Below are 56231 nucleotides of genomic sequence, written 5' to 3'. Positions count from 1 at the left end.
TCGCACGGGTAGTACTCGGCCACCCACCGCCCGGCGGCGCTGACCTCCAGCTCCACCAGCTCGTCGGTCGGCGAGGGACGGAAGACGCCCCGGGTGACGTCGATGGGCTCGGCCTCGGCCGGCGGGTCGGCCGGCACGTCGAGCACGTCGACGCCGAGCACCCGGTCGAGCCGGAACAGCCGCATCGCCTCGGCCCGGTAGCACCAGCCCTCCAGGTAGGTGCGGCCGTCGGCGACCACGACCCGGGTCGGGTCGACCTCGCGCGGGGTGACCTCGTCGCGCCCCGGCACGTAGTAGCGCAGCGACAGCCGGCGCCGGGCGGTGAGCCCCTCGCGCACCCGCCCGAGCGCGTCGGGGGCGGCCTCGACGTCGAAGGCGACCTGGCTGCTGACGGTGGCCGCGCCCTCGCCCGCGGCGCGCTCCAGCTTGGCCACCACGCGCGGCAGCGCGTCGCCGGCGGCCACGTCGGCCAGCTCGGGCGTGGCGGCCAGCATGCGCAGCGCGACCAGCAGCGCGCTGGCCTCGTCGATGCCGAGCCGCAGCGGCCGGGCGATGGTGTCGGCGTTGTCGATGATGATCTCGCCGCCGTCCCAGGAGACGTCGATGAGGTCGCCGGGGGTGTGGCCGGGCAGGCCGCACATCCACACCAGCTGCAGGTCGTCGATGAGCTGCTTCTCGCTCAGCCCGAACACCTCGGCGACCTCGCCGACCTGGGCCCCCGGGTGGGACATCAGGTACGGCACCAGCGCCAGCAGCCTGGGCAGCCGGTCAGCCGAACCGCTCATGCCAGGGCTCCCTTCAGACGGCGGATGACGGCCTCGCGGGCGTCGGGCGGCCCGACCACCTCGACGTCGGCGCCGAGGCTGGCCATCCAGCCCGCGAGGCGTTCGGGGTCGGCGAAGGCCAGCTCGGCCTCGTCCCAGCCGTCGGCGCGCGGGTGCACGGCCCTGGCGAGCTGGCGCAGGCCCTCGCAGGTGCCCCGGCGCACCCGGATGACGGCGACGCGCTCGTCCACGGGCTCCTCGGGGAAGCCGACCATGGCCCGCAGGTCGACCCCGTGGGGCACCTCGACGGCGCCGGGACGGCCGAGGGCGGTGACCGGCCCGGCGATGCGGCTGAGGCGGAAGGCGCGCGGCGCGGCGCGGTCGCGGTCGAACCCGGCCAGGTACCAGCGCCCGCGCCGGCTGACCACGCCCCACGGCTCGACGGTGCGGGCGCGCACGGTCTCGCTGCCGGAGGCGCGGTAGTCGAAGCGCACCACGCGGCGGTCGCGCACGGCGTCCCACAGGGCGGGGAAGGCCGGGTCACGGGTGTCGACGCGCAGCTCCAGGGCGCCGCCGCCGATCGGGCCGCCGACCGGCTCGTCGGTGGCCACGCCGGCGGCGCGCAGCTTCAGCAGCGCCCCCGAGGCGGCCTCGGCCAGGCTGGCCCGCTGCCACACCTGCGCCGCCAGGCCCAGCACGGCGGCCTCGTCGGGCTCCAGGGTGATCTCCGGCAGCTCGTAGGACTGCGGGTCGATGCGGTAGCCCGGCTCGTCCTCCCACGGGTCGCGTACGACGTCGATGGGGATGCCGATCTCGCGCAGCTCGTTCTTGTCGCGTTCGAACATGCGCTGGAACGCCTCGTCGCCGTCGCGGTCGTAGCCGGGAACCGCCTGGCGGATCTGCTCGGCCGACAGCGGGCGACGGGTGGCGAGCAGGCAGATCACCAGATTCAGCAACCGCTCGGTCTTACGGCGCGACATCTGCCTCACTCCTCCTTCATCGACGCTACCCTGCCCCCGTGATCAGATGGCGCAAGGGCGAGGTTGTCCGGATCCGACGCGAGTGGCCGGGAGCGGTGGAGCTGGATGTCGCCGTCCCCGAAGGTGAGTGCCGGGCACTGGCCTACCCCCCGTTGGTGGGCCGCCCGGAACCCGGTGACGAGGTGCTGCTCAACACGACCGCACTCGCGATGGGTCTCGGTACGGGAGGTTACGCCATGGTGGTGGCCGTCCCGAACCGTTTGCCGCAAGATCCGGTGGGTCCCGGGCATCTGGTGAAGGCGCGCTACACGCCGCTGCAGGCCACGGTGCTGGGCGCCGACGAGCAGGATTCGCCGTTCCACGACGTCCTGAGCGAGGCCGACGACCTGGCCGGGATGCCGGTGATCGTGGCCGATCTGCACTCCGCGCTGGCCCCGATCCTGTCCGGCCTGTACGACGGCGCCCCCGGCCTGCGGGTGGCGTACGTGATGCAGGACGGCGGCGCGCTGCCCGCCTGGTTCTCGATGTCGGCGGCCCGGCTGCGCGAGACCGGCTGGCTGGCCGGCGTGGTGACGACGGGTCAGGCATTCGGCGGCGACGTCGAGACGGTCACCGTCCACACCGGGCTGCTGGCGGCCAGGCACGTGCTGCGGGCCGACGTGGCGATCGTCACGCAGGGCCCCGGCAACCTGGGCACGGGCACCCGCTGGGGCTTCTCGGGCGTGGCGGCGGGCGAGGCGGTCAACGCCGCCGGGGCGCTGGGCGGCCGTCCGGTGGCGGCGCTGCGGGTCAGCGAGGGCGACGCGCGCGAGCGGCACGTCGGCGTCTCCCACCACTCGCTGACCGCCTACGGCCGGGTCGCGCTGTCGCCGGCCGACGTGGCGGTGCCGCGGCTGCCCGGCGCGTTCGGCGAGCGGGTGCGCGAGCAGGCCGGGCCGCTGGCGGCCCGGCACCGGCTGGTGCCGGTGCCGGTGGACGGCCTGCACGAGGCGCTGCGCGCCGCGCCCGTGAAGTTGTCCACCATGGGCAGGGGCCTGGAGGAGGACCTGCCCTACTTCCTGACCTCGGCGGCGGCGGGCAGGCTGGCGGCCTCGCTGCTGTCGTAGGAGTCCTTGTAGGTGAACGCCTCGGGGCTCGGCCCCTCGGTCCTGAGGCGTTCCAGCCGCCGCATGCCCTCGGCCAGCGAGGGGATGTGCCCCTCGGGCACCCACCACATCACCATGTAGGGCTCGGCCACGCGGAGGAACCACTCCCTGCGCCGGCGCAGCACGCCCAGGTGCACGCTGCGGTAGGTGAAGTCCCACAGGGTCTGCAGCGACTCCCACACCGAGAAGTTGATCAGCAGGTGGTCGCCGTAGTCGTGCGTGACGGTGGCGGTGGGGTCGCTCTCGCTCTCCTTCATCCGCCACACGAAGCCGGGGGCCTCGTCGGCGACGGCGTTGACGGGTTCGAGCAGGGCGACGAACTCGGCGAGTTCGGGGGCGTCGATGGGCGCGCGCAGGTGCGCGACGTTGAGCTGGGCCAGATGCATGGGGCTCAGCACATCACTCTCGCGGCTTCTATGTCAATCTTCATTTGTTTTAGAAAGCGAGACGCAGCACTCCCCCGGCCGCGGATCCAGCCGCGCCCTGCCCGGGTCCTCCCCCATGCCCTCCAGCAGCCCCTGGCACAGCGCCAGGTTCATCGAGCACACCAGCAGCGGCTGCTCCTGGGACAGCAGGTGGAAGGGGCAGTTGCGCAGCCGCAGCGCGCCGCCCTCGTCGTAGGGCTCGTAGCCGCGCTCGCGCAGCACCCGGTCGACGGGCTCGCCGCCGCGTCCCCTGCCGATGCGCGCGCCCGCCCGGCGGGCCGCCTGCTCGGCCTGCTCCTCGGCGCCGAGCAGCTCCACCACGTCGGCCAGCACCGAGGCGGGCGTCGCGTAGTCGCGCGGGGGCAGGCTGACCGTGCGCTCGCCCTTGGCCCTGCGGTAGACCTTGGCCGGGCGGCCGCTGCCGGGGCCCTTCCTGTCCTGGGGGCGAAAGCCGCTCTCCAGCAGCCCGGCCTCGACGAGCTTGTCGAGGTGGTGGCCGGCCAGCGTCCTGGACACGCCGGCCGCCTCGGCCGCCTCGCCCCTGCCGACGTCGCCGCCGCCGGCCGTCACGGCCTCGTACAGGCTGCGGCGCACGGGGTCGTGCAGCAGGCCGAGCGCCTGCAGGTCGTCGTCACTGCTCACAGCCGGAGTCTACGGAGCCTCAGTAGGCGGCCAGGACGTCCACGACGAACACGAGGGTGTCGGAGCCCTTGATCCCGTACGCGGGATGGCCCGGCGCGCCGTAGCCGTAGGCGGGCGGGACGATCATCAGCACCCGGCTGCCGACCGGCACCCCGTCCAGCGCCTTGTCCCACGCCTTGATCACGGTGCCGTCGCCGATCCGGAACGCCTTCGGCAGGCCGGTCGACCAGGTGGCGTCGAAGACCTCGCGCCGGGCCCAGATCGCGCCCTCGTACTGGGTGACCAGGAGCCGGCCGGCCCGCACCGGGCTGCCGCTCCCCCGCCGCAGGACCTTGGCCGTGAAGGCGCGCGGCGGCGCGGCGTCCGGGATCGACACCTTCGGCCGCTCGCCGCCGGTCACGCGGACGCCGGCCAGCGACCCGCCGGCCGCCTCGACCGAGGCGCCCTTGCGGTGGGCGCCCAGGATGTCCACGACGTAGACCAGGTCGTCGGCCGGGCCGAGGCCACGCGGCGGGGCGCCGCCGAAGCCCTGGTCGGGCGGGACGGCCGCGAGCACCCTGCTGCCCACCGTACGGCCGCGCAGCGCCCTGCCGAGCCCCGGCAGCAGCGAGCCCACCGGGAAGGCCGCCGGGGCGCCCCTGTTGAAGCTGGAGTCGACCAGGCGGTTGTCACGGCCGTCCCAGACGTGCGCGGTGTACTGGACGACCGCGACGTCGTCGTCGCTCAGCCGGTCGCCGCCGCCCGTGGTCAGCTCGGCGACCTGGAGATCGGCGGCGGGCCGGCCGGCGGGGAAGACGATCGTGGGCCGGGCGCCGAACGCGCCGCCCACCTTCAGGTCGAGTTTCCGCTCCGCCTCGGGTGCGGGGCCGCCGGCCGTCGGGCCCGTGCAGGCGGCGGCCAGCAGAAGCAGCAGCGCCAGCGACGGCACGATCGTACGGCGGCGCATCTGCCCTCCCACGACGAAGTGGCCCGGCGGCGAGAGGCCACCGGGCCACGAGATGCTACCGCCTCGTCGGACGGCCCGTCAGGAGATCACCCGGTCAGGAGGCCGCCAGCACGTCGACCACGAACACCAGCGTGCTCTTGGCGGGGATCTTGTCCTGGGCCTGGTCGCCGTAGCCGAGGTCGGGCGGGATGCTCATCACGACCCGGCTGCCGACCGGCACCCCGGCCAGGCCCTTCTGCCAGCCCTGGATCACGTTCGCAAGCGGGAACTCGGCCGGCTCGCCGCGCTCCCAGCTGGAGTCGAACTGGCTGTCGGTGCCCCAGACCTTGCCCGTGTAGTGGACCGTCAGCGTCTGGGTGGGCTGCACCTTGGCGCCGGTGCCCTCGATGAGGGTCTTGACCACCAGCTCCTTGGACGGCTTCTCGTCGGTCTTGGTGGTCAGCGTCGGGGCCTTCTCGCCACCCGGGTTGTCCACCTTGACGCCCTTGAGGGTCTGGCCGGTCTCCTTGCCCGTGGCCGCCTTCAGCGCGGGCGGCCGGGCGCCGACCACGTCGAGCACGAACACCTTCGTCGGCTCGGCGCCGGCCGTGGCCTGGCCCGCCGGAGCCGAGTCGTTGGCCAGCACGGCCAGCAGCCGGCCGCCGTGCTTGACCTTCGTGAAGCCGTCGCGCAACACCTGCGGCAGCTGCTCGTTGACGGGGACCGTCTCGGGCTGCTTGGTGTCGTAGGAGGAGCCCTGGATCGCGTTGCCCTTGCCGTCCCAGTTGTAGACGGTCAGGTTGACGATCAGCTTGTCGCCGGTCTTGACCTCGGGGCCGGTGCCCGGCTGGATCACCTGGTAGGAGGACTTCGTCGCCGGCGAGCCGGCGGGGAAGGTCACCGTGGGCTTGACGCCCACGTTCCCGGTGACGGTGAGCCCGGCCGAGCCGGTGCTGGTGGCGGCGCCTCCGTTCGCCCCGGCGTCGGTGTCGCCGCACGCTGCGGCGAAGAAGATCAAAGGCACGGCTGCCAGTACGGCCAGAGCGCGGCGCATGGATTTCCCTCGGAAAAGACGTCAGATTCGCGTCACCCTACCCGACATCGAGGTAGGGCCGAGGTAAACACCACGCCCCGGCCGTTGCCTCACATGCCGGCGATGAGCTTGTCGACGCGCTCGTCCACGCTGCGGAAGGGGTCCTTGCACAGCACCGTGCGCTGGGCCTGGTCGTTCAGCTTCAGGTGAACCCAGTCGACGGTGAAGTCGCGCCGCTTCTCCTGCGCCTTGCGGATGAACTCGCCGCGCAGGCGCGCCCTGGTGGTCTGCGGCGGCACCGACTTGGCCTCGAAGATCTTCAGGTCGGAGGCCACCCGCTCGACCGAGCCGCGCTTCTGCAGCAGGTAGAACAGGCCGCGCTTGCGGTGGACGTCGTGGTAGGCCAGGTCGAGCTGGGCCACCCTGGGCGAGGACAGCGGCAGGTCGTACTTCTTGCGGTAGCGCTCGATCAGCTGGTATTTGGTCACCCAGTCGATCTCGCGCGAGACCAGGTCGAGGTCGCCGGTCTCGACCGCGCGCAGCGTGCGCTCCCACAGCTCCAGCACCCGGCGGGTGATGGCGTCGCCGCCGCGCCGGTCGACGAAGTCCTGGGCCTTGGTCAGGTACTCCTGCTGGATCTCCAGGCTGGAGGCCTCCCGGCCGTTGGCCAGGCGCACCCGGCGGCGGCCGGTCATGTCGTGGGAGACCTCGCGGATGGCCCTGATCGGGTTCTCCAGGGACAGGTCGCGCATCACCGTGCCGGCCTCGATCATGCGCAGCACCAGGTCGGTCGCGCCGACCTTGAGCAGCATCGTGGTCTCGCTCATGTTCGAGTCGCCGACGATCACGTGCAGGCGGCGGAAGCGCTCGGCGTCGGCGTGCGGCTCGTCGCGGGTGTTGATGATCGGCCGGGACCGGGTGGTGGCGCTGGAGACGCCCTCCCAGATGTGCTCGGCCCGCTGCGAGACGCAGTAGACGGCGCCGCGCGGCGTCTGGAGCACCTTGCCCGCCCCGCACACGATCTGCCGGGTCACCAGGAACGGGATCAGCACGTCGGCCAGGCGGCCGAACTCGCCGTGCCGGCCCACCAGGTAGTTCTCGTGGCAGCCGTAGGAGTTGCCGGCCGAGTCGGTGTTGTTCTTGAACAGGTAGATGTCACCCGCGATGCCCTCTTCGCGCAGGCGTTTCTCGGCGTCGACGAGAAGGCCCTCAAGGATGCGCTCGCCCGCCTTGTCGTGGGTGACGAGTTCGATGACGTTGTCACACTCGGGTGTTGCGTACTCAGGATGGCTGCCCACGTCGAGGTAGAGACGTGCGCCGTTGCGGAGGAAGACGTTGCTCGATCGGCCCCAGGACACGACCCGCCGGAACAGGTAGCGCGCGACCTCGTCGGGGGACAGCCTGCGCTGTCCCCTGAACGTGCAGGTCACGCCGTACTCGTTCTCCAGCCCGAAGATGCGACGATCCATCACCTCACACTATGCCCACGGATCGGCGATCGGGAGAGATCTTCACAGGTGTTTTCCGGCGGACGTCCCATTTGCCAGATTTGCTGGGTGGGTTTTACCAGGTCCGCGCCCGCCCCCGCGAAGCGCGGAGCCGGGATCACGGGGTGTAGATCTCCTGCACCTTGACGATCTTGCCCTTGTGCACCGTGATGAGCGACGGCTGCCGCTGCTTGTCGTGCCGCTTGACCAGGACCGACGTGGGGCAGCGCTTGGCGCCCAGGCCGGTGTTGCGGTCGACGGTCATGGCCGCCATCGTCGGCTTGCAGCCGTAGGCCGACAGGAAGACGACGTCCTTGGCGATCGGGGAGGCGTAGGCCGTCACGTCGCCCTCGGGCGGGCCGACGAAGTAGCCCTCGGTGGTCTTGGACCGCTTCCACTTGATGGGCTCGTACTCGGCGACGCCGTCGCGCACGTCGGTGATCCAGCCGCGCAGGATGCCGCTGTGGCGGGAGGAGATGCCCTTGGTGAAGTCGTGGCCGGGGTCGGCCTGGAAGCTCGTGCCGAAGATCGCGGGCTTCTTGTACGCCGGGTAGGCCGTGGCCGTCTTACCGGCCGTGGTGGCGCCCGCGGTGGCCGCGGTGGCCGCGTGGGCGGCGACGCCGGAGGCCAGCAGCGCGGCGGCGGCGGTGCCGCCGGCGAGGAGGGTGCGCATCGTTGTGTTCACGCTTGCTGAGATCCCACCTCGCGCCCCGCGGTTCACCGCCGCGCCAGTGATACAGGTCACACAGCACGGGCCCCTGTGGCGCGCGGTGAGCTCATGCGACAGGGCGGGGGCCGCCATGGCGGCCCCCGCCCTGTCCCGGCGGTCTCGGAAGGCTCAGAGCGGCCCGGAGCCGTCGTCGACGTCGCCCTCGGGGCCCGTGGGCGGACCGGTCGGCGGCGCGGTGGGCGGGGTCTCCGGCGTCTCGGACGACTCCGCCGCGGGCCCGGTCGCCGGGGCCTCGGGCGGCGTGGCGGATGTGGCGGACGGCGTGCTGGACGGCGTGGCGGACGTCGTCGTCTGGGCGAGCAGGCGCTCCAGACGTGCGCCCGTCAGCCGCAGGAACTTGCGGTGCTCGCGGTTGCGGTCGAGCACCGCGACCTCCAGCTGGGCGACCGGCGGCCGCTCGCCGCCCGGCTCGGTGAGCGCCGTCAGCGCCACCCCGAGGGCGTCGGCCAGCGACATCGACTCGCGGTAGCGCTCCTTGAGCCGCCCGGCCACGGCGTCGGCCTGGCCGCCCATGGCCGCGAAGCCGTGCTCGTCGAACACCGAGCCGTCGAAGGTCAGCCGGTAGATGGCGTCGCCGTCGGGGTTGTCGCCGACCTCGGCGACGACGACCTCCACCTCCAGCGACTTGATCGACTCGGTGAAGATGCGGCCCAGGTTGGAGGCGTAGAGGTTGGCCAGCCCGCGGCCGGTCACGTCGGAGCGGTCGTAGGTGTAGCCGTTGATGTCGGCGTAGCGGATGCCGCCGAGGCGCAGCTCCTCGAACTCGTTGTAGCGGCCGACGGCGGCGAACCCGATGCGGTCGTAGATCTCGCTGATCTTGTGCAGCGCCCGCGACGGGTTGGGCGCCACGAACAGGATGCCGTCGACGTACTGCAACACGACGACCGACCGGCCCCGCGCGATGCCCTTGCGCGCGTAGTCGGCCTTGTCCCGCATGATCTGCTCAGGGGACGCATATCCAAAAGGCATGGACACGGGCAGTGGTCCTTTCTAGCGCAGCGGGGCGATGGGGCCGTCGGGCGAGATCATCCGGGCCTCCAGCATCTGTTCGACCTTGGCGGCCACCTGCTGGTCGGTCAGCCTGCGGAAGCCGTCGGCGTCGATCACCGACACGATCGGCCAGATCTTCCTGGACACGTCGGGCCCGCCGGTCGCCGAGTCGTCGTCGGCCGCGTCGTAGAGGGCCTGGATCACCGTCATCACCATGTCGTCGGCCGAGGCGCCGTCGCGGTAGAGCTTCTTCAGCGAGCCGCGGGCGAAGATCGAGCCGGAGCCGATGGCGTCGAACCGGTCGCGCTCGTAGGGGCCGCCCGCCACGTCGTAGCTGAAGATGCGGCCCTCGTCGCGGTCGGGGTCGTAGGCCGCGAACAGCGGCACCACCACCAGGCCCTGCATCGCCATGCCGAGGTTGCCGCGGATCATGGTGGCCAGGCGGTTGGCCTTGCCCGCCACCGACAGCGTGCGGCCCTCCATCTTCTCGTAGTGCTCCAGCTCCACGCGGTAGAGGCGGGCCATCTCGATGCCGGTGCTGGCCGTGCCCGCGATGCCCATGCACGAGTAGTCGTCGGCGCGGAACACCTTCTCGATGTCACGCTGCGAGATGATGTTCCCCGACGTGGCCCGCCGGTCGCCCGCCATCACCACGCCGCCGGCGAAGGTGGCGGCCACGATCGTGGTCGCGTGCGGGACCTGGTCGCCGATCGGAGTGGCCAGCGCCTGGTGACGCTGCGGCAGCAACTCGGGCGCGTACGAGCCGACGAACTCGGTGAACGAGGAGTTCCCTGAGTTTCGGAAAAGCTGGTCCACCAGGCCGACGGGCAGATCCCTGTTCGGTGCCACGCGACTCCCTCCCAACATCAGTGTCTCTAGGCCGACCCTACTCATGTTGCGCTGCTGTCTGCACTTCCCACGATCAGCTCACGGCGAACCGTTCATCAGATCGTTTCTTTACGCCCGCCACACCCCGTGCGATTGTCGGTATGTCTGCACGTCCTGAACAGGAGGCCGACTTGCGACTCCCCAGCCGGCCCGCGCTCGTCGCGGCAGCAGCCGTCCTGGCCCTCACCTCCTGCGGCTCCGGCGACCAGTCCGGGGGCAGCATCACCCTCACCATCACCGCCAACTCCATCGAGGGCGGCAAGAACTCCGAGTCCGCCACCTGGATCAAGAAGTGGGTCATCCCCGAGTTCGAGAAGACCCACCAGAACGTCAAGGTGCTCTTCCAGGGCAACGGCGTGGACGACGAGCAGTACAAGACCAAGATCGCTCTGGACCTCAAGTCCAGGACCGGGGCCGACGTCATCGACCTCGACGGCATCTGGGTCGGCGAGTTCGCCCAGGCCGGATACATCAAGCCGCTCACCGAGGTCGGCGGCGCCGGCGTCGAGCAGTGGGAGGGCTGGTCGCAGATCCCGCAGGCCGTCCAGGGCCTGGGCATCTTCGACGGCAAGAAGTACGGCCTGCCCCAGGGCACCGACGGCCGCGTGCTGTTCTACAACAAGGCGCTGTTCAGGAAGGCCGGGCTGCCCGAGACCTGGCAGCCGACCAGCTGGCAGCAGATCATCGACGCCGGCGTCAAGCTCAAGACGGCCGGGGTGCCGACGCCCGTCCAGATCGACGCCGGCACCGCCATGGGCGAGGCCACCACCATGCAGGGCGTGCTGCCCCTGCTGGCCGGCGCCGGGGCGGAGATCTACACCTCCGGCAAGTGGACCGGCGCCTCCCAGGCCGTCAAGGACGTCCTCGGCTTCTACCAGCAGATCTACGGCGGCAGCGGGCTCGGCGACCCCAAGCTCCAGCAGGAGGCCAAGGGCCGCGACAAGTCCTTCGCGCAGTTCGCCGCCGGCAAGATCGCCATCCTGGCCGAGAGCGACTACTTCTGGCGCTCGGTCATCGAGCCCAAGGCCGGGGTCGCCCCCATGCCCGACCGCGACCAGGTCGTGGGCTACGCCAAGATCCCGGCCAGGCAGCCCGGCGGCGGCATCCGCGGCCAGGACTTCGTCAGCATGTCCGGCGGGGCCGTCCGCGTGCTCAACCCCTTCTCCAAGAACCCCAAGGCGGCCTGGGAGCTGCTGGCCTTCATGCACTCGGCCGCCGCGACCAAGTCGCAGCTGGCCGGGCAGGCCCGTGTCAGCGCCCGCACCGACGTCAACGAAGAGGTGCTGAGCGCCGACCCCATGCTCAAGTTCGTCGCCGACGAGGTGCTGCCCATCACCGCCTACCGGCCGGGCCTGGCCGTCTACCCGCAGGTCTCCACCGCCCTGCAGGAGGCCACCGCGGCCGTCGTGGCCGGGAAGAGCGCCGACGAGGCGGCCGCGGCGTACCGGAGCAAGCTGGAGGGACTGGTCGGTGGCGCGGCCAACGTCGGCGGCTGACGCCGCGGGGCTGGGCCGGGGCAGGGCGGTCGCGTTCGTCCTGCCCGCCCTGGTCCTGATCGGCGTCTTCCTGCTCTTCCCGGCCCTGTGGACCATCTACCTCGGCCTGACCGACTACCGGCTGACCGGCCTGGCCGCCGCCGACCCCCGGGTCGTCGGCCTGGACAACTACACCGCCGCGCTCGCCGACCCGCGTTTCCTGTCCTCGTTGTGGCTCACCCTGCTGTACGTCGGCGGCTCGGCCGTCGTCGGGCAGGCCGGGCTGGGCTTCGCCCTGGCCTGGATCCTGCGCTCGCGCACCGGCCCGCTGCGCCGGGTCGTCGAGGGCGCGGTGCTGCTGTCGTGGATCCTGCCCAGCACCGTGGTCGGCATGTTGTGGTTCGCGCTGCTCGACCGCGACGACGGCACGCTCAACGCCCTGCTGCACACGCCCGGGTTCGCCTGGCTGCTGGACTACCCGCTGCTGTCGATCATCGTCTTCAACGTGTGGCGCGGCACCGCGTTCTCGATGATGCTCTACTCGGCAGCCCTGGAGAACGTGCCGCCCTCGCACCTGGAGACCGCCAGGCTGGCCGGCGCGAGCGTGCCGCAGCAGCTGCGCGACGTGGTGCTGCCGGCCATCAGACGGCACGTCCTGACGAACCTGCTGCTGATCAGCCTGTGGACGTTCAACGACTTCACGCCGTTCGTGCTGACCGGCGGCGGGCCCGAGGGCCGTTCGGAGATCCTGCCCGTGTACGTCTACCGCGTCGCGCTCCAGGACGGCCGGCTCGGCGTCGGCGCCGCCATCTCCTTCCTCATCCTGCTGATCAACCTCGTCTTCGCCCTGGCCTACCTGCGGTTGCTGCGCGGACGCCGCCGCACCCGGGAGGTCGCCGCCGCCGGAGGACCGCCCGCATGATCCGCCACACGCTCGGACGGCTGGCCGCCACCGTGTTCGTCGCCGTCGTCCTGGCCTTCTTCGCGCTGCCCATGCTCTGGCTGGCCAGCGCGCCCTTCGACGCCACGCCGACGATCACCACGTCGATCCCCGAGTTCACGTTGCGCAACTTCGCCGCCGTCCTGGACAACCCGTACGCGCTGGGCTCGATCCGCAACTCGCTGATCCAGGGGGGCGGGGCGGCGGTGCTGGTCGTCGTCCTGTCGGCGCTGGCCGCCTACGCCCTGTCGCGGGTCCGGCTGCCCGGCCGCGACGTGCTGCTCTACCTGCTCCTGCTGCTGTCGTCCGTGGTCACCGGCACCGCGGCGATGGTGCCGATCTTCGAGCTGGCCACCCGGCTCGGTCTCATCGACACCCATCTCGGCGTCGTCCTCGTGGTCTCGGCCGGTCTGCTGCCGGCCGCCATCTTCATCCTCAAGGACTTCATGGACGAGACGCCCACCTCCTACGAGGAGTCGGCCCGGGTCTTCGGCGCCTCGTCGCTGCAGATCCTGCGGCACATCGTGGTTCCGCTGGTCCGGCCGGGGCTGGCCACCATCGCCGTGTGGGCGCTGGCCAGCGTGTGGGGCGGGTTCCTGTTCCAGTTCATCCTGCTGCGCGACCCCGAGAAGGCGCCCGGCTCGATCATCCTCTACACGCTCTACACCGAGGGCGGCGCGCCCCGGCTCGACCTCATCTCCGCCTTCTCGCTGCTGTACTCCCTGCCGGTGGTGCTGATGTACCTGTTCGTCTCCCAGCGGTACGGTTTCCGCTTCCACGGAGGAATCAAGCGTTGATCTCCCTGCACGGCCTGACCAAGGTGTTCCCCGGGGGCGTACGCGCGCTCGACGGCCTCGCGCTCACCATCGAGGACGGCGAATTCTTCGCCCTGCTCGGCCCCTCCGGCTGCGGCAAGACCACCCTCCTGCGCAGCATCGCCGGCCTGGAGACCCCCACCTCCGGGACCGTCGCCATCAACGGCAAGGACGTGACCGCGCTGCCGCCGGGCGAGCGCGACGTCGCCATGGTCTTCCAGGACTACGCGATCTTCCCCCACATGGACGTCACCGCCAACATCGCCTACCCGCTGCGCATCAGGAAGGTGCCCCGCGCCCGGCGGGCGGAGAAGGCAGCCGAGGTCGCGGCCCGGCTCAGCCTCACCGAGCTGCTGCTGCGGCGTCCGTCCGAGCTGTCCGGCGGCCAGCAGCAGCGGGTGGCGCTGGCCCGCGCGATCGCCTGCCACCCGGCCGCGTTCCTGTTCGACGAGCCGCTGTCCAACCTCGACGCCCGCCTGCGCCTGGAGGCGCGCACCTTCCTCAAGCGGCTGCAGCGGGAGCTGGCCGTCACCACCGTGTTCGTCACGCACGACCAGGCCGAGGCGCTCGCGCTGGCCGACCGCATCGCCGTCATGTCCAGGGGCTCGATGATCCAGGTGGGCACGCCGGCGGAGATCTTCCACCGGCCGGCCACCACGTTCGTGGCCTCCTTCATCGGCTCCACCCCGATGAACCTGCTGCCCGCCGAGGTCACCGGCTCCGGGCTCAAGGTGGCCGGCGCCCTGCTCCCGCTGCCCGAGGGCCTGACGCCGGACGACGACGTCCCCGTGACGTACGGCGTACGCCCGGAGTACATGGACCTGTCCCCCGCCGAGCGCCCGGACGCCTTCCCCGGCGTCGTCTCCGTCCTGGAGAACATGGGCACCCACACCCTCATCACCCTGGAGTCCCCGGACGCGCTCATCCAGGCCGTCGTGCCGGAGGGCGAGGAGCCGCCGCTCGGCGCCGCCCGCTGGGCCGTGCCGCGCCGCGCCCTGGTCTACCGCGACGACCGGCTGCTGTGACCCCGGGGCGGCCCGCCTCGCATACTGGACCCATGGCCAGGGCCTGGATCCTGCACGTCGACCTCGACCAGTTCATCGCCGCCGTCGAGCTGCTGCGCCATCCCGAGCTGCGCGGCAGGCCCGTCGTCGTGGGCGGCTCCGGCGACCCCGCCCAGCCGCGCACGGTCGCCGCGACCGCCACCTACGAGGCCCGCGCGCACGGCGTGCGCTCCGGCATGCCGCTGCGCACGGCGCTGCGGCGCTGCCCGGACGCCGTCTTCCTGCCCAGCGACCCGCCCGCCTACGAGGCCGCCTCCGAGCGCGTCATGGCCGCCCTGCGCGAGCTGCCGGTGCTGGTGGAGGTCTGGGGCTGGGACGAGGCGTTCGTCGGCGCCACGACCGACGACCCCGAGGCGCTGGCGGCCGACCTGCGGCGGGTCGTGCTCGACCGCACCACGCTGAGCTGCTCGGTCGGCATCGGCGACAACAAGCACCAGGCCAAGCTGGCCTCGGCCTTCGCCAAACCGGCCGGCGTCTACCGCCTGACCGGCGAGAACTGGGCGGAGGTGATGAACGACCGGCCGACCGACGCGCTGTGGGGCATCGGCGCCCGGACGGCGAAGAAGCTCGCCGGGCTCGGCCTGCGCACGGTCGCCGACCTGGCCGCCGCCGACCCCGCCGAGCTGGCCCGCGCCTTCGGTCCGGTGAACGGCCCCTGGTACCGCTATCTGGCCCTCGGCAAGGGCGAGGCCGAGGTGGACACCGCTCCCTGGGTGGCCCGCGGTCACAGCCGCGAGATCACCTTCCCCCGCGACCTCACCGATCGTGAGGCCGTCGCCGGGCAGGTGGCCGATCTGGCCGGGCAGGTCGCCCGCGACGCCGTGGCGGCGGGGCGTCTCTGCGCGCGGGTGACGGTCAAGGTGCGTTTCACCCCGTTCCTGACCCGTACCCGGCAGTGCACGCTCCCGGAGCCCACGGCCGACGCCGGCGTGCTGACCGAGGCGGCGCTCGCCGCGCTGGGCCGCTTCGACCTGGACCGCCCGGTCCGGCTGCTCGGCGTGGCGGTCGACTACACGGCGCCCGACTGAACAGCACTGGGCTGGTCCGAGGAGTGAGCCCCGGCCGCATCGGCCGGGGCTCATCCTTCCCCATGGTCAGAGCGGTGAGGACAAGGCCCTACTGGCCCTACTCGCCACCCTTTTGCACATAGGAACGCACGAATTCCTCTGCGTTCTCTTCGAGCACTTCGTCGATTTCGTCCAGGATCGCATCCACATCGTCAGTGAGCTTCTCCTGTCGCTCCTGCACGTCCGGCGCCGCCGAGGCCTCGGTCTCCTCAACTTCGGCCTCACGCCGGCCGGTCTGCTTCTGCCCGCCGGTGTCCTTGGTTGCCATGTCCTACCTCCGCTTGGGGGACTGCCTCCAAGGCATATCTTCCCCGAACCGGACGACATTTCGCGTCGAACACCCTGCGATCTTGGCGGCTTGACTGGATAGCACTCCTATCCAATAATGGATCCACCTATACACAAGGAGATCCCGACATGTCACCTTCGTCGCTGCACACGGCAGGTGTGCTCCTCATCACAGTCCCCGGCGTCGCGTTCGGCGGCGTGACCCTGCTGCGGTTCCTCATGCGCAACGAGCCGGGCTATCTGGACAACCCCGTCCGCAGGGGCCTGTGGCGGGCCGGGCACGCGCACGCGGGCGTCCTGGTGCTGTTCAGCCTGGTCGCGATGGTGTACGTGGACCAGGCGAGCCTGTCCGAAGGCGTGAAGGCGCTGACGCGCACGCTCATCGTGGCCGCGCCCATCCTGATGCCGCTGGGCTTCTTCCTGTCGGTGCTGCGTCCGCGCGACACCAAGCCGAACCGGCTGATCTGGCTGACCGCCGTGGGCGGCGCGTCACTGGCCGCGGGCACGCTGACGCTCGGCATCGGCCTGCTGTGAGCCCCGGGACGGCCCGGGGCTCCGGCTACTCCCCGTTGCCGGTCAGCGCCGCGACCAGCTCGGCCGCGGTGCGGCAGCGGTCGAAGAGCTCGCCGACGTGCGCCTTGGTGCCGCGCAGCGGTTCCAGCGTGGGCACGCGCTGCAGGGACTCCCGGCCGGGGATGTCGAAGATCACCGAGTCCCAGGAGGCGGCGGCCACCGACTCGCTGTACTGGCTCAGGCAGCGCCCGCGGAAGTAGGCGCGGGTGTCGGTCGGCGGCAGCTCGATCGCGCGCTCGACCTCCTCCTCGCTGATCAGGCGCTGCATGCGCCCGCGCGCCACGAGCCGGTTGTACAGGCCGCGGTCGGGGCGGATGTCGGAGTACTGGAGGTCGACGAGCTGCAGCCGCGGGTGGGACCAGGGCAGGCTGTCGCGGGTGCGGTAGCCCTCCAGCAGCTCCAGCTTGGCGACCCAGTCGAGCTCGCGCGAGAGCTGCATCGGGTCCTCGGCCAGGCGCGTGAGCACGGACTCCCAGCGGTCGAGGACGTCCTTGTTCATCTCGTCCTGGGCGGTGCCGCGTTCCTCGACGTACTTGCGGGCCTGCTCCAGGTACTCCATCTGGAGCTGCACGGCGGTGAGCTTGCGGCCGTCGCGCATCGGGATCTCGTAGCGGCAGGTCGGGTCGTGACTGACCGCCCGCAACGACTGGACGGGGTTCTCCACGGCCAGGTCGCGGGTCAGGAAGCCCTCCTCGATCATGGCCAGGACGAGCGCGGTGGAGCCGAGCTTGAGATAGGTGGAGATCTCCGACATGTTGGCGTCGCCGATGATCACGTGCAGCCGGCGGTACTTCTCCGGGTCGGCGTGCGGCTCGTCGCGGGTGTTGATGATGGGCCGCTTGAGCGTGGTCTCCAGGCCGACCTCGACCTCGAAGAAGTCGGCGCGCTGGCTGATCTGGAAGCCCTCGCCGCGGGAGTCCTGGCCGATGCCGACCTTGCCCGCGCCGGTGACGACCTGCCGCGAGACGAAGAACGGCGTCAGGTGCCGGACGATGTCGGCGAACGGCGTGGCGCGCCGCATCAGGTAGTTCTCGTGGCAGCCGTAGGAGGCGCCCTTGGCGTCGGTGTTGTTCTTGTAGAGCTGGATCGGCGCGTTGGACGGGATCGCCGAGGCGCGGGTGGCCGCGTCGTACATCACGCGCTCGCCGGCCTTGTCCCAGATGACCGCGGCCCGCGGGTTGGTGCACTCCGGCGAGGAGTACTCCGGGTGGGCGTGGTCGACGTAGAGCCTGGCCCCGTTGGTGAGGATGACGTTGGCCAGCCCGAGGTCCTCGTCGGTGAGCTGGCTGGGGTCGGCGACCTCGCGGGCCAGGTCGAAGCCGCGCGCGTCGCGCAGCGGGTTCTCCTCCTCGAAGTCCCAGCGCGCTCTGCGCGCGCGGGCCGCCGAGGCGGCCAGGTAGGCGTTCACGACCTGGGAGGAGGTCACCATCGCGTTGGCGCCTGGCTGACCTGGTACGGAGATGCCGTATTCGGTCTCGATGCCCATCACCCGACGCACCGTCATGCAACACCCTCTGTTCGTCCGGATCTGCCTATCCGCCGTTTATATGCCCGAGCCTATGCCCTTCACAGTGCCCCGAGGCCACAGAGTTATGGCACCGACGCCTTCTGAATCTGTACGGCGGAGCTTGTTGTGGTTTGCGGTGATCTGCGGGGCTTGAGGAGTCGTTGGATCGGCCGTTCGGCAAAGGAGTAGATCAGATACGACAGCACGACGGCGGCCAGAGTCGTGACCAGGGCCACCGCCCAGGGGGGCAGGTCGCCGGTGAGCAGCGGGATGAGCGCCGCCGCGGCGACCCCATGGAAGAGGTAAAGCGGGTAAGTGGTGGCGCCCAGCGCGGTGAGCGTCCTGGAGGGTTTGAGGCGGATCAGGCCGAGGGCGACCAGGGCCATGGCGGCGAAGATCAGGGTGAGGGTGACGATCACGCTGGTGTCGGTGACGGGCATGTTCTTGAACCCGGCGGCGTCGATCCGGCGGTGCACGCGGCCCAGCGCGGCGGGGACCGCCATGGCGTATCCGGCGGCCACGTACAGCCACGGGAGCAGGGCCTTGCGGTTCTGGTGGATGAGATACAGGGCCATGCCGGCGACGAAGTAGGGGGCGTAGTCGGGCATGACGATCTCCTTGAGCAGATCGTTCTCCACGAACCTGGCGGCCAGCGCGGCGGCCAGCCAGACGCCCGAGAAGACCAGCACGCGCCCGTACGTGACGCCGACGATCGCCAGGATCGCGATCAGCAGGTAGAACCGCAGCTCGGCCCAGAGCGACCAGTAGACGCCGCTGGCGTCGGCCACCTTGAACAGCCGCTGGAACATGGTGGCGTTCACCAGGTACTGGCCTGGTGAAAGTTTTGGGTCCAGCGCGGTCGCGCCGGTCAGCCCGTACAGGGCCGCCACCGCGCCGAGGCTCAGCCAGTACGCCGGGTAGAGCCGCACCAGCCGCGACCGGGCGAACGCCCCCAGCCCCCGCCCCCACACGGTCATGAGGATGACGAACCCGCTGATGACGAAGAACAGCTCCACGCCGAGGATGCCCAGCCCGGCGAAGGGCGCCAGCGCGGGGAACAGCGCGGCGGGCCTGGCCCCCCAGACCGAGGCGAAGGCCACCAGGTAGTGGAAGGCGACGACCGCCAGGGCGGCGAGGAAGCGCAGCAGGTCGAGCTCGGCCAACCGGCCGTCTCCCCGAGCATGCTTTGGCCGGTTAGCTTGATGCACGCCCCTTTGACGACCCGCTGATCACTTTGGTTCCACCGGTCCCTCCGTTCCCACCAGCAACACGCGCGCGGCCGGGCCGAGGGCGATCGCCTCGCGGGTGCCCGGGTCGAGGGCGAGCAGCCCGGCGGCCCCCGCCGCGCCGCACTCCGACAGCGGCACCCCGCGTTCGGCCAGCAGCGCGGCGGCCTGCGCGGCCTGCTCGTCGGCCACGGTGACGAACAGGTCGGCCTGGCGGCTCAGCAGGTCGAAGGCGATCAGGGACGGTTCCAGGCAGTCGAGCCGGCCCAGGCGCGTGGGCGAGCCGGTCGCGTGCACCGGCCGTCCCGCGCGGGCGCTCTCCAGCAGGCAGGGCGCGCCGTCGGGCTCGACGACGACGATCGTCGGCTGCTCGCCCCAGCGGTCGCGCGTGTACCCGGCCGCGGCGGCGGCCAGCCCGCCCACCCCGGCCTGCACGAACACGTGGGTGGGCGGGATCTCGATCTCGTCGAACAGGACGGTGTAGCCGCGCATCACGTCCAGGGGGATGTCGTCGTAGCCCTCCCAGGAGGTGTCGGCGACCAGGCGCCAGCCGTGCTCCTGGGAGGCGTGCAGGGCGGCGGCCAGGCTGGCGTCGTAGTCGCCGCCCTCGCGGCGGACCTCGGCGTCCAGGGCGCGCAGCCGGTGCGCGAACGGCTCGGGCACCTGCTCGCTGAGGTAGACGACGCAGTGCGCGCCGAGCTCCCTGGCCCCGGCCGCGACCGAGATGCCGTGGTTGCCGGCGCTGGCGCAGACGTACGTCGTGCCGCCGCCGTCGCGTTCGGACAGCCGGTGCACGGCGTAGGCCCCGCCGAGCGCCTTGAAGCTGCCCAGGCCCATGCGTCCGCTCTCGTCCTTGACGTGCACGGTGCCCGCCCCGGCCAGATCGGTCAGGGTGTGCACGGGCGTGGGCCGGTAGGCGGGGTGCCGGGCGAAGTGGGCGCGGGCGAGCCGGGCGTGCTCCACGCCGATCAGCTCACGGTCGCGTTCGGCGTAGGGCGTGCGGCCGGGGTTGAAGAAGTGCATGATCGCCATGCTAGGACGGGCCGGGCGGCGTTCCCCGGCACCCGGCGGGCGCGCCCGGCCGCATGTCACGAGGAGCGGTCCCGGGCGGCGGCCACGGCGGCCTGGCCGAGGCTGAGACCGCCGTCGCCGGGCGGCACCCGGGTGTGGGTGAGCACCCGGAACCCGGCCCCGCGCAGGCGCTCGACGGCCCGTTCGAGCAGCAGCGCGTTCTGCAGCACCGAGCCCGACAGCGCCACGGTGTTCAGGCCGGCGCCGTCCCTGATCATGACGCAGCAGCGCACGACGGCGTCGGCCACGCCGTTGTGGAAGCGGCCCGCGATCGAGCCGGTGGCGATCCCGGCCGCGACGTCGGCGGCGGCGGCCCGGACGAGGTCGGCGGCGTGCACGACGAGCAGGTCGCCCTCGGTGATGGTCGCCGGGTACGAGCCGCTCTCGGCCGGGTCGGCGCGCTGTTCGAGCTCGGCGGCCGCCTGCCCCTCGTATGTGACGGCGTCCCGGATGCCGAGCAGCGCCGAGACGGCGTCGAACAGCGGCCCGGCGCTGGAGGTCATGGGCGCGCCCAGCCCGGTGCGGGTCCGGGCGAGCACGTCCGGCCAGTGGGCGGCGTTGCGGCGCACGACGTCCAGGCCGGGGTGCTCGTCGCGCAGGTAGGCGGCGGCCATGCGCCACGGCTGGCGGAGCGCGGCGGCGCCGCCGGGCATCGGGACCAGGGCCAGGTGGCCGAGCCGGTGGAAGGAGGTCAGGTCGGCGCGCAGGAACTCGCCGCCCCACAGCGTGCCGTCCAGGCCGTGGCCGGGGCCGTCGAGGGCCACGCCGATCACCGGGCCCGTCTCGCCGTTGTCGGCCAGGCAGGAGGCGATGTGGGCGTGGTGGTGCTGGACGCCGACCAGCTCGACGCCGGTCAGCTCCAGGGCGTGCCTGGTGGACAGGTAGCCGGGGTCGAGGTCGTGGGCGACGACCTCGGGACGGATGTCGAACAGGCCGCAGAAGTGGTCGATGCCCTCGACGAAGGAGCGCAGGGTCTCCTGGTCGTCCAGGTCGCCGATGTGCTGGGACAGGAACGCGCGCCGGCCGCGTACCAGGCAGAAGGTGCTGCGCAGCTCGGCGCCGCAGGCCAGCACCGGGCGGGGCGCGGGACGGCGCAGCGTGAGCGGCTCGGGCGCGTGGCCACGGGCGCGGCGCAGCACGGTGTGCCCCCCGGACCAGGGGCGCAGCACCGAGTCGTCGGCGGGGACGTGGATGGCCCGGTCGTGGACGAGGAAGGCGTCGGCGATGCCGCCGAGCCGGGTGATCGCGTCGGCGTCCTCGTAGGCGATGGGCTCGTCGCCGACGCTGCCGCTGGTCAGCACCATCGGCTCGGCCAGCTCCGCGAGCAGCAGGTGGTGCAGCGGCGTGCAGGTCAGCATCAGGCCGAGGTCGCGGCTGCCGGGCGCGACGGCGTCGGCGACGGCCGCGCCGGGCAGCCGGGGCAGCAGCACGATCGGGCGCGCGCGGCCGGTGAGCAGCGCGGCGCCCTGCCCGTCGACCGCGCACAGCCGGCCGGCCTGGTCGAGGTCGGCGACCATGACGGCGAACGGCTTCTCCGCGCGGTGCTTGCGGGCCCGCAGCGCCGCGGCGGCCTCCTGGTGGGCGGCGGCCACGGCCAGGTGGAACCCGCCCAGCCCCTTGACGGCGACGACGCGGCCGGCCCGCAGCAGGGTCGCGCAGGCGCTGACCGGGTCGCCGCACAGCTCGGCGCCGCGGGCGTCCAGCAGGCGCAGGGCCGGGCCGCAGGCCGGGCAGCAGGTGGACTCCGCGCGGAAGTGGCGGTCGCCGGGGTCGTGGTACTCGGCCGAGCAGTCGGCGCACATCGCGAACCCGGCCATGGTGGTCAGCAGCCGGTCGTAGGGCACGCCGCGCACGACGGTGAAGCGCGGCCCGCAGTTGGCGCAGGCGATGAACGGGTAGCGATGGCGGCGTCCGGCCGGGTCGGCCAGCTCGCGCAGGCAGTCGTCGCAGGTGGCCAGGTCGGCCGGGACGAGGGCGCGGCGCGGGCCGGCCGGGTCGCCGGCGGCGATGCTGAAGCCCCGGTGGCCCGCAGGCGGGCCGCTGACGACGGTGACGCTCTCGATCTCCGACAGGGCGGGCGCGTCGCGCTCCAGCGCGGTCAGGAACTCCTCGACCCCGGCCAGAGCGCCCTCGACCTCGATGAACACCCCCTCGACGTCGTTGCGCACGCGGCCGGCCAGGCCGAGCCTGCTGGCCAGCGAATACACGAAGGGACGGAACCCCACGCCCTGCACGACGCCTTCGACGCGGACGTCCACCCGTTTACGGACGGTCACAGGCCCCAGTGTGCGCCTCGCCGGGCCGGCTTGTACGCCGGATGACGCGTGTCGCGGCCTTCCTCTCAGGAAGTCACGTGCCCAGCTCCGCCGGCGGGCATGGAAAGGGCCGCGCGGACGGCCGCGCGGCCCTTTCCAGACGTTCCCTACAGGTACTGGCCGGTGTTGGCGACCGTGTCGATCGAACGGCCGGCCTCGGTGCCCTGCTTGCCGGAGACCAGCGTGCGGATGTAGACGATCCGCTCGCCCTTCTTGCCGGAGATGCGGGCCCAGTCGTCGGGGTTGGTGGTGTTGGGCAGGTCTTCGTTCTCGGAGAACTCGTCGACGCAGGCGGTGAGCAGGTGCTGCACCCGCAGGCCCTTCTGGCCGCTCTCCAGGAACTGCTTGATGGCCATCTTCTTGCCCCGGTCGACGATGTTCTGGATCATCGCGCCGGAGTTGAAGTCCTTGAAGTAGAGGACTTCCTTGTCACCGTTGGCGTAGGTCACCTCGAGGAAGCGGTTCTCCTCGCTCTCGGTGTACATGCGCTCCACCACACTCTGGATCATGCCGTGGATCGTCGCCTCGCGAGAGTCGCCGTGCTCGGACAGATCGTCGGGGTGCAGGGGAAGGTCGGCCAGCAGGTACTTGGAGAAGATGTCCTTGGCCGCCTCGGCGTCGGGCCGCTCGATCTTGATCTTCACGTCCAGGCGGCCCGGCCGCAGGATCGCGGGGTCGATCATGTCCTCGCGGTTGGAGGCGCCGATCACGATGACGTTCTCCAGGCCCTCGACGCCGTCGATCTCCGACAGCAGCTGAGGGACGATGGTGTTCTCCACGTCGGACGAGACGCCGGAGCCTCGGGTGCGGAAGATCGAGTCCATCTCGTCGAAGAACACGATCACCGGGGTGCCCTCGGAGGCCTTCTCACGGGCCCGCTGGAAGACCAGGCGGATGTGCCGCTCGGTCTCGCCGACGTACTTGTTGAGCAGCTCCGGGCCCTTGATGTTGAGGAAGAAGCTCTTGCCGGACTGGCCGGTCTTCTCCGCGACCTGCTTGGCCAGGGAGTTGGCGACCGCCTTGGCGATGAGCGTCTTGCCGCAGCCGGGCGGGCCGTAGAGCAGCACGCCCTTCGGGGGACGGAGTTTGTGCTCGCGGAACAGGTCGGCGTGCAGGTAGGGCAGCTCGATGGCGTCCCTGATCTGCTCGATCTGCCGCATGAGCCCGCCGATCTCCTCGTAGGAGATGTCGGGGACCTCCTCGAGCACGAGCTCTTCGACTTCGGACTTGGGTATGCGCTCGTAGACGTAGCCGGAGCGGGGTTCGAGCAGGAGCGAGTCACCGGCCCTGATGGGCTGGCCGACCAGCGAGTCGGCCAGTCGCACGACGCGCTCCTCGTCGGCGTGCGAGATGACCAGGGCACGCCTGCCCTCGTCCAGCAGTTCCTTGAGCATGACGATCTCGCCGACCTCTTCGTAGCCGAGTGCCTCGACCACGTTGAGTGCTTCGTTGAGCATGACCTCCTGGCCACGCCTCAGCGAGTCGACGTCGACGGCGGGGCTGACGTTCACCCGGAGCTTGCGCCCTCCGGTGAACACCTCGATCGTGCCGTCTTCTCGGGCTTCAAGGAAGGTGCCGAAGCCGGACGGCGGCTGCGCCAGCCGGTCGACCTCCTCCTTGAGAGCGACGATCTGGTCCCGGGCCTCCTTGAGTGTGGCCACCAGGCGCTCGTTCTGGCCTGTCACGGCCGCGAGATTCGCCTGTGCCTCATGGAGACGCTCTTCGAGGACTCTGGCCTGACGGGGTGACTCGGCCAGCTTCCGCCTCAGCGCGGTGATCTCCTCCTGCAGGAAGGAGACCTGTGTTGAAAGATCAGCGACCTCCCGTTCGCGCTGCGCGGCTCGAGCCTCAGCATCATCGCGAGCTGCCACGCCCCGTCACCTCCTTCCCAGTCGAGGGCGACTACTAAGGACCTTACCTATCTCGGGCCCCTCCGTAACCTGGCCGGGCAGTGTTCGTCGAGTGACATGCAGTATTCGGTGAATAATCCCCAATGGTGCGTTTAATACTCCCAGCATATGAACACGGCGATCTGTTCCCGTGTCACGCACCAACGCACCCTCGTGGCCAAATTGTCATAGTTCCTCGGTGGTTCCCTTCGGTCGGCGGCGTCGCGGTGGCGGCGTCACTCCGTCTGCCATGCGGCGGGCGCTGACGAGGAAGCCGGTGTGGCCGATCATCCGATGATCGGGACGTACCGCGAGCCCTTCGACATGCCAGTCGCGAACCAGGGTCTCCCACGCATGAGGCTCGGTGAAACACCCGTGATCGCGAATGGCCTCCACGGTCTTGGACATCTGGGTGGTGGTGGCGACATAGCAGCAGATGACGCCGCCGGGCGTGAGGGCCTTGGCGGCGGCGTCGACGCACTCCCAGGGGGCGAGCATGTCGAGGATGACGCGGTCGACGTCGGCCTCGTCGATCGAGGAGACCAGGTCGCCGACGACCAGGCGCCAGTTGTCCTCCATCGGGTCGCCGAAGAACTTCTCCACGTTCTTGCGGGCCACCTCGGAGAACTCCTCGCGGCGCTCGTAGGAGGTGACGTGGCCCTCGGGGCCGACGGCGCGCAGCAGGAAGCAGGTCAGGGCGCCGGAGCCGACGCCGGCCTCGATCACCCGGGCGCCGGGGAAGACGTCGGCCATGCCGACGATCATCGAGGCGTCCTTGGGGTAGATGACGGCCGCGCCGCGCGGCATCGCCAGCGTGTAGTCCTGGAGCAGGTGGCGGAAGGCGAGGTAGGCGGTGCCGCCGGAGGACCGCACGACGGAGCCTTCAGGCTGCCCGATCAGCTCGCTGTGCGGGATGGCGCCCTTGTGCGTGTGGAAGACGCCGTCCTGCTTGAGCGTGATCGTGTGGCGCTTGTTCTTGGGGTCGGTGAGCTGCACCTGATCCCCTGCCTGGAACGGCCCATGCCTGCGGAAACCCATGTCGGCAAGGTTATATGGGTTTCTCACGCCTCCGGACGCACGGTATCTATGGGGGATGCTCCCGCGCGACGTGATCTCCACCGGCCCCCTGATCCTGCGAATGCCCGCCGACCCCGACGCCGAGGCGATCGCGCGCATGATGGACGATCCCGTCACCGCCCGGCATCTGCCGCTGGTGCCGTCGCCGTACCGGGTCGAGGACGCCCGCGCCTACCTGAAGTTCGCCGAGGACAAGTGGGCCTCGGGCGGCGCGGAGTGGGCCGTCACCGAGGACGGCCGCTACTGCGGCGCGATCGGGGTGCAGCCGCCCGACCGCTGGGGCACGGTCGAGATCGGCTACGTGGTGGCGCCGTGGGCGCGCGGCAGGGGCGTGGCCGCCCGGGCCGCCAGGGCGGTGTCCGACTGGCTGGCCGACCAGGGCGTGCACCGGGTGGAGCTGCAGGCCGAGGTGGAGAACGTGGCCAGCCTCAGGGTCGCGCTCAGGGCCGGGTTCCGCGAGGAGGGCCGGCGGCGCAGGGCCAAGCGGCTGCGCGACGGGCGGTGGGTCGACCTGGTGTCCTTCGCCCGGATCGCCGGGGAGCCGGCGGTGGCCGAGGAGCCGTACCTGCCCTTCTTCGACGGCGGCGAGCTGACCGACGGCGTGGTGCGGCTCGTGCCGCTCGCGGTGGAGGACGCACCCGAGTACCACCGGATGATGTGCGACCCGAGCGTGACCGCCTACTCCCTGACCCCGCCCGGCTCCCTGGAGGAGGACGAGCAGCGCTGCCGCTGCACCGGCTACTGGTGGGTCACCGGGCAGCGGATCGAGCTGGCGGTCAGGGACGCCGCCACCGGCGCGTTCGCCGGGCACCTCCAGCTCATGCAGGTCGTCCCCGTGCTCGGGCAGGCCATGATCGGCTACTCGCTGGTGCCGGATTTCCGCGGCAGGGGGTTCATGACCCGCGCGGTGCGGCTGCTGGTCGACTGGGCGTTCGCGCGCACGGCCCTGCATCGGGTGGTGGCGGGCACCGACGTGGAGAACACGGCCTCGCACGCGGTGCTGGAACGTGCCGGTTTCAGCAGGGAGAGCCTGCACCGGGAGCTGTTCCCGAAGCCGGACGGCACTCGGGCGGACGACGTGGAGTGGGTGCGGCTGCGCCCGTCGTGAACCGCTCCACCGGCTCTGCCTGCGAAATGCGGAAAAATCGCAATTTCCTGTTGAGGGCTAGTCAGGAGCCGCGTCGAGGGTGATACTCCGGGGCACCGTTCGGAGTTTCGCGTGATCGGGCCGCGCGATCTCTTCCCCCTCCAACCGAGGGAATCACCGCGATGCCAAACAACCGTGTCGATATCGCCATGCGTGAACTCATCACCGCGTTCTCCTGCCTGGAGGTCGCCGACGTGATCGAACGGCTCGCGCGCGGCGCGGCGGCCGTGGCGGGCACCGCGTACGCCGGGTTCGTCCACGTGGACGTGCTGCGGCGGGACGCCCGTCCGTTGCACGTCCACGCGCCGCCGGGAGACCCGCTGCGGGTGCGGCGGTGGTTGTCGGGGTCGGGGGTGCTGAAGGAGCTGGCCGTCGCGGAGGGGGCGCTACGGCTGGCGCGGGACGAGACGATGGGCGAGCCGGGCTTCCTGGCCGTGCCGGTGCCGGCGCAGGTCCGCGACCACGCGTTCGTGTGGGTGGCGGGACGCGGCTTCCAGGAGCGGGACGAACACCTGTTGAGCCGGTACGCGACGGCGGCGGGACGGGCGGTGGAGGGGGTCCGCGGACTGGAGGCCGCCGTGCGACTGCTTCGCGGCGTCCGCCCCCTCCGCCCCATCTGACCCTCCGCCCCAACAGCCCACTCGGGACGCCCGGCCGCCTCGGGACACACCGCCGCCTCGGGACGGCCGGCCCGTTCGCACGGCCGGCCCCTTTGGGGCGGCCTGGATCTCTCTTTCCGAGAGGGCCGCAGACAGGGTCCTGACTTTTCCCGAAATATCGCCCAGCACCCGCGAAATACCCTTACTTGCCCACTCCCCCGACCCCGGCAATTCCCATTCAGCTATTCGACAGCAGACCTTCCCGACGCATTTCCGTAAGGCGTTTTCCGGAAACACGAACGCCCGCACCCCGGGAAAGAGGTGCGGGCGGACGGATGCCGGGATCAGCCCCGGTGGGCCTCGAAACGGAGGGTGCGGGAGACGCCCACCCGGACCGTCGTGCCGGGGGCGATGGTGACCGGCTCGTTCGGCGGGATGTCATAGAAGTTGGGGTCGCCGGGCGGCTGGATCTGGGTGCCGTTGACCGAGCCGAGGTCGACCAGGTTGACGTCCCAGCCGTCGAGGGCCACCCGCAGGTGGCGGCGCGAGACCGAGCCGTCGGGGCTGGTGACCTTGGCGGGCCTGGCCGAGCCGCCCGCCACCTCGGGCGCGCGCTCGGGGTCACGGCCCAGCAGGTAGTCGCTCTCCAGCGGCAGCGCCGTGCCGTCGTCGAGGATGAGCACCCCGAGCGAGGGCCGCGGCCCCTTGTACGGCACCAGCGTCCGCTGCACCAGGGCGATGCCGCAGACGGCGCAGTAGGGCACCCTGGGGTCGTTGAAGTGGTCGTTCTTGCAGTCGACCCCGTAGACCAGCGGGCGGTCGCCGTGGTCGCCCTGCTGCTCCTGCGGCGGCGGCCCCGGGTGGTCGAAGTGCTCCGGCGGGCCGAGCACGGGCGGTGCCGGCTGGTCGAAGTGATCGGGCGGGCCCATGTGCTGCTGCGGCTGGTCGGCCATGCCGTTGCCGGACGGCGGCAGCTCGTCGTAGGACGGGAACTGCTGCTGGGGCTCGGGGTGGGGCTGCTCCTGCGCGGGCAGGAAGGGCGGCTGGTCATGGGGCGGGAGGTAGGGCGGCTGCTCGTGGCCGAACGGGGCCTGCTCCTGGCCGAAGGGCGGCTGGTCCAGCGACGGCGGGCCGGAGTGGGGACCGGGCTGGGGGCCGGGGTGCGGGACGCCGGCCTGCGCGCCCGAGGGCGGACCCTGGACGATCGGCGGCTGGTCGGCCAGCGGGTAGGGAGGCCGTTCGACGGGCCGTTCCACCGGCCGCTCGACCGGCCGCTCGGGAGGCGGGGCCAGGTCGGGCTCCATGTGCAGGGCCGTGTTGGGCATCTCGCTGGTGAGCGGCCTGGACCGGTCCGCCACCTGCCCCTGGGGACGGACATGCGACGGCTGGTCGGTGAGGTCGCCGATCAGGCCGCCGCCGTGGACGACGCCCCCCTCGAAGCCGACCGCGGGATGCGCACTGCCGGCGCCGGGCAAGGTGAGCTCGACGCGCTCGACCGGGCCGCTGATCAGCCGGTCGGCCCAGGTGAGGGAGTCGCTGCCGGCCAGGCGCGTCTCGCCGCCGGAGGTGCTGACCGAGGCCGAGGCCGAACCGCTGACCAGCACGGCCACGCCACCGCCCACGGGACCGGCGACCGCGCACGTGGCCGGGTCGCCCGCCATGTTGGCGGCCAGCACCTGCGCCGCGCGGCGGGCCAGCGCCCGGCCGTCGCCGCCGGAGGCCGCCGTCTCGCGCAGCGCCTCGATCAGGCCGTCGGCGGCCGCCTCGCCCGCGTCGCACACCAGCAGCAGGCCGCCGATGTAGGCGACCAGCCCGTCGCCGGGAAGGGGACGCACCACTCCGAAGCCCTGGCCGCTCATGCGCCCTCCCTCATGACGACCGTGCTGCGCTCATCGGTGCCCTCGCTGCGCTCGGTCACTCAACTCTCCTCCCCGGAAGCCGGCGATATTACGGCACCCGCACTGCCGTGCCGGCCACCAGCCATACGCATACCCAGACGACGACGCCGGGTCGCGGCCCAGGCGTCTCGATTCGATGAACCGGTGGACCACGACCAACCCGTCAACTGTGCAAGCTCGGCCAAACAGAAGACTATCGGCCTGCCGTCCTGGCATCGAAATCGCCGGGCTACGGGAAGTGGCCGGACAAGACCTTAGCCGCAAACGCGCCGGGCATGTCAGACCCCGGTGAAGACGCGGTTGACGTCGGCGGTGGCGAGCACGCCGTAGATGTCGCCGCCGTGCTCCACCAGCAGGTACTCCCCCGCGGGAGCCGAGCGCATGGCGTCGATGAGCGGCTCGCCGGTCAGGTCGGCGGCCAGCACCATGGTCGGTTCGAGCGCCTTGGCCAGCGAGCCCACGTCGACCCACGGGCGCCGGTGCTCGGGGGTGGCCTGGACGGCGGCCTCGTTGACGATGGCGACCGGCCGTCCGTCGTGGTCGACCACCACCATGGCGCCGGCCCGCTGCTCGGCGGCCTGCCGCAGCGCCTCGGCCAGCGGCGTCTCGGCCGCCACCGGGATCGCCCTGCGGGCCAGCGCGCGCGCGTTGACCTGCGGGATGCGGGCGCGGATGCGGGCCACGCGCAGCGACTGGGTGGCGCCCATCCAGATGAAGGAGGCCAGCACCACCGGCCACAGCAGTTCGACGGGGTCGAACTCCTGCCCGCTCGTCATCGACGTCGCGAACGGCAGGACGACCAGCAGCACGGCCAGCACGCGCCCGCCCCAGGCGGCCACGACCGTGCCGGAGCCGGGGTTCCTGGTCAGCTTCCACACGCCCGCGCGCAGCATCCGGCCGCCGTCGAGCGGCAGGCCGGGCAGCAGGTTGAACACGCCGACGATGAGGTTGGCCACCCACAGCTGCCAGATGAGCACCTCGGCGATGCCGCCGTCGTTGATCACGTACGTGTCGGCGAGCAGGCCGAGCCCGGCCAGGCCCAGCGACAGGGCCGGCCCGGCGGCGGCGACCAGGAACTCCTTGCCCGGCGTGGGCGGCTCCTTCTCGATCTCCGACACGCCGCCGAGGAAGTAGAGGGTGATCCGGCGCACCGGCAGGCCGAACGCCTTGGCCAGCACGCTGTGGGCCAGCTCGTGCAGCAGCACCGAGACGTAGAGCAGCACGGCGAAGACGAAGGCCACCGCGTAGGCGACGGTGTTGTCCAGCTCGGGCAGCATGTCGCGCATGCGGGGGCCGAACATGACGGTGATGAAGGCAGCGACGATGAACCACGTCCAGGAGACGTACACCGGGATGCCGAAGGGCCGCCCCATCCGAAGGCCGGGGAACTCCTGACGCGGGCTCTGCTCGCTCACCGCACTCCTCGTACGTCCATTACGTGCTGTTGCTGCCTCGATGCTACGCGCCGGATCACGTGATCCTCGTCCCGGCGAGGGTTATTCTGTCGGGCTCTTGACCTAGAGTGCGGTGCATGACGTTGACCGAACCGGTGATCATCGGAGCTCTCTCCCCGTCCCGGGCAGGCGATTTCATGACCTGTCCCCTGCTCTACCGGTTCCGGGTCATCGACCAGCTGCCCGAGAAACCCTCCCCCGCGGCCGTGCGCGGCACCGTGGTGCACGCCGTGCTGGAGCGGCTCTACGACCTGCCGGCGCCGCGCCGGTCGGTGCAGGCGGCGCTGGAGCTGCTGGAGCCCCAGTGGCAGCGGCTGCTGCAGGAGGACGAGCAGTACGCGCGGATGTTCGCCGACGACGCCGAGCAGGCCGAGTGGCTGGCGCAGGCGCGGGCGATGCTGGAGCGCTACTTCACGCTGGAGGACCCGACCCGGCTGGAGCCGGCCGAGCGCGAGCTCTACGTGCAGGCGGTGCTGGAGGGCGGCCTGATGCTGCGGGGCTACGTCGACCGGCTCGACGTGGCGCCCACCGGCGAGGTCCGGGTGGTCGACTACAAGACGGGCAGCGCGCCTGGCCCCGACTTCGAGGCCAAGGCGCTGTTCCAGATGAAGTTCTACGCGCTGGTGCTGTGGCGGCTGCGCGGGCAGGTGCCCCGGCTGCTGCAGCTGGTCTACCTGGGCGGGCGCGGCGAGGTGCTGCGTTACGCCCCCGACGAGGCCGACCTGCTGGCCACCGAGCGCAAGGTGATGGCGCTGTGGACGGCGATCGAGCGGGCGCTGGAGACCGGCGAGTGGCGGGCGCGCCGCAGCAAGCTGTGCGACTGGTGCGACCACCAGGCGTTGTGCCCGGAGTTCGGCGGCACCCCGCCGCCGGTGCCCGACCGCCAGCCGGGCGACACGGTGCGCAGCAACCGGCGCGCGGCCACCGACGAGCTGTAGCCCTCCGACAGGCCGCCCCTTATCCTCCGGAGGGAGGAGTTCAAGGCTCTCACCTGGGCCTACAGTGAAGCGGTGCGGATCGACCGACCCCTGTTCCACGACACGGTCCTGGCCGTGGTGGTGGCCGCGGCCTCGGTGACGCTCTTCCTTCTCTACGGGCCCGAGCGCCTGGAGCCGGCGGAGCTGACGACGGTGAGCATGCGCGCGCCCGACGGGCTCGGGGCGTCGCTGCTGGTGCTGGCCGCCGCGCCCATCGCGGTGCGCAGGCGCTGGCCGCTGGCGGCGCTGTGCGCGGGCCTGATCCCCGAGACGGCGCTGACCGCGCTGGGTTACGGCACCGGCGCGTCGGGGGTGTCCAGCCTGGTGCTGGTGTACTCGGTGGCCTCCAACCGGGGGCTGGCGGTGGCGCTGGGCGGGCTGCTGGTCTCGCTGCTGACGTACGCGGTGGGGGCGCTGGCGGGCCCGGTCACGCCGCCGGGCGTGAGCGGGCACGTGGTGGCGGTCCTGGTGTTGCTGGCGGTCTGGGGGGCGGGCAGGAGCCTGCGGCTGCGGCGGGCGTACCTGGAGGAGTTGCGCGACCGGGCGGCCAGGCTGGAGCGGGCCCACGCGGCCGACACGCGGGCCGCGCGGGCCGAGGAGCGCTCGCGCATCGCCCGTGAGCTGCACGACGTGGTGGCCCACCACGTGAGCGTGATGACGGTGCAGGCGGCCGCGGCGCGGCGGGTGCTGGCCGCCGATCCCGACTTGGCGCGGGAGGCGCTGTCGGCGATCGAGAACACCGGGCGGCTGGCCATGTCCGAGATGCGCAACATCGTGGGCGTGCTGCGTACCGACGCGCGGGCCGAGCTGGGGCCGCAGCCGGGCGTGGGCGACCTGCCGGGGCTGGTGGAGCAGATGCGCGAGGCGGGGCTGCCCACGCGGCTGCAGGTGGAGGGCGAGCCGCGGCCGCTGCCCGCCGGGGTCGACCTGGCCGCCTACCGGCTGGTCCAGGAGGGGCTGACGAACAGCCTGCGGCACGCGGGGGCCGGGGCCGAGGCGGTGGTCACCGTCTCCCACGACCCCTCGGGCCTTGACGTACGCGTCGAGGACGACGGCCGGGGCACGGCGCCGGCGGCCGACCGGCCGGGCCACGGCCTGGTCGGCATTCGCGAGCGGGTCGCACTCTATGGTGGAATTCTGAACATCGGTCCGCGACCGGGGGGCGGTTTCGAGGTGCGGGCGAGGTTCCCGTTGAAGGACGGCCAATGACGATCAGAGTGCTGCTGGTGGACGACCAGCCGCTGCTGCGCACGGGATTCCGCCTGATCTTGGAGGCCGAGTCCGACATCACGGTGGTCGGCCAGGCCGGCGACGGCAACGGCGCGATGGAGCAGACCAGGGCGCTGCTGCCCGACGTGGTGCTCATGGACATCCGCATGCCGGGCGTCGACGGCATCGAGGCGACCCGCCGGATCGTGCGGGAGGCCGCGCCCACCGCGCACGTGCCGAAGGTGCTGGTGCTGACCACGTTCGACCTCGACGAGTACATCGTGGAGGCGCTGCGGTCGGGGGCGTCGGGCTTCCTGCTGAAGGACGTGCCGCCCGACGAGCTGGTGCAGGCGATCCGGGTGGTGGCGGCGGGCGACGCGATCGTGGCGCCGAGCGTGACCAGGCGGCTGCTCGACCGGTTCTCCAAGCGGCTGCCCTCGGCCTACGAGCAGGCCACGCCGGCCCGTCTCGACCGGCTGACCGAGCGGGAGCTGGAGGTGCTGCGGCTGATCGCCAAGGGCATGTCCAACGCGGAGATCGCGGCCAAGCTCGTGGTGAGCGAGACGACGGTCAAGACGCACGTGGGCAACGTGCTGACCAAGCTGGGGCTGCGCGACCGGGTGCAGGCCGTGGTGCTGGCGTACGAGACCGGGCTGATCACGCCCGGCGCGATGTCCTGAGGCCGCCGCCCCGGCAGGAGGGCGGCGGCCGCAAGGTCAGGCCCGCGTTCAGGCCCGATCAGGCTCGGTTCAGGCCTGGGTCGCCGCGGCGGTCGCGGCGGCGGGCGCGTTCTCCGGGAAGTGGCAGGCCACGCGGTGGCCGCCGGCCAGCTCCTCCAGCGGAGGCTCGACCGTCTTGCAGATCTCCTGCGCCTTCCAGCAGCGGGTGTGGAAGCGGCAGGCCGGCGGCGGGTTGAGCGGGCTCGGCACGTCGCCGGTGAGCCGGATGCGCTCGCGTTCCTTGCGCGCCTTGGGGTCGGGCACGGGCACGGCCGACAGCAGGGCGTTGGTGTAGGGGTGCATCGGCGAGCTGTAGAGGCTCTTGCGGTCGGCGATCTCGACGATCTTGCCCAGGTACATGACCGCGACCCGGTCGCTGATGTGGCGCACCACCGACAGGTCGTGGGCGATCACGACGTAGGTCAGGTCGAGCTCGTTCTGCAGGTCCTCCAGCAGGTTGACGACCTGGGCCTGGATGGACACGTCGAGCGCCGAGACCGGCTCGTCGGCGATGATGAGCTTGGGCTTGAGCGCGAGCGTGCGGGCGATGCCGATGCGCTGCCGCTGACCGCCGGAGAACTCGTGCGGGTAGCGGTTGTAGTGCTCGGGGTTGAGCCCGACCAGGGCGAGGATGTCCTGGACCGCCTTCTTGACGCCGTTCTCGGTCTGCACGCCCTGGATGCGGAAGGGCGCGCCGACGATGGTGCCGACGGTGTGGCGGGGGTTCAGCGACGAGAACGGGTCCTGGAAGATCATCTGCATGTCGCGGCGGAGCGGCCTGAGCCTGCCCTGCCCCATGTGCGTGATGTCCTGGCCCTCGAAGACGACCTTGCCGCCGGTCGGCTCAAGGAGCCTGGTGACCAGGCGGCCGGTGGTGGACTTGCCGCAGCCGGACTCCCCCACCAGGCCGAGCGTCTCGCCCTTGTAGACGTCGAAGCTGACCCCGTCGACCGCCTTGACGGCGCCGACCTGCCGCTTGAGCAGGCCCTTCGTCACCGGGAAGTGCTTCTCCAGCCCCTGGACGGAAAGAAGCGGCTCGTTCGCGGTCACCGTCTCGCTCACTGGCTCTCCAGCACTGGCTTGATCTCGTTCTCCCACAGCTCCCGCCGCTCCGTCCTGCTCATGTGGCAGCGCACCAGGTGGCCGCCCTCGGTCTCGATCAGGCCGGGCACCTCACCGCTGGACTTGCCCCCGGTGCGCTCGGCGTAGGGACAGCGGGGGTGGAAGGCGCAGCCCGGAGGCACGTTGATCAGGGACGGCGGCGAGCCCTTGATCGGCAGCAGCCGTTCGGTGGGCTCCCGGTCGAGGCGGGGCATCGATCCCAGTAGACCCCATGTGTAGGGGTGCTCGGGACGGTAGAAGATGTCGTCGGCGGTGCCGTACTCGATGCACTTGCCGCCGTACATGACCAGGATGTCGTCGGACAGCTCGGCCACCACGCCCAGGTCGTGGGTGATGATGATCAGCGCGGAGTTGAACTCGCGCTGCAGGTCGACCATGAGGTCGAGGATCTGGGCCTGCACGGTCACGTCGAGCGCGGTGGTCGGCTCGTCGGCGATGAGCAGTTCGGGGTCGCACGACAGCGCCATGGCGATCATCGCGCGCTGGCGCATGCCGCCGGAGAACTCGTGCGGGTAGGAGTCGACGCGGCGCTGCGGCTCGGGGATGCCCACGCGGCCCAGCATGTCCACGGCGTGCTTCTTGGCGACGGCCTTGGTGACCTTGTGGTGGATCCGGTACGCCTCGACGATCTGGTCGCCGACCGTGTAGAAGGGGTGCATGGCCGACAGCGGATCCTGGAAGATCATCGCCATCTTCTTGCCGCGCAGCCCGCGCACGTGCTCCTGCGAGGCGCCCACGAGCTCCTCGCCGTCGAGCCAGATCTCGCCCGAGACGTTGGCGCCCTTGCCCTTGTGCAGGCCGAGGATGCCGAGGCTGGTCACCGACTTGCCCGAGCCGGACTCGCCGACGATGCCGAGGGTCTTGCCGCGTTCGAGGCTGAAGGTCAGCCCGTCGACGGACCTGACCAGGCCGTCGTCGGTCGGGAAGTGGATCTTCAGGTCCTTGACGTCGAGAAAGGGACTCACGCCAGCCTCACTCTCGGGTCAACGACCGCGTAGAGCAGGTCGACGATCAGGTTGGCCAGGATGATGAAGGCCGCCGCGACGATCGTGACGCCCATCACCTGGGGAAGGTCGTTGTTGCTGATGGCGTCGACGGCGTACTTGCCGATGCCGGGCAGCGAGAAGGTGCTCTCGGTCAGGACGGCGCCGCCGAGCAGCAGCCCCAGGTCGAGACCGAACATGGTGACCACGGGGGTGAGCGTGGCCCGCAACCCGTGTTTGACCACCACCTTCCGCTCGGGCACGCCCTTGGCCCTGGCCGTGCGGATGTAGTCCTCCGACATGGTCTCCAGCATGCCCGCGCGGGTGAGGCGGGCGTAGCCGGCGGCGTACAGGAAGGCGAGCGTCACCCAGGGCAGCATGAGGTTGTTGGCCCAGGTGAGCGGGTCTTCGCTGATCGGCACCCAGTCGGCCACGTCGCCGACCAGGCCGAGCTGGTCGCGGAAGATGGCCAGGGAGACGATGCCGGTGAAGAAGATCGGCAGCGAGACGCCGGCCAGGGCGATGCCCATGGACAGGCGGTCGAAGAAGCTGCCGCGGCGCAGCGCCGACAACACGCCGGTGGCCACGCCGAAGATGACCCACACCACGGCCGCGCCCAGCGCCAGCGACAAGGTGATCGGCAGGCGGTTGAGCAGGTCGGGCAGGACCGGGTTCTGGCTGACGTAGCTGTAGCCGAAGCAGGGCGCCGGGCAGTGCTCGATGCCGGGGCCGTAGTTGCGGTCGACGCCGACGAAGATGCCCTGCACGAAACGTCCGTACTGGACCAGGATCGGGTCGTAGAAGCCGAGGCGCACAGCCGTGTCGTGGATCACCTCGGCGTTGGCCGCCTTGCCCACGTACCGGGAGGCCAGGTCGTCAGCGGACATCCCAGCGAGCCGAGGCACGAGGAAGAAGATGGCGAACGTCGCGATGCTCACCACGAAGAGCAGCATGACGGCCGCTATCAACCGTCTGAGAATGTATGTGAACACTGATCTCGGCCATGGCGGCCGGGCCTTGTGAGCCCGGCCGCCGAAGCCTTCACCTGCTTTCGGTACGTGACGTTCCGGCAGTTAGCGCCGTTGCTACTGGGTGCTCAGCGTGAGGAACTCGTACATGCCCCAGTTCTGGGAGACGAAGACGTTCTTCAGCTGCGGCGGACGGTAGAACAGGCCGTGCGCCCAGACGTAGGGAAGGATGTAGGCCGACTCCATGACCTGCTTGTCGACGGCGGCCCAGATGCTGTTGCGCTTGGTCGCGTCGGTCTCGCCCGCGGCCTGGTCGATCAGCTCGTCGATCTTGGGGTCCTTCACGCCGAGGTTGGTGTTACCGGCGGGACGGATGACCCGGCTGTCGACGATCTGCTGGAAGAAGCCGAAGCCCTCGGGGTAGTCGGCGCCCCAGCCGTAGACCATGAGGCCCAGGTTGTTCTTCTTGGCGAAGTCGGGCTTGCCGGCGTACAGCTTGAAGTAGTCACCCTGCGGGAAGCCCTTGAGCTCCAGCTTGATGCCCACGCGGCCGAGCGACTGCTGCAGCGACTCGGCGGTCTGCTTCTCGGCCGAGCGCTCGTTGCGGAAGGAGATGGTGGTGCTGAAGCCGTTGGGCTGGCCGCAGGCCGCCAGTTCTTCCTTGGCCTTGGCGATGTCACCGGTCGGGTTGGCCTCGACGCCGTAGGGGTCGATCTTCTCGTAGCCGGTCATCTTGGCCGGCATGAGGCTGAGGGCCACGTCGCCACCGGCGTCCGGGCCGCCGTAGGCGCCCTGGATGGCCGAGCGGTCCGTCGCATACAGCACGGCCTTGCGGCAGTGGATGTTGTCGAACGGCGGCACGTCACCGTTGATGTTGGTGAACCAGGTGCGGTCGATCGGGGCCGAGTCGGCGTACTGCTTGACCTTGTCGTCGGTCAGCACGGTCTTGCGGGCGTTGGCCGCGACACCGGTGCTGTTGACCTTGACGTCGATCTTGCCGGAGAGCAGACGCTGGTCGAGGTCGTCCTCGTTCTGGCCGAGCAGCACCTCGATCGAGTCGTTGAGCTGCTTGCGGTTGGGGTCGGTCGCCGCGTCCCAGTTCGGGTTCTTGACGAGCTCGATGCGCTTGGTGAGCTCGTGCGACTTGAACATGTACGGGCCGGTCGCGACCGGGTGCTCCTTGTACTTCGAGCCGGTGTCCTTGGCCTCGGGCACGGGGGCCGTCTGCGGGAGCATGGCGAAGTAGTCGAAACCGCCGTACGCCTTCTTCAGGTGGAAGACGATCGTCTGGTCGTCGGGGGTCTCGATCGCCTTGAAGTCGTCGAGCTTGCCCTTCATCTTGTACGGGCCGGTGTAGCTGCCGACGTCGAGCCAGTCGTTGAAGTACGTCGGGCCGCTGGGCAGGATGTCCTTGTCCAGCGAGCGCGCCACGCCGTACTTGACGTCCTTCGAGGTCACGGGGGTGCCGTCCTCGAACTTGACGCCCTTGCGCAGCTTGTACGTCCACGTCTTGCCGCCGTCGCTCGGCGTGCCCAGGCCCTCGGCGAGGTCGCCGACGAGCTGCAGGCCCTCCTCGCCGGGGACCGGCTTGAACATGGTGAGCGCGCGCGTGTAGAGGCGGGCGAAGTTCCAGGCGTAGCCGTAGTACATGTCGCCCGGGTCCACCGAGTCGAAGTCGCCGGGCATGCCCATGTGGAGGGTGCCGCCGACCTTGTCCGACGGGTTGATGACCGCCGTCACACCCGCGTTGTACTTGCTGGACGGCTTGTCGTCGCTGCCCGAGCCGCTGGTGTTCTTGCTGCCACCGCCGCCGCCGCACGCGGAGACGACCACGGCGAGAGCGGCGGTCACCGCGATCGCCGACGCCTTAGATCTCATCTTCATCGACCTGACACACCCCTTGAATCTAGGAGTTGAGAGAACTTGCGGATAACTACTCACGAGGCCTTATCGGGCCTTGGGATCGAAGGCGTCCCTGAGGCCGTCACCGAGCAGGTTGAACGCCAGCACGGTGATGAAGATCGCGAGGCCGGGGAAGATCATGAAGTTGGGCGCCACGTCGTAGTTGTGGACCGCCTCAGCCAGCATGCCTCCCCACGTGGGGGTCGGCGGCCGCACGCCCACGCCGAGGAAGGAGAGTGCGGCCTCGAACAGGATGTTCGACGGGATCAGCAGCGTCGAGTACACGAGGATCGGCGCGAGCAGGTTGGGCAGGATCTCCTTGAACAGGATCGTGTGGTTGCGCGCGCCCAGGCTTCTGGAGGCGTCGACGAACTCCCGCTCGCGCAGGGAGAGCGTCTGGCCCCGGATGATGCGCCCGATGTAGGGCCAGTTGAAGAAGCCGATGATGAACACCAGCAGGCTGATCCTGAGGGTGTCGCCCGACATGCCGAACGCCTTGTCGGGGATGACGCCGGCCAGCGCCAGCGCGAACACCAGCAGCGGGAAGGCGAGGAAGATGTCCATCAGGCGGGAGATGATGGTGTCGATCCAGCCGCCGAAGAAGCCGGCGATCATGCCGAGCACGGTGCCGATCACCACGCACAGCAGCGTCGCGAAGAACGCGATCAGCAGCGAGATGCGGGCGCCGTACAGGATCCGGCTGAACAGGTCGCGGCCCGTGGTGGGCTCGACACCGAACAGGAAGTCCCAGCTCATGCCGCCGAAGGCGCCGATCGGAGCCTGGATCGCCGGGTCGATCTTCTCCCGGTGCCATTCGGCCGGGTCGTGACCGAGCCACGACACCAGCAGCGGCGCGAAGATCGCCACGAGGATCAGCAGGACGATGACGATGCCGCCGGTCATCGCGATGCGGTCGCGCTTGAGGCGCATCCAGGCGATCTGCCCGAGGGAACGCCCCCGGATGACTGAAGACTCCGCCCCCTCAAGAACGGTCTCCGGCCCGGCCTCGACGGCCGAGTCAGGAAGATCGAGCGGTGCGGTCATGCCAGTGGCCCCCTGGATTCCAGACGACGTCGTCCGTGTCGGCGCGACCCGGTCAGGGTAGTGCGCCCGTGCAAGGCGAGTCCGCAGAGTCGCGGCCCCAGGAGGCAGAATCTATGGCCTGAGCTGGTATGACCAGTCCCTCAGCGCTCGATGTGGCTCAACTGTGATTGACGCGAAACTTATTCGTATCGATCTTGATGTGAATGTCTACGGGCCGTCCCGGTTGGGTCTCGGAACTGTGACAGTGCCGATCCACGACCGTTTCCGTCCGAAATCAGCTGATGCCGCGGCGCTTCAGAAGCGCTTCGATATCGGAGAAGTCATCGTCGTTCTTGGCGGTCTTCGGGGCCACCGACGGCTGGGTCTTGTTCGCTACGGGCTGAACCGGCGGCTTCCCGCCCGGCTCGGGAGCGGCCTTCTTCTTGCGCCCCACGGACAGCCTGCGGCCGCGCATCACCCCGGACACCACGAACAGCACGGCGGCCAGGCCCGCCACGGCCACACCGGCCCACACCATCGGGTTGAGCACCAGCCCGGTGACGAACCCCACCGCGGTCGCCCCGATCGTCCACAGCGCGCTGAGCGCGCCAGTCAGGTAGGCCGCCACCGGCAGCAGGGACCAGGCCGCCAGCCGCATCCCCGCGGCCGCTCCCCGGCGCCTGAAGGCCAGGAAGCTCAGCACCAGCCCCACCGCCGTCACCCCGGCGCACAGCGGCAACCAGGCGATCTGATTGAACATTAAGGCCGCCCCTCGTCTCGACTACGCCTTCCATCCTGGCACGCGAAACGACGGGGGCCCCTCCTCCGCGAGGACCAGACGCCCCCTAGGGGATCAGCGCGCGCAGATCGGCGACGCCGACGTCGGCCAGCGAGGAGACCACCAGCCGGCCGGGGGCCGGCTCGACGGGCAGCAGGTTGGGCACGGCCACGACGGCGCAGCCGGCCGCCGTGGCGGCCGCCACGCCGTTGGGTGAGTCCTCCAGCACCACGCAGCGCACCGGCTCGACGCCGAGCAGCCCGGCGGCCTTGAGGTAGGGCTCGGGGTCGGGCTTGGTCCGCTCGACGTCGGCGGCGGTGACGACGAGGTCGAAGCGGTCTTCGCCGAAGCCCTTCAGCACGGCGTCGGCGATCTCCCGCATCGACGAGGTGACCAGGCCGACCGGCACCCCCTCGTCGCGCAGCGCCTCCAGCAGCTCCGCGGCCCCGGGCATGACGGCGACGCCCTCGGCCAGGCGCTCGACCATGCCGGAGACCATCCACTCCTGCACCGTCGGCGCCGGCACGTCGGCCCCGGAGACGGCGAGCATGTAGTCGAGCGTGCGCTCCATGGACCCGCCGACCAGGTGGGCCTGGTGCTGCGGCGTCCACTCGGCGCCGAGCCTGGCCATCACCCTGGTCTCGATCTCCAGCCAGACCTTCTCGCTGTCGACGAGCAGGCCGTCCATGTCGAAGAAGACCGCTTCCACGTGCTTTCCCCCGATGACGAACTAGACGTTGAAGTACTTGGCCTCGGGGTGGTGCGCGACCAGCGCCGAGGTGGCCTGCTCGGGGTGGAGCTGGAACTCCTCCGACAGGCTGACGCCGATGCGCCCCGGGTCGAGCAGCTCGAACAGCTGCTGCTGGTCCTCCAGGTTGGGGCAGGCCGGGTAGCCGAAGGAGTAGCGGCAGCCCTGGATGTTGACCTTGAGCATGTCGTCGAGGGTCTCCTGGCCGCCGATGCCCCACTCCGAGCGCACCCGGGCGTGCCAGTACTCGGCCAGCGCCTCGGTGAGCTGCACCGACAGGCCGTGCAGCTCCAGGTAGTCGCGGTAGGCGTCCTTGGCGAACAGCTCGGCGGTGGCCTGGGAGATCTTGGCCCCCATGGTGGCCACCTGGAAGCCGACGACGTCGACCTCGCCGGAGTCCTTGCCGCGGAAGAAGTCGGCCAGGCACAGGTGCCGGTCGCGGCGCTGGCGCGGGAAGGTGAAGCGGGTGCGCTCGTTGCCGTCGTCGCCCAGGATGATCAGCGAGTCGCCGTCGCTGACGCACGGGAAGTAGCCGTAGACGACGGCCGCCTCCAGCAGGCCCTCGGTCTGCATGCGCTCCAGCCACATGCGCAGCCTGGGCCGGCCCTCGGTCTCGACCAGCTCCTCGTAGCCGGGCCCGTCGCCGCCCCTGGTGGGCTTGAGGCCCCACTGGCCCAGGAACAGGGCGCGCTCGTCGAGGAAGGCCGCGTACTCGTTCAGCGAGATGCCCTTGACCACGCGGTCGCCGTGGAAGGGCGGCGTGGGCACCGGGTTGTCGGCGGCCACGTCGGAGCGGGCCGGCAGCTCCTCGACCGGGGTGCGCTGCAGCACCGCGCCGGTCTTGACCCGCCGCTCGCGCAGCGGCGGCAGCGTGGCGCCCTCGACGCCGCGCTTGACGGCCATGAACGAGTCCATCAGCCGCAGCCCCTCGAACGCGTCGCGGGCGTAGCGCACCTCGCCCTCGAACAGCTCGGCGAGGTCCTGCTCGACGTAGGCGCGGGTGAGCGCGGCGCCGCCGAGCAGCACCGGGTACTTCTCCGACAGGCCCCTGGAGTTCATCTCCTCCAGGTTCTCCTTCATGATGACCGTCGACTTCACCAGCAGCCCGGACATGCCGATCACGTCGGCCTTCTGCTCGTCGGCGGCCTCCAGGATGGCCGAGACCGGCTGCTTGATGCCGAGGTTGACCACCTGGTAGCCGTTGTTGGACAGGATGATGTCCACCAGGTTCTTGCCGATGTCGTGCACGTCGCCCTTGACCGTGGCCAGCACGATGCGGCCCTTGGTCTCGCCCTCGACGCGGTCCATGTGCGGCTCCAGGTAGGCCACGGCGGCCTTCATCACCTCGGCCGACTGCAACACGAACGGCAGCTGCATCTGGCCGGAGCCGAACAGCTCGCCGACCGTCTTCATGCCGTCGAGCAGCACCTCGTTGATGATCTCCAGCGCGGGCCGCTGGGTGAGCGCGTCGTCGAGGTCGGCCTCCAGGCCCTTGCGCTCGCCGTCGATGATGCGCCGCTTGAGCCGCTCCCACAGCGGCAGCGCGGCCAGCTCCTCGGCCTTGCCGGCGCGCATGGCCGCGGCGTCGACGCCCTCGAACAGGTCCATGAAGCGCTGCAGCGGGTCGTAGCCCTCGCGGCGGCGGTCGTAGACCATGTCGAGCGCCACCTGACGCTGCTCGTCGGGGATGCGGGCCATCGGCAGGATCTTGGAGGCGTGCACGATGGCGGAGTCGAGGCCGGCGTTGACGCACTCGTTGAGGAACACCGAGTTGAGCACCATGCGGGCGGCCGGGTTGAGGCCGAAGCTGATGTTGGACAGCCCCAGCGTGGTCTGCACGCCCGGGTAGCGGCGCTTGAGCTCGCGGATGGCCTCGATGGTCTCCAGGCCGTCGCGCCTGGTCTCCTCCTGGCCCGTCGCGATGGGGAAGGTCAGGCAGTCGACGATGATGTCCTCGACGCGCATGCCCCAGTTGCCGGTCAGGTCCTCGATGAGGCGGGTGGCCACGCGCACCTTCCAGTCGGCGGTGCGGGCCTGGCCCTCCTCGTCGATGGTCAGCGCGACGACGGCCGCGCCGTGCTCGCGCACCAGGCGCATGATCTTCTGGAAGCGGGAGTCGGGGCCGTCGCCGTCCTCGTAGTTGACGGAGTTGACGGCCGCCCGGCCGCCGAGCATCTCCAGACCCGCCTGGAGCACGGCGGGCTCGGTGGAGTCGAGCATGATCGGCAGCGTGGAGGCGGTGGCGAAGCGGAAGGCCAGCTCCTTCATGTCGGCCACGCCGTCGCGGCCGACGTAGTCGACGCACAGGTCGAGCATGTGGGCGCCGTCGCGGGCCTGGTCGCGGGCGGTCTCCACGCAGTCGTCCCAGCGGCCCTCCAGCATCGCCTCGCGGAAGGCCTTGGAGCCGTTGGTGTTGCAGCGCTCGCCGATGGCCAGGTAGGAGGTGTCCTGGCGGAAGGGGACCGTCTGGTAGAGGGAGGAGGCGCCGGGCTCGGGGTGGGGGCGGCGCGCGACCGGCTCCTTGCCGCGCACCCGCTCGACCACCTGGCGCAGGTGCTCGGGGGTGGTGCCGCAGCAGCCGCCGACCAGCGACAGGCCGTAGTCGCGGGCGAAGGTCTCGTGCGCGTCGGCCAGCTCCTGCGCCGACAGCGGGTAGTACGCGCCGTCGGAGGTGAGCACCGGCAGGCCGGCGTTGGGCATGCAGGACAGCTTGAGCCGGGAGTGGCGGGCGAGGTAGCGCAGGTGCTCGCTCATCTCGGCCGGGCCGGTCGCGCAGTTGAGCCCGACGATGTCGACGCCGAGCGGCTCGATCGCGGTGAGCGCGGCGCCGATCTCCGAGCCGAGCAGCATCGCGCCGTTGGTCTCGATCGTCACCTGGGCGATGATCGGGACGTCCCGGCCGGCTGCCTCGACGGCCCGCTTGGCGCCGATGACGGCGGCCTTGACCTGGAGCAGGTCCTGGCAGGTCTCGATGATGAGCGCGTCGGCGCCGCCCGCGATCAGACCGGCCGCGTTGTCGCGGTAGGCGTCGCGCAGGCTGCGGTAGGGCAGGTGGCCCAGCGTCGGCAGCTTGGTGCCGGGACCCATCGAGCCGAGGACGAAGCGCGGCTGCTCGGGCGTGGACCAGTGGTCGGCCCGCTCGCGGGCGATGCGGGCGCCGGCCTCGGAGTACTCGAAGACGCGCTCGCCGATGTCGTACTCGCCGAGGGCGGCCAGGTTGGCGCCGAAGGTGTTGGTCTCGACGCAGTCGACGCCGACGGCGAAGTACGCGTCGTGCACGCCCTGGACGATGTCGGGACGGGTGACGTTGAGGACCTCGTTGCAGCCCTCGTGCCCCTCGAAGTCGTCGAGCGTCGGGTCCTGCGCCTGGAGCATCGTGCCCATAGCCCCGTCGGCCACGATCACGCGCTGGGACAACACTTCTCGGAAGGACGGGGAGATGCTCATGCCGTAGAGCTTATCGGCTGAGTCCCGACCGCTTATTCTTCCGCCTGTCAATTGACGCGGCGTCCAATACCGGTGGGCCCGTCCGGCTCTCCCGGCGTCGTCCCGGTGGGCGGTCCGCCCCCTTTCGGGGTGATCCGCTAGGGGCGAACGAAAGGGAGGGGTGAGCGCGGTGGGACGGGGGATAGTCGCGTGGTGGGCTGGGCGAAAGGGGTGGGCCGGTGGCTCGGAGCGTTCGCGGGGAGATCGGTGACGCCGACGCCTGCTTACCGCATAGGCTTAGCGCGATGAGGGAGAGAGGAGGCGACACGTGATCGAGCTCGAAGGGCTCCCCGAGCTCGTCGACCCGGTGCTCATTGCCGCGTTCGAGGGGTGGAACGACGCGGGCGAGGCTTCCAGCGGTGTGATCGCCCATCTCGAGTCGTCCTGGAAGGCCGAGCCGCTGATCGCGCTCGACCCCGACGACTACTACGACTTCCAGGTCACCCGTCCCGTGGTGGAGATGGGCGACGGGCTGACCCGGTCCATCGTGTGGCCGACGACGCGGCTGTTCCACGCCCGTCCGCCGGGCAGCGAGCGCGACGTCGTGCTGCTGCGCGGCATCGAGCCCAACATGCGCTGGCGCTCGTTCTGCGCCGACATCATCCAGGTCTGCCGCGAGCTGGGCGTCGAGCTGGCGGTCATGCTGGGCGCGCTGCTCAACGACTCCCCGCACACCCGTCCGGTGCCGATCCTGGGCGGGGCCACCGACGAGGCGCTGGCCCGTTCCACCAACCTGGAGCTCAGCCGCTACGAGGGCCCCACCGGCATCGTCGGCGTGCTCCAGCACGCCTTCGGCGAGGCCGGGCTCGACGCCATCTCGCTATGGGCCTCGGTGCCCCACTACGTCGCCCAGCCGCCCAACCCGAAGGCGACCCTCGCGCTGCTGCGCCGCATGGAGGACGTGCTGGAGATCCCGATGCCGCTCGGCGACCTCGACGAGGAGGCGCGCGCCTGGGAGCGCGGCGTCGACGAGCTGGCCTCGCAGGACAGCGAGGTGGCCGAATACGTCAAGGAGCTGGAGGAGCGCAAGGACGCGGCCGAGCTGCCGGAGGCGAGCGGCGACGCGATCGCCGCCGAGTTCGAACGCTACCTGCGCCGCCGCGACCGCGACACCGACAGCTGATCCCGAGGCTCTTCCACCCGGCGGTCGACTCCCGGGCCCATCCCCGCTGCCACACCCGACGGCCAGGTGTCGGGGTCCATCCCACCTCAGGCCGTCACGCTCCGACAGGCCGGTTCCCGGAGCGGTCCCGTGGCACGGTTCCCCATCCGGTGGCCTCCTCCCTGAGCAGGTCGGGGGCTACGGCCGGGCGGTGGGGGCCGGGTGCGAGTGGCGGTGTGCGAGGGACTGGTCGTAGCGGTGCCAGATCAGGGTGGTCACGGCGGGGTCCGGGGCGAGCGGGGCGGTGACCAGGTCGGCGCCCGAGGCGGCCAGCCGGTCGTGGAAGAAGCCGGGGGCCAGCACGTACGAGGCCACCGCCACGCGGCCACGGGACGTCCTGCGCGCCTGGTCCACCGCGTCGGGCAGCGACGGCGTCCCCGAGGCGGCGAAGGCCGCCGTGACCGGCCGCGACAGGCGTACCGAGAGCCGCCGGGCCGCGGCCCGGACGTCGGCGAGCCCCGCGGGGTCGGACGAGCCCGCCGCGCCCAGGATCACCGTGTCGTCGGCGCGCAGCCCCGCCTGGGCCAGCGTCCGGACGAGCGCCGAGGTCAGCAGGTCGTGCGGCCCCAGCGGGCCGGCCACCAGCGCGTCCGGACGGTGGGCGGCGACCACCTCGGGCAGGTCGACGTGCACGTGGTAGCCCCCGGCCAGCAGCAACGGCACGACCACCACCGGCCCCGGCACGGCGGGCAGCACGTCGGCGAGCAGCGGCGGGCTGATCTCCAGAAAACTCGGCTCGACCCGGCGCCCGGGGCGCGCACTGCGGACCGAGCGGGCGAGTGCCGCCAAGGCCCGCTCCCCCGACGCACTCCGCGTACCGTGCGCGGCCAGCACCAGCGTTGGCAGCGTCCCGCCCTCCAGCCCGGACGCCCCTACCAGCGGGGAGCCACCCACCTGGACGGGCGCCCCCACCAGACGGGACGCCCCCACCTGAGCCGGCGCACTTACCAGACGGGACATGAGGTGAGTGGGCTCGTCGAGGGTCATGGGGTGGGCGGGCTGCTCGGGAGTTATGCGGTGGGTGGGCTGGTCGGAGGTCATGGGGTGGGGTCGTGGGGGCAGGCCAGGCGGTAGCCGCGTTTGACGACCGTCTCGACGATGCCGGCCGGCCCCAGGGCTCGGCGCAGCCGGGTGACGGCCATCTCCACCGCGTGCTCGGCCGAGTCGCGGGCCGGGCTGCCCGGCAGGACCGTACGCAGGTCGGCGCGGGAGACCACGTGCCCAGGCTTGTCGGCCAGGCGTTTGAGCACCGCCATAGGCGCGGGCGGCAGCGGGCGCAGGTCGCCGTCCACGACGACGGCGTGGCCGCGCACCTCCAGCCGGTGCCCGCCCGCGACCAGCCGGGTGACGCCGTGCTCGGGCAGGTGCCTGGCCAGGGCGCGGGCCAGGGCGCCGAGGCGGGAACGGTCGGGCTGCAGGACGCGTACGCCGCGCGAGGTCAGCGGCTCGGCCGTCACGGGACCGACGCAGGCGGCCACGACGGACCCGCCGAACGCGGCCAGCAGGGCGTCCTCCAGCCCGTCGGAGCGGGCCGCGCCGAGCATGGCGTGGACGGCGGGCGCGCTGGTGAAGGCCACCGCGTCCACCGCGCCGGAGACGGCCTGGCTGATCAGGCGGCGCAGAGGCGAGCCGTCGCGCCAGGGCAGCCACCGGTAGACCGGGATCTCGATCACCTCGGCCCCGGCCGCGCGCAGGGCCGCCACGAAGGCGGTGAGCGGCTCGCCGTGCTGCTGGACCGCGATGCGCCGGCCGCGCAGGTCCTGGGCGAGCAGGTACTCCTTGACCTCGTCGCAGGACTCGGTGACGGGCGTCCAGTGGTCGGTCAGCCCGGCGGCCCGTACGGCTCCCCTGGCCTTGGGGCCGCGGGTGAGCAGGCGGGCCCTGCCGAGCTGGTCGCCGAGGTCGGCGGACAGGCCCCAGCCCTCGGCGGCGGCCATCCAGCCGCGGAAGCCGACGCCGGTGGTGACGACCACGTCGTCCAGGGGGGCCTGGAGGGTGTGCCGGGTGGCGGCGAGCAGGTCGGCGTCCTCGGCCAGGGGAACCAGGCGGATGGCGGGGGCGCTGACGACGCGCGCGCCGCGCCGCGCCAGCAGCGCGGCGAACTCCTCCCGCCGCCGCGTGGCGGTCACCCCGATGGTGAACCCGGCCAGCGCGTCGGGCGCCGTCTCGGGAGACCCTTGGATGAAGACGGGGGCCGTCATGGGGGGTCCTTCGGGAGGGGCGGTCATGCCGGTGCCTCCGGGCGGGTGGGGCCCGGCCGGGCCCCGAGCGCTCGGCCGGGCGTCACAGGCGCGGGCGACGCAAGTGAGATCACCCTCCGATCCTGCTTTCGGCTGATTTCACCCTTGGGTCTCCGCTGTTACCGCTGTGCTACAAGGCACGGCCTTCAGGGTTGAGGGGATCCGGCGACGGGAACCGTTCCGCATGATGATCGCGGCGTTTCGGGGAGTTGCGGGTGACGGTCCCTATTCGTGTGTTCGACGATCCGGTGCTCCGCGTGGTGGCGGAGCCGGTGCACGACTTCGACCGGGAGCTGCGGCGCCTGGTGAAGTCGCTGACGCTCACCCTGCGGGCGGGGACGGGCCGGGCGGGCCTGTCGGCCCCGCAGATCGGCGAGCCGGTGCGGGTGCTCGTCTACTCCTACGACGGCCGTTCCGGTCATCTGGTCAACCCGCGGCTGGAGCTGTCGGAGCGGCGGATCACCGCCGACGAGGCGTGCCTGTCGGCGCCGGGCCTGTGGCGTCCGCTGGAACGCTCCTACATGGTCACGGCGCGCGGCCGCGACATGTTCGGCAAGCCGGTGACGCTACGGGCGCTGGGCGTGCTGGCGAGGGTGCTGCAACACGAGGCCGATCATCTCGACGGGGTGCTGTTCAGCGACCACCTCGAAGCTGAGGAGCGGGAACGCTTTCTTGCCGAGGCACTGCCGGCGCGCTGAGCTCACGCCGCTGTTCGGGGTCGGTGCCGCCCCACACGCCGTGCGCCTGACGGGTGTCCAGCGCGTACTGCAGGCAGGGCCGGCGCACGGGGCACCGGCCGCAGATGGTCTTGGCCTTCTCGACCTGCGAGCGGCCGGGGCCTTCGAGCGAGATCGGGAAGAACAGTTCGGGGTCCAGTTCCAGGCAGGCTGCCCTGCGTGACCAGTTGAGCATCATCATGCCCATCGCGCCTACCCATGCCTTCCGGCGTCATACCTGTCAGATCCCGGCTCGAATTCCGGCTCGAATTCCGGCTCGGATCGCGGCTCGGATCGCGGCTCGGATCGCGGACAGGATCCCGGCTCAGATCTCGGCCAGCAGCCGGTCCCAGTCGCGCAGGAATCTGGGCAGGCCGTAGCGGGCCAGGGCGGCGGCCCGCGCGGCCTTGCCGGCCTGGGCGGCCCGCTCGGGGTCGGTGACGAAGGCGTGCAGGGCGTCGGCCAGCACGTCCACCCTGGTGGAGATCACCCCGGCCTCCGGCGGCACCGCCTCGACGGCCTCGGTCGTGGCCAGCGCCACGACGGGCAGGCCGAGGGTCATGGCCTCGATGAGGGCCAGGCCCAGCGACGTCCAGCGGTAGGGGTGCAGGTAGGCGCGTCTGCGGGCCAGGGCGGCGTGCATGACGTGCTGCGCGAGGTCCTCGTAGGTGCCGTACGGCAGGCCGTCCACCTTCATGCCGAACACGTCCAGCGGGACGCGCTCGGCGAAGCGCGGCAGCAGGTCGGTGCCGGCGACCCTGGTACGGCGTACCGGCTCGTTGACCACGACGCCGGCCCTGGCCAGCTCGCCGGTGTACAGGTGGCCGGGGTCGGGGACGCCGTGCTCGATCACGCGGGTGTGCGCCCGGCCGTTGTCCCAGAACAGCTCGTTGAAGTGGGTCACATGGACGATCGTGATGTCACTCTGGCCGGACAGCGGATGCCTCGTGCGGGGGACGTCGCCGGCCGGGGTGTTGTGCTCGACGTACACGCCGGGCACCGCGCGGCCGAGCCATTCGCGGGCCAGGTCGATCTCGTGCGGCCGCTGGTAGACGACCACGTCGATCGGCTCGTCGCGGAGCCGGTCGTAGGCCACCTCGCGGACGTTGTCGGGCCAGTCGTAGGTGGCGGCGCGCCCCCTGCCGTCGGGACCGCGGCCGGGGACGAGCGGCAGCACGTAGTCGTGGCCGCCGCTGACGAAGGCGCTGGTCCACGCCCCGTGGACGTGCCAGATGAGGATCCTCACCAGCGGCTCCAGCCCATGGCCCGGGCCCAGGGCGCGGACGAGGCCGCCGCCACGGGCACCTCGGGCGCGCTGAGCACCCGGTCGACGACGTCGGTGAGATCGTCGGCGACCTCGGCCGCCTGCTCGATCTCCTCCTCCAGCGTCTGCCCGGTCGGCACGAGGATGCCCCGGGCCCCGGCGGCCCTGGCCGCTTCCATGTCGCGGCCGATGTCGCCGACCACCACGCAGTCGCGCGGGCTGACGTCGAGGACGGCGGCCGCCCTGATCACCAGCCCCGGCGCCGGTTTGCGGCAGGTGCAGCCGTCGGCGTCGTCGTGCACGCAGATGGCCCAGGCGTCGAACGGCCCGAGCAGTTCCTCCACCCTGGCGTTCACCTGGTCCATCTCGTCCGGCGAGAGCAGGCCCTTGGCCACGCCGGACTGGTTGGTGACCACCGCGACGGGCACGTCGGCCCGGCGGAGCCTGCCGAGCGCCTCGACCGCTCCCGGCATGGGCTCGACGAGGCGCGGGTCGCCGTTGTACGGCACGTCTTTGATCAGGGTTCCGTCCCGGTCGAAGAGGACGGCCCCGGGACGTCGCTTTTCGAACACCTTTCACCTCCGTCGCCGGTCCGGCAGCTACCCGGGCCGTCACCCGGCAAACAACTACGGAGAGCGACCAACCCCAGGCGGTTACGCCCGTTTTCGCATCTCCTGAGGTAGCCCCAGGTTTGAGAGCCGCTTCTCTCGGTAGCGGTTCTCGACATCTGCGGGGGAGGAAACGATGAAGTTTCTCGGCATCAACGCGATCTTCCACGACCCGGCCGCGGCCCTGGTCGTCGACGGGAGGATCGTGGCCGCGGCGGAGGAGGAGCGCTTCAGCCGCCGCAAGCACGGCAAACGGCCGCTGGCGTTCTCCGCGTGGGAGCTGCCCGAGCAGGCCGCCGCCTGGTGCCTGCACGAGGCGGGCCTGTCCCCCGAGGACCTGGACGCCGTGGCCTACTCCTACGACCCGGCGCTGGTCGTCCAGCGGCCGGAGGGCGACTGGGAGGACCTGCGCACGAAGTACGCCGTCCGGGCGCCCGCCTTCCTGGCGACCGCGCTGCCGGGCCTGGACGCCGGGCAGGTCACGTACGTGCCGCACCACGTGGCGCACGCCGCCTCGGCCGGCCTGGCCTCCCCCTGGCGCGACTGCGCGGTGCTGGTGTGCGACGGGCGCGGCGAGAACGTCTCGCACCTGGCCGGCCGCTACCGCGACGGCGAGCTGGAGGTGCTGGCCGCCCAGGAGCTGCCGCACTCGCTCGGCCTGATGTACGAGGACGTCACCCAGCACCTGGGCTTCCTGCGCTCCAGCGACGAGTACAAGGTCATGGCCATGGCCTCCTACGGCCGGCCGCGCCACCTGGAGTCGCTGCGCGAGATCATCTACACCACCGGCGACGGCGGTTTCCGCGTCGAGCCGGTCGACTGGAACGTCTACGTCAAGGCCCTGGCCATGGGCGAGCCGTGGACCTCCGACCACGCCGACCTGGCCGCCAGCGTGCAGGCCCGGCTGGAGGAGGTGCTGCTGGAGCTGGCCCGCTGGCTGCACGAGCGCACCGGCGAACGGCGGCTCGCGCTGGCCGGCGGGGTGGCGCTGAACTGCGTGGCCAACACCCGGCTGCTGGACGAGGGTCCGTTCGAGGAGGTGTGGGCCCAGCCGGCCGCCGGCGACTCCGGCACGGCGCTGGGCGGCGCGCTGCACCTGGCGCAGACCTATGGCGAGCCGGCCGGTCCCATGCCGGGCGCGGCGCTCGGGCGCGGGTTCACCGACGAGGAGCTGGGCGCCTGGCTGGACGTGGCGCGGGTGCCGTACACGCGGCCGGCCGACCTGGGCGCGGCGGTGGCCGCCGAGCTGGCCGCCGACCGGATCGTGGCCTGGTTCCAGGGCCGCTCCGAGTACGGGCCGCGGGCGCTCGGCCGCCGGTCGCTGCTGGCCCATCCGGGGCACGCGGGCAACACCGAGCGGCTCAACGACGTCAAGGGCCGGGAGCAGTTCCGGCCGATCGCGCCCATGGTCCTGGAGTCCAGGGCGCCGGAGATCTTCGGGCGGGGGCCGGTGCCCTCGCCGTACATGCTGTTCGTGCACGACGTGCGCGAGCCGTGGCGGGACCGCATCCCGGCGGTGGTGCACGTGGACGGCACCGCGCGCATCCAGACGATCTCGCCGGCCGACGACCCGCTGATGGCGCGGGTGCTGACCGAGTTCGAGGCGCGCACGGGGCTGCCGGTGGTGGTCAACACGAGCCTGAACACCGCGGGCCGGCCGATGGTCGACGACCCGCGGGACGCGCTGGAGTGCTTCGGCTCCTCGCCGGTTGACGTGCTGGCGCTGGGCCCGTACCTGGTGCGGCGCGGGGAGGTGTTCGCGTCGTGATCACCGTCGTGATCCCGACCATCGGCCGCGCCACGCTGCGGGAGACGCTGGCGGCGGTGGGCCGGACGCTGCCGGTGATCGTGGTGGACGACCGGCCGGCGGACGCCGCCGCGCTGGAGCTGCCCGATCACGTGCGGGTCGTGCGCTCGGGCGGCCGCGGCCCGGCCGCGGCGCGCAACGCCGGCTGGCGGGCCGCCGGGACGCCCTGGGTGGTGTTCCTCGACGACGACGTGATCCCGGCGCCCGGGTGGGCCGAGGCGGTCTGGAAGGACCTGGTGGACCTGCCCGACGACGTGGGCGGCAGCCAGGGCCGGATCGAGGTGCCGCGACCGGCCGGCCGGCGGCCCACCGACGCCGAGCGGCACACGCTGGGGCTCTCGGACGCGTTGTGGGTGACGGCCGACATGGCCTACCGGCGTTCGGTGCTGGAGCAGACCGGCGGGTTCGACGAACGTTTCCCCCGGGCCTACCGGGAGGACGCCGACATCGCGCTGCGGGTGACGCGGGCGGGCCACCGGCTGGTCGCGGGCGAGCGGGTGACCACGCACCCGGTGCGCCAGGACGGGTTCTGGGCGAGCGTGCGCTTCCAGCGCGGCAACGCCGACGACGCGCTGATGCGGCGCCTGCACGGGCCGGGCTGGCGTCAGGCCATCGGCGGCTCGGGCGGCCGGCTGCGCCGCCACGCCGCCACCTCGGCCGCCGCGCTCACCGCCGCCGCCCTCGGCCTGGCCGCCACCGTGGCCCGCCCGTCCGGGAGAGGGCGCGCGGGCGTACGGGCCGGGAGGCGGCCCCACGGCCGCTCCGTCAAGCGGCTCGACCGGTGGCGGGCGTTGCCGGTGCTGGCCGCGGTCGCCGGCGCCCTGTGGGCCGCGATGACCGCCGAGTTCGCCTGGCGGCGCATCGCCCCAGGGCCGCGTACCCCGCGCGAGGTGTGGCGCATGGCCGTCACCAGCGTGGTGATCCCGCCGGTCGCCTGTGTGCACCGGCTTCGGGGGGAATGGAGGTGGCGGCGATGAGACGTCGCGATCCGGCGCATCGGTGCGGCCGCGGCCGTACGAAGGCCACACAGTGCCACGGCAAGGCCGGACGGGCCGCCGCCCGCAAGCCCGCGGAACCCACCACAGCGGAGAGCACGGCGCAGACCACTGCGGCGGCCGGCACGCTGGAGGCGGCGGTGTGCCAGGCGGCCGGGGAGCACGGCGGCGGCCGGGGGCGCGTCCTGGTGGCGCGGCTCGACGACGCCGGAGACGTCCTGCTGGCCGGGCCCGCCACCCGGGCCGTGCGCACGCTCGCCGACGAGCTGGTCTTCCTGGCCGGTCCCAACGGCCGGGCCGCCGCCGAGCTGCTGCCCGGCGTGGACCGGGTGATCGAGTGGCGGGCGCCGTGGATCGACCACTCCCCCGCCGCCGTGTCCAACGCCCAGGTCGCCGACCTGATCGCCCGGGTCAAGGGCGTGGACGAGGCGCTGATCCTGACCTCCTTCCACCAGTCGGCGCTGCCGCTGGCCCTGCTGCTGCGGATGGCCGGCGTGCGGCGCGTCTGCGCGATCAGCAACGACTACCCCGGCTCGCTCCTGGACGTCCGGCACGTCGTGGACGAGACGATCGACGTGCCCGAGGCCGAGCGCATGCTGGCCGTCGCGCGGGCGGCCGGGTTCGATCTGCCACCCGGCGACGACGGCAAACTGGCTGTTCGGCGGCCCTTGCCGGATATCGGCCGGGAAAGCGGGCATCTCCTAGGCGTCGGCGGCGCTGCCGATGAACGCTCGTACGTCGTGGTGCATCCAGGGACGTCAGCCCCCGCCAGAACGTGGCCGGCCGACAGGCATCGGCAGGCCGTCAGGGAGCTGGTGGACGACGGGCACCGGGTCGTCGTGACCGGCAAGGAACGTGACCTCACCGCCTACGTGGCCTGCGACGCGGCAGTCGACCTCGGGGGCAGGACCACGCTCGCCGAGCTGGCCGCCGTGATCGAAGGCGCCAGTGTGCTGGTGGCCGGCAACACCGGTCCGGCGCACCTGGCCGCGGCGGTCGGCACGCCGGTCGTGAGCCTGTTCGCCCCTGTCGTCCCCGCCGCTCGATGGGCCCCGTACGGCGTACCCACGGTGCTGCTCGGCGACCAGCAGGCGCCCTGCTCGGGAAGCAGGGCGCGCACCTGTCCGGTGGCCGGGCACCCGTGCCTGTCCCTGGTGACAAGTGAGCAGGTGGTCAAGGCAGTGAGGGAGCTGACGCAGTGAAGGTCGATCTCATCTCCGAACACGCCGATCCGCTGGCGGCGATCGGTGGCGTGGACGCGGGCGGGCAGAACGTCTACGTCGCGCACCTGGCCGTCGCACTGGCCGAGCGCGGGCACACGGTCGTCGTCCACACCAGACGCTCGGCGCGGTCGCAGCCCGACGCGGTGACCATGGCGCCCGGCGTCACGGTCGAGTACGTCACGGCGGGCCCGGCCGCGGTCGTGCCGAAGGACGAGCTGCCGCCGTACATGCCGGAGTTCACCGAACGCCTGGCCGACCGCTGGGCGGCCGACCCGCCGGACGTGGCCCACGCGCACTTCTGGATGAGCGGCCAGGCGGCCCTGCGGGCCGCCAGGGGCGTGCCGGTGGTGCAGACCTTCCACGCGCTCGGGACCGTGAAGCGGCGCTGGCAGGGCGAGGCCGACACCAGCCCGGCGCACCGGATCGACACCGAGCGCGAGATCGGCAAGCGGGCCGACGCGGTGCTGGCCACCTGCAGCGACGAGGTGAGCGAGCTGTGCGCGATGGGCGTGCCCGAGCGGCGCGTCACGGTGGTGCCCTGCGGGGTGGACCTGACGGCGTTCCGCCCGCAGGGGCCGGTCGCGCCGCGCGCGGGCGCCAAGGTGGTGCTCAGCATCGGCCGGATGGTGCCGCGCAAGGGCGTGGACACCTTGATCGCCGCGCTGCGCCAGCTCCCGGACGCCGACCTGGTGATCGCCGGCGGCGGCCCGGACGACGAGGAGGAGACCGCGCGGCTGCGCGACCTGGCCCTCGCCTACGGGCTCCAGGACCGGGTGCACCTGATCGGCAGCGTCCCGCGCACGCACGTGCCGGCGTTGATGCGCTCGGCCGACGTCGTGGTCACCGTGCCCTGGTACGAGCCGTTCGGGATGGTCCCGATCGAGGCGATGGCCTGCGGCGTGCCCGTCGTGGCCTCGGCGGTCGGCGGCCACCTGGACACGGTCGCGGGCTGCGGCGTGCTGGTCCCGCCGCGCCGCCCGCGGGCGCTGGCCAGGGCGCTGCGCGACGTGCTCGCCGACCCGGGCAGGCGCGCGGCGCTGGGCGCCGCGGGAGCGCGGCGGGCCAGCGAGCGGTACGGCTGGTCCCGCATCGCCGAGCAGACCGAGGCGGTGTACACGCAGGTCATCGACGGCAAGCTCTGCCGCCTGGCCGCTCTGGGGGGTTGATCATGGACAGACATCTGGAAAAGCTCTGGACCACGCTGGAGAAGGTCGACGACCACGCGGTCACCATCCGCGCCTGGGGCGGCAAGCTGGCCGGCGTGCTGTCGGCCGGCGGCCGGCTGCTGGCCTGCGGCAACGGCGGGTCGGCGGCCGAGGCCCAGCACCTGACGGCCGAGCTGGTGGGCCGCTTCAGGGACGACCGGCCCCCGTACGCGGCGATCCCGCTGCACGGCGACAGCTCCTCGATGACCGCGATCGCCAACGACTTCGGCCACGAGGAGGTCTACGCCCGCCAGGTGCGGGCGCACGGCCGTCCCGGTGACGTGCTGATGTGCCTGTCGACCAGCGGCGGCAGCCCGAACGTGCTGGCCGCGGCCAGGGCGGCGCAGGAGGTCGGCGTCGTCGCCTGGGCGCTGACCGGGCCCGCGCCGAACCCGCTGGCCGACCTGTGCGACGAGGCGGTGGCCGTGCCCGCGCAGGAGACGGCCACCGTCCAGGAGGTGCACCTCGCCATGATCCACCTGCTCTGCGACGCCATCGAGGAGGCCGTCTGATGGGCCCCCTCGTCGTCATCGGCGACACACTGCTCGACGTGGACGTCGAGGGCGACAGCGAGCGGCTGTGCCCGGACGCGCCGGTCCCGGTGGTCGACATCGCGGCCGAGCGCGCCCGTCCGGGCGGCGCCGGGCTGGCCGCGCTGCTGGCCGCGCGGGACGGCGCGGAG

At 71.7% G+C, this 56231-nt stretch carries 51 protein-coding genes (1 of these 51 running past the window's edge); 19 read left to right on the top strand and 32 right to left on the bottom strand.

Features of this window, described 5'->3' with window-relative positions; all coding sequences use genetic code 11:
- Positions 1-785, bottom strand: partial view of a WYL domain-containing protein gene (locus tag AB0J71_RS30840; RefSeq protein ID WP_352328578.1) — the 5' portion only. 184 nt of this gene lie to the left of the window's left edge; the window shows 785 of its 969 coding nt (coding positions 1-785); it begins with the start codon at positions 783-785; its stop codon lies beyond the left edge, outside the window.
- A complete protein-coding gene (locus AB0J71_RS30835) occupies positions 782-1744 on the bottom strand; it encodes a WYL domain-containing protein (protein WP_352328580.1) in 963 nt (320 codons plus the stop codon). The genes AB0J71_RS30840 and AB0J71_RS30835 overlap by 4 nt, the downstream gene beginning before the upstream one ends.
- Before the next feature lie 38 nt (positions 1745-1782).
- Here AB0J71_RS30835 and AB0J71_RS30830 point away from each other — a divergent pair, with 38 nt between their 5' ends.
- Complete coding sequence (locus AB0J71_RS30830; RefSeq protein WP_364417266.1) at positions 1783-2850, top strand: DUF3866 family protein; 1068 nt, start codon at positions 1783-1785, stop codon at positions 2848-2850.
- On the opposite strand, the gene AB0J71_RS30825 is transcribed toward AB0J71_RS30830, so the two are convergent.
- The 8 genes from AB0J71_RS30825 to prcB form a co-directional block, all read right to left on the bottom strand.
- A complete protein-coding gene (locus AB0J71_RS30825) occupies positions 2796-3275 on the bottom strand; it encodes a DUF3291 domain-containing protein (protein ID WP_352331513.1) in 480 nt (159 codons plus the stop codon). The genes AB0J71_RS30830 and AB0J71_RS30825 overlap by 55 nt on opposite strands.
- A 33-nt stretch (positions 3276-3308) precedes the next feature.
- On the bottom strand, positions 3309-3956 hold the full coding sequence (locus tag AB0J71_RS30820; protein WP_352331511.1) for a helix-turn-helix domain-containing protein: 648 nt from the start codon (positions 3954-3956) through the stop codon (positions 3309-3311).
- A 19-nt stretch (positions 3957-3975) separates the two neighbouring features.
- Positions 3976-4902, bottom strand: a complete 927-nt coding sequence (locus tag AB0J71_RS30815; protein ID WP_364417264.1) for an FKBP-type peptidyl-prolyl cis-trans isomerase — start codon at positions 4900-4902, stop codon at positions 3976-3978.
- A gap of 94 nt (positions 4903-4996) precedes the next feature.
- Positions 4997-5905 (bottom strand): FKBP-type peptidyl-prolyl cis-trans isomerase, encoded by a 909-nt coding sequence (locus tag AB0J71_RS30810; protein WP_352330400.1) that lies wholly within the window; start codon positions 5903-5905, stop codon positions 4997-4999.
- A gap of 119 nt (positions 5906-6024) precedes the next feature.
- A complete protein-coding gene (pafA, locus tag AB0J71_RS30805) occupies positions 6025-7383 on the bottom strand; it encodes a Pup--protein ligase (protein ID WP_364417262.1) in 1359 nt (452 codons plus the stop codon).
- A gap of 136 nt (positions 7384-7519) precedes the next feature.
- Entirely contained in the window at positions 7520-8086 is a 567-nt protein-coding gene (locus tag AB0J71_RS30800) for a hypothetical protein (protein ID WP_364417259.1), read from the bottom strand.
- A 153-nt stretch (positions 8087-8239) separates the two neighbouring features.
- Positions 8240-9100, bottom strand: a complete 861-nt coding sequence (prcA, locus tag AB0J71_RS30795) for a proteasome subunit alpha (RefSeq protein ID WP_364417257.1) — start codon at positions 9098-9100, stop codon at positions 8240-8242.
- A 21-nt stretch (positions 9101-9121) separates the two neighbouring features.
- Positions 9122-9970, bottom strand: a complete 849-nt coding sequence (gene prcB, locus AB0J71_RS30790) for a proteasome subunit beta (protein WP_352327595.1) — start codon at positions 9968-9970, stop codon at positions 9122-9124.
- Between the two features lie 170 nt (positions 9971-10140).
- Here prcB and AB0J71_RS30785 point away from each other — a divergent pair, with 170 nt between their 5' ends.
- The 5 genes from AB0J71_RS30785 to AB0J71_RS30765 are packed head-to-tail and all read left to right on the top strand — an operon-like array spanning position 10141 to position 15331.
- Positions 10141-11505, top strand: a complete 1365-nt coding sequence (locus AB0J71_RS30785; RefSeq protein ID WP_364417255.1) for an extracellular solute-binding protein — start codon at positions 10141-10143, stop codon at positions 11503-11505.
- Entirely contained in the window at positions 11480-12406 is a 927-nt protein-coding gene (locus tag AB0J71_RS30780) for a sugar ABC transporter permease (RefSeq protein ID WP_364417253.1), read from the top strand. The genes AB0J71_RS30785 and AB0J71_RS30780 overlap by 26 nt, the downstream gene beginning before the upstream one ends.
- Complete coding sequence (locus AB0J71_RS30775; RefSeq protein ID WP_352327592.1) at positions 12403-13221, top strand: carbohydrate ABC transporter permease; 819 nt, start codon at positions 12403-12405, stop codon at positions 13219-13221. Before AB0J71_RS30780 ends, AB0J71_RS30775 begins: the two co-directional genes overlap by 4 nt.
- The gene (locus AB0J71_RS30770; protein WP_352327591.1) at positions 13218-14264 is read left to right on the top strand and encodes an ABC transporter ATP-binding protein; all 1047 of its coding nucleotides are present in this window, start codon (positions 13218-13220) and stop codon (positions 14262-14264) included. The genes AB0J71_RS30775 and AB0J71_RS30770 overlap by 4 nt, the downstream gene beginning before the upstream one ends.
- Positions 14265-14296: 32 nt before the next feature.
- Positions 14297-15331 carry a DNA polymerase IV gene (locus AB0J71_RS30765; RefSeq protein ID WP_364417251.1) on the top strand — a complete coding sequence of 345 codons (1035 nt, stop codon included), beginning with the start codon at positions 14297-14299 and terminating at the stop codon, positions 15329-15331.
- Between the two features lie 97 nt (positions 15332-15428).
- Here the strand turns inward: AB0J71_RS30765 and AB0J71_RS30760 are convergent, their stop codons facing one another.
- A complete protein-coding gene (locus tag AB0J71_RS30760; protein WP_132622197.1) occupies positions 15429-15638 on the bottom strand; it encodes a ubiquitin-like protein Pup in 210 nt (69 codons plus the stop codon).
- Between the two features lie 149 nt (positions 15639-15787).
- Between AB0J71_RS30760 and AB0J71_RS30755 the strand changes: the two genes are divergently transcribed.
- Positions 15788-16192 carry a hypothetical protein gene (locus AB0J71_RS30755; protein ID WP_352327589.1) on the top strand — a complete coding sequence of 135 codons (405 nt, stop codon included), beginning with the start codon at positions 15788-15790 and terminating at the stop codon, positions 16190-16192.
- Between the two features lie 25 nt (positions 16193-16217).
- Here the strand turns inward: AB0J71_RS30755 and dop are convergent, their stop codons facing one another.
- The 6 genes from dop to AB0J71_RS30725 form a co-directional block, all read right to left on the bottom strand.
- Entirely contained in the window at positions 16218-17735 is a 1518-nt protein-coding gene (dop, locus tag AB0J71_RS30750) for a depupylase/deamidase Dop (protein ID WP_352327588.1), read from the bottom strand.
- Between the two features lie 86 nt (positions 17736-17821).
- Positions 17822-18901, bottom strand: a complete 1080-nt coding sequence (locus tag AB0J71_RS30745; RefSeq protein ID WP_364417249.1) for an acyltransferase — start codon at positions 18899-18901, stop codon at positions 17822-17824.
- A gap of 66 nt (positions 18902-18967) precedes the next feature.
- Positions 18968-19987 (bottom strand): pyridoxal-phosphate dependent enzyme, encoded by a 1020-nt coding sequence (locus AB0J71_RS30740; protein ID WP_364417247.1) that lies wholly within the window; start codon positions 19985-19987, stop codon positions 18968-18970.
- 65 nt (positions 19988-20052) lie between these two features.
- Complete coding sequence (hypF, locus tag AB0J71_RS30735; RefSeq protein WP_364417245.1) at positions 20053-22311, bottom strand: carbamoyltransferase HypF; 2259 nt, start codon at positions 22309-22311, stop codon at positions 20053-20055.
- A 146-nt stretch (positions 22312-22457) separates the two neighbouring features.
- Complete coding sequence (gene arc, locus AB0J71_RS30730; RefSeq protein ID WP_352326893.1) at positions 22458-24221, bottom strand: proteasome ATPase; 1764 nt, start codon at positions 24219-24221, stop codon at positions 22458-22460.
- 204 nt (positions 24222-24425) lie between these two features.
- Entirely contained in the window at positions 24426-25277 is an 852-nt protein-coding gene (locus tag AB0J71_RS30725; RefSeq protein ID WP_352326892.1) for a tRNA (adenine-N1)-methyltransferase, read from the bottom strand.
- A 55-nt stretch (positions 25278-25332) separates the two neighbouring features.
- Here AB0J71_RS30725 and AB0J71_RS30720 point away from each other — a divergent pair, with 55 nt between their 5' ends.
- Together AB0J71_RS30720 and AB0J71_RS30715 are read left to right on the top strand one after the other, a co-directional pair.
- Complete coding sequence (locus AB0J71_RS30720; protein ID WP_352326891.1) at positions 25333-26424, top strand: GNAT family N-acetyltransferase; 1092 nt, start codon at positions 25333-25335, stop codon at positions 26422-26424.
- A 188-nt stretch (positions 26425-26612) separates the two neighbouring features.
- Positions 26613-27083: a hypothetical protein gene (locus AB0J71_RS30715; protein ID WP_364417243.1), complete on the top strand. Its 471-nt coding sequence runs from the start codon at positions 26613-26615 to the stop codon at positions 27081-27083.
- Positions 27084-27406: 323 nt separating this feature from the next.
- On the opposite strand, the gene AB0J71_RS30710 is transcribed toward AB0J71_RS30715, so the two are convergent.
- Both AB0J71_RS30710 and AB0J71_RS30705 read right to left on the bottom strand, forming a co-directional pair.
- Positions 27407-28921 carry an FHA domain-containing protein gene (locus AB0J71_RS30710; protein ID WP_364417241.1) on the bottom strand — a complete coding sequence of 505 codons (1515 nt, stop codon included), beginning with the start codon at positions 28919-28921 and terminating at the stop codon, positions 27407-27409.
- 317 nt (positions 28922-29238) lie between these two features.
- The gene (locus AB0J71_RS30705; protein WP_352326888.1) at positions 29239-30375 is read right to left on the bottom strand and encodes a site-2 protease family protein; all 1137 of its coding nucleotides are present in this window, start codon (positions 30373-30375) and stop codon (positions 29239-29241) included.
- A gap of 116 nt (positions 30376-30491) precedes the next feature.
- Between AB0J71_RS30705 and AB0J71_RS30700 the strand changes: the two genes are divergently transcribed.
- The 3 genes from AB0J71_RS30700 to AB0J71_RS30690 all read left to right on the top strand — a co-directional run bounded on the left by AB0J71_RS30700 (position 30492) and on the right by AB0J71_RS30690 (position 33280).
- Positions 30492-31352, top strand: a complete 861-nt coding sequence (locus AB0J71_RS30700; RefSeq protein WP_352326887.1) for a RecB family exonuclease — start codon at positions 30492-30494, stop codon at positions 31350-31352.
- Between the two features lie 72 nt (positions 31353-31424).
- Complete coding sequence (locus tag AB0J71_RS30695; RefSeq protein WP_352326886.1) at positions 31425-32600, top strand: sensor histidine kinase; 1176 nt, start codon at positions 31425-31427, stop codon at positions 32598-32600.
- Complete coding sequence (locus AB0J71_RS30690; RefSeq protein WP_352326885.1) at positions 32597-33280, top strand: response regulator transcription factor; 684 nt, start codon at positions 32597-32599, stop codon at positions 33278-33280. Before AB0J71_RS30695 ends, AB0J71_RS30690 begins: the two co-directional genes overlap by 4 nt.
- Positions 33281-33349: 69 nt before the next feature.
- On the opposite strand, the gene AB0J71_RS30685 is transcribed toward AB0J71_RS30690, so the two are convergent.
- The 8 genes from AB0J71_RS30685 to metH all read right to left on the bottom strand — a co-directional run bounded on the left by AB0J71_RS30685 (position 33350) and on the right by metH (position 44290).
- On the bottom strand, positions 33350-34381 hold the full coding sequence (locus AB0J71_RS30685) for a dipeptide ABC transporter ATP-binding protein (RefSeq protein WP_352326884.1): 1032 nt from the start codon (positions 34379-34381) through the stop codon (positions 33350-33352).
- Positions 34378-35406: an ABC transporter ATP-binding protein gene (locus tag AB0J71_RS30680; protein ID WP_352326883.1), complete on the bottom strand. Its 1029-nt coding sequence runs from the start codon at positions 35404-35406 to the stop codon at positions 34378-34380. Before AB0J71_RS30680 ends, AB0J71_RS30685 begins: the two co-directional genes overlap by 4 nt.
- A complete protein-coding gene (locus tag AB0J71_RS30675) occupies positions 35403-36416 on the bottom strand; it encodes an ABC transporter permease (protein WP_364417239.1) in 1014 nt (337 codons plus the stop codon). Before AB0J71_RS30675 ends, AB0J71_RS30680 begins: the two co-directional genes overlap by 4 nt.
- 93 nt (positions 36417-36509) lie before the next feature.
- Positions 36510-38276 carry an ABC transporter substrate-binding protein gene (locus tag AB0J71_RS30670; RefSeq protein ID WP_352330500.1) on the bottom strand — a complete coding sequence of 589 codons (1767 nt, stop codon included), beginning with the start codon at positions 38274-38276 and terminating at the stop codon, positions 36510-36512.
- A 63-nt stretch (positions 38277-38339) separates the two neighbouring features.
- Positions 38340-39338 (bottom strand): ABC transporter permease, encoded by a 999-nt coding sequence (locus tag AB0J71_RS30665; RefSeq protein WP_352330502.1) that lies wholly within the window; start codon positions 39336-39338, stop codon positions 38340-38342.
- A gap of 274 nt (positions 39339-39612) precedes the next feature.
- A complete protein-coding gene (locus AB0J71_RS30660) occupies positions 39613-40077 on the bottom strand; it encodes a cellulose synthase (protein ID WP_352330504.1) in 465 nt (154 codons plus the stop codon).
- Between the two features lie 85 nt (positions 40078-40162).
- Positions 40163-40804 (bottom strand): HAD family phosphatase, encoded by a 642-nt coding sequence (locus tag AB0J71_RS30655; RefSeq protein ID WP_364417237.1) that lies wholly within the window; start codon positions 40802-40804, stop codon positions 40163-40165.
- A gap of 21 nt (positions 40805-40825) precedes the next feature.
- Positions 40826-44290, bottom strand: a complete 3465-nt coding sequence (gene metH, locus AB0J71_RS30650; RefSeq protein WP_352325652.1) for a methionine synthase — start codon at positions 44288-44290, stop codon at positions 40826-40828.
- A 307-nt stretch (positions 44291-44597) separates the two neighbouring features.
- On the opposite strand from metH, the gene AB0J71_RS30645 reads away from it, so the two are divergent.
- On the top strand, positions 44598-45452 hold the full coding sequence (locus tag AB0J71_RS30645) for a PAC2 family protein (RefSeq protein ID WP_352325653.1): 855 nt from the start codon (positions 44598-44600) through the stop codon (positions 45450-45452).
- Positions 45453-45629: 177 nt separating this feature from the next.
- On the opposite strand, the gene AB0J71_RS30640 is transcribed toward AB0J71_RS30645, so the two are convergent.
- On the bottom strand, positions 45630-46532 hold the full coding sequence (locus AB0J71_RS30640; protein ID WP_364417235.1) for a CbiX/SirB N-terminal domain-containing protein: 903 nt from the start codon (positions 46530-46532) through the stop codon (positions 45630-45632).
- Positions 46529-47692 carry a uroporphyrinogen-III synthase gene (locus AB0J71_RS30635; protein ID WP_364417233.1) on the bottom strand — a complete coding sequence of 388 codons (1164 nt, stop codon included), beginning with the start codon at positions 47690-47692 and terminating at the stop codon, positions 46529-46531. Before AB0J71_RS30635 ends, AB0J71_RS30640 begins: the two co-directional genes overlap by 4 nt.
- Before the next feature lie 254 nt (positions 47693-47946).
- Between AB0J71_RS30635 and AB0J71_RS30630 the strand changes: the two genes are divergently transcribed.
- Positions 47947-48429 carry a peptide deformylase gene (locus AB0J71_RS30630; RefSeq protein WP_364392895.1) on the top strand — a complete coding sequence of 161 codons (483 nt, stop codon included), beginning with the start codon at positions 47947-47949 and terminating at the stop codon, positions 48427-48429.
- Here the strand turns inward: AB0J71_RS30630 and AB0J71_RS30625 are convergent.
- From AB0J71_RS30625 to AB0J71_RS30615, 3 genes are all read right to left on the bottom strand, one after another.
- Complete coding sequence (locus tag AB0J71_RS30625; protein ID WP_352325670.1) at positions 48365-48649, bottom strand: WhiB family transcriptional regulator; 285 nt, start codon at positions 48647-48649, stop codon at positions 48365-48367. The genes AB0J71_RS30630 and AB0J71_RS30625 overlap by 65 nt on opposite strands.
- Before the next feature lie 123 nt (positions 48650-48772).
- Positions 48773-49693 (bottom strand): glycosyltransferase, encoded by a 921-nt coding sequence (locus tag AB0J71_RS30620; protein WP_352325656.1) that lies wholly within the window; start codon positions 49691-49693, stop codon positions 48773-48775.
- Positions 49690-50283: an HAD-IIIA family hydrolase gene (locus AB0J71_RS30615; RefSeq protein ID WP_352325657.1), complete on the bottom strand. Its 594-nt coding sequence runs from the start codon at positions 50281-50283 to the stop codon at positions 49690-49692. The genes AB0J71_RS30620 and AB0J71_RS30615 overlap by 4 nt, the downstream gene beginning before the upstream one ends.
- A gap of 172 nt (positions 50284-50455) precedes the next feature.
- Between AB0J71_RS30615 and AB0J71_RS30610 the strand changes: the two genes are divergently transcribed.
- From AB0J71_RS30610 to AB0J71_RS30590, 5 genes are read left to right on the top strand one after another with little or no spacing between them, the layout of a single operon-like run.
- Positions 50456-52087, top strand: a complete 1632-nt coding sequence (locus tag AB0J71_RS30610; protein WP_352325658.1) for a carbamoyltransferase C-terminal domain-containing protein — start codon at positions 50456-50458, stop codon at positions 52085-52087.
- A complete protein-coding gene (locus AB0J71_RS30605) occupies positions 52084-53103 on the top strand; it encodes a glycosyltransferase (RefSeq protein WP_352325659.1) in 1020 nt (339 codons plus the stop codon). The genes AB0J71_RS30610 and AB0J71_RS30605 overlap by 4 nt, the downstream gene beginning before the upstream one ends.
- Complete coding sequence (locus AB0J71_RS30600; protein ID WP_352325660.1) at positions 53100-54323, top strand: glycosyltransferase family 9 protein; 1224 nt, start codon at positions 53100-53102, stop codon at positions 54321-54323. The genes AB0J71_RS30605 and AB0J71_RS30600 overlap by 4 nt, the downstream gene beginning before the upstream one ends.
- Positions 54320-55510, top strand: a complete 1191-nt coding sequence (locus AB0J71_RS30595; RefSeq protein WP_364417231.1) for a glycosyltransferase — start codon at positions 54320-54322, stop codon at positions 55508-55510. The genes AB0J71_RS30600 and AB0J71_RS30595 overlap by 4 nt, the downstream gene beginning before the upstream one ends.
- A gap of 2 nt (positions 55511-55512) precedes the next feature.
- Positions 55513-56061 carry an SIS domain-containing protein gene (locus AB0J71_RS30590; protein WP_352325663.1) on the top strand — a complete coding sequence of 183 codons (549 nt, stop codon included), beginning with the start codon at positions 55513-55515 and terminating at the stop codon, positions 56059-56061.
- Positions 56062-56231 lie beyond the last annotated feature (170 nt).

The organism is Nonomuraea sp. NPDC049637, assembly GCF_040675235.1.
Lineage (GTDB): Bacteria > Actinomycetota > Actinomycetes > Streptosporangiales > Streptosporangiaceae > Nonomuraea.
Note: the sequence above shows the minus strand (reverse complement) of the source record. Positions and strands in the feature narration are given on the sequence as shown.

What these genes read in the sequence shown, in the direction of transcription:
- AB0J71_RS30835 (WP_352328580.1), bottom strand. Translation starts at nt 1,744, where the DNA reads ATGTCGCGCCGTAAGACCGAGCGGTTGCTGAATCTGGTGATCTGCCTG.
- AB0J71_RS30825 (WP_352331513.1), bottom strand. Translation starts at nt 3,275, where the DNA reads ATGCATCTGGCCCAGCTCAACGTCGCGCACCTGCGCGCGCCCATCGAC.
- AB0J71_RS30815 (WP_364417264.1), bottom strand. Translation starts at nt 4,902, where the DNA reads ATGCGCCGCCGTACGATCGTGCCGTCGCTGGCGCTGCTGCTTCTGCTG.
- pafA (WP_364417262.1), bottom strand. Translation starts at nt 7,383, where the DNA reads ATGGATCGTCGCATCTTCGGGCTGGAGAACGAGTACGGCGTGACCTGC.
- prcA (WP_364417257.1), bottom strand. Translation starts at nt 9,100, where the DNA reads ATGCCTTTTGGATATGCGTCCCCTGAGCAGATCATGCGGGACAAGGCC.
- AB0J71_RS30775 (WP_352327592.1), top strand. Translation starts at nt 12,403, where the DNA reads ATGATCCGCCACACGCTCGGACGGCTGGCCGCCACCGTGTTCGTCGCC.
- AB0J71_RS30765 (WP_364417251.1), top strand. Translation starts at nt 14,297, where the DNA reads ATGGCCAGGGCCTGGATCCTGCACGTCGACCTCGACCAGTTCATCGCC.
- AB0J71_RS30760 (WP_132622197.1), bottom strand. Translation starts at nt 15,638, where the DNA reads ATGGCAACCAAGGACACCGGCGGGCAGAAGCAGACCGGCCGGCGTGAG.
- AB0J71_RS30755 (WP_352327589.1), top strand. Translation starts at nt 15,788, where the DNA reads ATGTCACCTTCGTCGCTGCACACGGCAGGTGTGCTCCTCATCACAGTC.
- dop (WP_352327588.1), bottom strand. Translation starts at nt 17,735, where the DNA reads ATGACGGTGCGTCGGGTGATGGGCATCGAGACCGAATACGGCATCTCC.
- AB0J71_RS30740 (WP_364417247.1), bottom strand. Translation starts at nt 19,987, where the DNA reads ATGCACTTCTTCAACCCCGGCCGCACGCCCTACGCCGAACGCGACCGT.
- AB0J71_RS30725 (WP_352326892.1), bottom strand. Translation starts at nt 25,277, where the DNA reads ATGGGTTTCCGCAGGCATGGGCCGTTCCAGGCAGGGGATCAGGTGCAG.
- AB0J71_RS30720 (WP_352326891.1), top strand. Translation starts at nt 25,333, where the DNA reads ATGCTCCCGCGCGACGTGATCTCCACCGGCCCCCTGATCCTGCGAATG.
- AB0J71_RS30715 (WP_364417243.1), top strand. Translation starts at nt 26,613, where the DNA reads ATGCGTGAACTCATCACCGCGTTCTCCTGCCTGGAGGTCGCCGACGTG.
- AB0J71_RS30710 (WP_364417241.1), bottom strand. Translation starts at nt 28,921, where the DNA reads ATGAGCGGCCAGGGCTTCGGAGTGGTGCGTCCCCTTCCCGGCGACGGG.
- AB0J71_RS30700 (WP_352326887.1), top strand. Translation starts at nt 30,492, where the DNA reads ATGACGTTGACCGAACCGGTGATCATCGGAGCTCTCTCCCCGTCCCGG.
- AB0J71_RS30690 (WP_352326885.1), top strand. Translation starts at nt 32,597, where the DNA reads ATGACGATCAGAGTGCTGCTGGTGGACGACCAGCCGCTGCTGCGCACG.
- AB0J71_RS30670 (WP_352330500.1), bottom strand. Translation starts at nt 38,276, where the DNA reads ATGAAGATGAGATCTAAGGCGTCGGCGATCGCGGTGACCGCCGCTCTC.
- AB0J71_RS30665 (WP_352330502.1), bottom strand. Translation starts at nt 39,338, where the DNA reads ATGACCGCACCGCTCGATCTTCCTGACTCGGCCGTCGAGGCCGGGCCG.
- AB0J71_RS30660 (WP_352330504.1), bottom strand. Translation starts at nt 40,077, where the DNA reads ATGTTCAATCAGATCGCCTGGTTGCCGCTGTGCGCCGGGGTGACGGCG.
- metH (WP_352325652.1), bottom strand. Translation starts at nt 44,290, where the DNA reads ATGAGCATCTCCCCGTCCTTCCGAGAAGTGTTGTCCCAGCGCGTGATC.
- AB0J71_RS30640 (WP_364417235.1), bottom strand. Translation starts at nt 46,532, where the DNA reads ATGACCTCCGACCAGCCCACCCACCGCATAACTCCCGAGCAGCCCGCC.
- AB0J71_RS30635 (WP_364417233.1), bottom strand. Translation starts at nt 47,692, where the DNA reads ATGACGGCCCCCGTCTTCATCCAAGGGTCTCCCGAGACGGCGCCCGAC.
- AB0J71_RS30625 (WP_352325670.1), bottom strand. Translation starts at nt 48,649, where the DNA reads ATGATGATGCTCAACTGGTCACGCAGGGCAGCCTGCCTGGAACTGGAC.
- AB0J71_RS30610 (WP_352325658.1), top strand. Translation starts at nt 50,456, where the DNA reads ATGAAGTTTCTCGGCATCAACGCGATCTTCCACGACCCGGCCGCGGCC.
- AB0J71_RS30600 (WP_352325660.1), top strand. Translation starts at nt 53,100, where the DNA reads ATGAGACGTCGCGATCCGGCGCATCGGTGCGGCCGCGGCCGTACGAAG.
- AB0J71_RS30590 (WP_352325663.1), top strand. Translation starts at nt 55,513, where the DNA reads ATGGACAGACATCTGGAAAAGCTCTGGACCACGCTGGAGAAGGTCGAC.